Raw genomic sequence first — 47100 nt, 5'->3', positions numbered from 1 at the left:
TTTTATTTTCTAAATTAAGCTCTTTAGAATCAACATGACTATCGTCGTCATTATCATCAAAACCTTCAAAATCTGAATCATTTGTCTCAATTTTTTTATTTTCTAAATTAAGCTCTTTAGAATCAACATGACTATCGTCGTCATTATCATCAAAACCTTCAAAATCTGAATCATTTGTCTCAATTTTTTGATCTTTTTCGGTTTTTAAATCTAAAGAATTAATAGTAGTCATACTTATATCAGAAACATCTTTTTTGACAAAATCATCTTTTTTTTCAAAATTTAAATCAAATTTAGAACCCAAATTTTCAACAGATAAATTATTGCCAATGTCACTTTTAAAATCATTTAAAAGGTGGTTATCAATATTAGGTCCTTTTTTAAAAGTTTGACTAAAATCTACAAGGCTCAAATCAAACTTCGATTTATCTTGAATCCCATCAGACTCACTATAAACATAAAGTATTTCATCCATAACTTTAAAATAAACATTAACACTCGAACTTTCCTTTTTTAAATTATCCAAGAAAAAAGAACCAACCAAAAAAGGATCTGAAAAATCTTCATATTCACTAACATAAAAATTCAACTTAATACTGGTATCACCTGCAACCTTGCCCAATATTATTCTCTTAACAGAACTATCATCTAAATTTAAAACCGAATAATACTCATTATTAGATAATTTTATCGCTAAAAACCCTTTCAAAAATCATAACCTCTTTGCTTCGTTAATTTTATTGAAATCAAACTTATGCACTAATTATAGTTATCATTATTATTATAACTATAATATAATATAAATAATGCGATATTCAACTTACAAATTACTTTTATTTTAAGCAAATAACTTTTATTAAAAGTAACTATGATGATGCAAATTAATGGGATATTTTTAATTTAGGAGCAATACAAGTGTTGTCACTATTTATAGTAATCTCTTCATTGACAGTATTTATTTTAGTATTTTTATTTTTTAAAATAGCATTAAAACTTACAGTAAGTAAAACTATAGGTAAAATCAAAAAAGATGATGAGAGAACACGAAAATTAATCGAAAGGGCAATTTCCTTATTAAAAACAAATCCAAACGAAATAGGTGCCCTTGAAATTTTAAATAACTACTACTATAAAAATAAAGACTATGAAAATGGCATAAAATATGCAAAAAAATTATGCCAATTAATAGAAGACAACCCAATAAGTCAAGAAATAAACACATTTAAAGCTTTTTTAAGCTATGGATTTTATAATCTTAAAAGAAATTTTAATAGAGAAGCCTTGGAATATTTAAAGAAAGCTTTTCTGATAAAAAAAACAGATGAAGATGCAAATTATTATCTTGCTATAGCATTCTTAAAAAATGAAATGTATAAAGAAGCTCTATACTATCTCAAAAAAGTTTACAATTTTAACAAAAATAATAAAGATGTCCTAAAACACCTGGGAATAACTTTATTTAATCTAGAAAGCTATAGACAAGCTGTTATAATATTTAACAATATAAAAAAAAATATACAAAACGACATTGAAGCTCTTTTGGCATATGCTAAGTCTTTATCAAAAATGAATCAAGATCATCTAGCAATAGAGATTGCCAACAAAATAAAACAACAAGACGGACTGATTTACGAGGCTTTATTGATTACATCTGAAATTTATTCAAAAAACAAAGAATTAGGAAAATTAGAACAAAATATTAAAGAAATAATAAAAGTAAAACCTGACTTGCCTAAAAAAGTTTTTCTTGAGTTATTTTATAATCTTGGAGAGCTCCAAATCTCTGTTGAAAATTATCAAAAAGCTACAGAAGCTTTTACCAAGGTTGAAGAAATTGATCCAAATTACAAAAATATTAAAGAAAAACTAGCATTTAGCAAAAGGTTAAACGAAAACATAGCTTTAAGAATATATTTGCGAAGTTCAAAAGAAAATTTTGAAAAAATAGCAAATGAAATTATTTTAAAACTATATTTAAATAAATTTCAAATAAGAGATTCTAAAATAAATGAAATAACAACACAATTTATTGATATAAACTTTCACTTAGCTAACAATCAATGGGAAGAAAATTTAATAGTACGTTTTGTAAGAACAGAGCAAGATACTTTTGGTGAATTATTCTTAAAAGATTTCATTTCAAAAATAAAAGAAAATAAAATAAAAGGACTCTGTATTGCTCCATCAAAATTCTCTTTAAAGGCCAAACAAATGATTGAAGGAAGGCTTATTGATCTAGTAGAAGGCAAAAAACTAACTCAAATACTTAAAAAAATTAACATATCTAAATACACATAAAAAACATTATCTTAAATATTTCATAGGATTTTCAGTTTTGCCATTCCTAAAAATAGTAAAATGTAGATGATTGCCTGTGCTATAACCAGTGCTTCCCATATAGCCTATTACCGCCCCTCTTGAAACTTTTTTCCCAACCTTAACGGCAAAAGAATTCAAATGTGCATATAAAGTTTGAAATCCGTTGCTGTGAGAAATAACAATATATTTCCCATACCCTCCCGCATTAAATCCTATAGTTACAACAATGCCTTCTCTTGAGGATTTAATAGGAGTATTAGCTAAATTTGCAATATCTATTCCATTGTGAAAACTAATAACTCCTGTAAAAGGATCTGGTCGATAACCATATCCTGAGGTAATAACACCCTGCACAGGATAAATAAAGGTTTCTCCTAACACCTCCTTTAAAAAATCTTTGGACAATCTTCCTCCAGGAATAAACAATTTTTGCCCTAAAAATAAAACTTCATTATCAAGATTATTAGAATCTAAAATATCAACCTTGGGAACATTATAAGCACTAGCTATAGATGAAATAGAGTCATTTTTTTTAACAACATAAACAATTCCTTTCATATTAGGAACTTTAATAATTGAATTTGGCTTAATATTTCTTACATCTTTAATTTCATTAAAAGAAATTAAAGTTTCACTGGTTATTTGGTATCTAGCTGCAACATGTGAAAGCGTTTCTCCAGGCTTAATTTTATGATCAAATACCTTTAATACAAAATTTTTTTTAAATCCAGAAACATTTGCAGAAACATTGGATTCAGGTAAATAACTACTAATTTGAACTACATCTTGATCGCTATAATATAAAAATGTATCAATAAAATAATCTTTAGGCAAAGAAAGCCTATTTAAAAAAACATACGAACCATAATAAGAAAAAATATTAATATAAAATGTTAATATAAAAACAAAGATTATTGCATTAAGCTTAAAAACAAGCTTATAATCAAATTTTATACTAAAGATATCAAAAACTTTCTCTCTCAAGCTCTTATAATAATATTTATATTCATAATGATTAATATTTTGTATTTTAAGATTATAAAAAAATAAAGAAACTTTTTTAAAAAAATTGATTTTTTTTTTAAAAAAGTTCTTAAACTTGAAAACTTTTTTTCTTCTTTTGCCAATATTTCTAATATTGGCAAAATCTTTTAATTCAAAATTGGCATTCTTTTTACTATTGAATAAAAAATTTTTTTTACGTTTTTCTACCCTTTGCTTTTTTTTTGGTATAATCATAACATGCTATTTCATTATACAATAGAAAATTGCATTTGAATGAAAGCATACTTTAAAAGTTATGAGAATATTTAAAGCTCACAAATATGAACTAGCGTCGATTTTAGCCGCTTGCTTATTTTTAATAACCCTAATAAAATTATTCTTATCATTTTACATAGTAAAAGGCGAATCAATGACCCCAACAATATTTGAAAAAAATTGGATTGTAAATCACAAATTTGCATATGGAATTAGGCTTGAAAAACGTCAAAAATACCTTCTATTATGGAAAAACCCCAAAAAAAATGAAATAGTACTTATTGCAGACCCTATAACAAACAAAATTGCCATTAAAAAAATTTTTGCAATTCCAGGAGAAAAATTTAAACAAATAGAAAAAAATAAAATATGCATACATGATTTAAACTTTAAAATAGATGAAAATATTTTAAAAAAAAATACTAAAAAAATTCCTGAAGACCACTATTTAGTTATAGGAGAAAATAAGCAGCTCTCATTAGACTCAAGGGATTACGGACTTATAAAAATTGACAATATATTGGGAAAAATAATTTATTACTTTTAAAAAAATATCTTTGTTTATTTGGGTTTTTAATCAATAATACTTGTAAAACTACTTGAAAGACTTTCTTTTGCTACATTGTCAGATGAACTTGTAATTTTTATTTCAATAAAATTAGAAGAATTTGTCTCTAAATCTTTGGCATTAACACTTAAAATACCGCTTTCATTTAAAGTAAAGAGTACCTCTATTTTGGGAATTCCCCTTAAAGCTTTTTGAATATTGCCAAAGGAAAACCTACCTATAGAATAATTCAAAGAGGCTTTTTTATATTCACCTTGAAGTATGTGAATCTCAATTTCATCTTGATAATCATTGACAGTCGTAAATAGTTTACTCCTAGAAATTGGCAAAGCAGTATTTCTCTCTATTAAGGTAAAAAATTCATTATCCTTTATCTCAAGTCCAAGAGAATAAGGAGTCACATCCTTAAACTTGATAACAGAGTCATTTCCAGAAAGACTAAAAGCATGAATACCTGCACCAATAGCTACAACTTCATCTTGGTTTAAAGCATCTAAAATGGAAACAGAAGGAAAGGATTCTTTTAAAACTTTTTCAATCAAGGGAATCCTTGTTGAACCACCAGAAAGTATGATTTTTGAAACACTACTAATATCAACCCCAGAATCAGCAATACATTCCATAGACAGCTGAATAGTTTTGTCAATATATTCACTTATCATTGAATTAAATTCATCCCTTTTAAGACTATAATTTAAATGCTTACCATCAAGGAAAAGCAAAGTAATATCAACCTCTTCCACAACAGACAAATTTTTTTTACCCTCTTCAATTCTCTCTCTTAGCTGTTCTAAAAGAAAAATATCTTCTAGATTGAAATCAGGATATTCACTTTTAAAACTATCTAAAACATGCTTTTCAATAATTTTATTAAAGTCATTACCTCCAAGTCGACTTTGCCCTTTAACCGAAAGAACAGTATAAGTGTCGCCCTGTTTTTCCATAAGAGTTACATCAAAAGTTCCACCCCCAAGATCGTAAATAAGAAAAATTCCATCAATCTGTCTTTCAAAGGCATAAGCAATAGCAGCTGCGGTTGGCTCATTAAGTATGGCCTTACAATTCAAACCAGCAATATTTGCAGCCTCGACAACACATCTTCTTTGAATCTCAGAAAAATATGCGGGTACTGTTATTACAGCATTTTCAATCTCTTCATCTAAAAATTTTTCAGCGTTCTTTTTAACACTAGAGAGCAAATGTGCTGAAATATATTCTGCTCTATAAAATTCGCCATCTACTTTATAAAAATTATTAGAACCTATGTTGGTCTTAAAATCATAAAATGTTTTTTGAGGATTAACTAATATTTGATTTTTAGCGGTGCTTCCAACAAAAACATCCTTATCTGAGAAAGAAACAATGGAAGGAGTCATTCGCTCCCCCCTTTCATTTAATATTATCTTAGAACTAACATCAAAATACGATGCCACAGTATTTGTGGTCCCAAGATCAATACCTATCCATTTTTTCATGAATACCTCCCCTATGTATTGAAATAATTAACTCAACTTCACCTAGATCTAACTTAAACTTTTTAGCAATAGCTTCAAAAGACATACCTTGTTCATGAAGTAAAATAATCTGATTGCGAACATTATAACTTTCTTTTATTATATTTTTTTCAATAGTAGGCATAGAATAATCCAAACTGCTTTTATAAATTCCATCACTTTTTGATCCAAAACTAGAAGGACTATTCCCAGGAATAGTGTTGTTAAACCCTAACAACCTCTGATCAAGAATTTCAATTCTCTCGTCAACTTCTTTAATGATTCTATTTAAACTTTCAATTTTTATTTCAATAATATTTATGTTTCTATCCGTAGCCTGATTAATTTCAATAATTGTTTTATCTACCTCACTTTTGAACTTTCTAAGTATGCTATTAGATTTTATTTTCAAATTAACATACACATGAAAATATATAAAAATAAATATAATTAAAATAAGATAAAAAACAATAAACATATAAAAGTCCTAAAACATTTTATCTCTTAATATTAACATTTTTGCCAATTTCAGGATCTTCAAATTTATCAAAATATAAACTAAGCATTACCTTCTCTTCATTCTTATTTTTTTTAACTGGAAACGAAAACAAATAATTATCCTCAACCTTGCTAACTACACATACATTGCTAACCTCAGAATCAATATGACAATCTCTTAAAAATCTAAATCTAGCATTTTGATTAATTTTCAATCTTTTACGCTTTTCACTTTCACTTAAAAATTGTCTAGCTTTAAAAGATCCAACAACAGACATCTTAAAAACTTCAAATGTATCCATATACAAATCCTTATATAAAAGATCATTCACCTAGACTTAAAAGGGATATAGGTCATAACTTTAATGTAATTATCATCCTCTACAAAAGTAACATTGCTGTAATCTTTTGAAAGCTCATAAAAAGCATTTTTAATATAAAGCTTAACGCCCAAACAAGCTATATTTTCAACAGAAACTTTACCCTCTATCTTAGTATTTTCAAGCTCATTTTGCAAATCAATTCGTTTAGCCTCTATCATTTTTATTTCCGTTCTAAGAATTTTACTCTCATTAACAAATTCATTATAACTATCAATCTTTAAGGATTTTTCTGCCTTATCTGTAATAAACACAATATTCTTTTTTAAAGCAACAATATCTTTAGTTAAAACTTCTAATCGCTTTTCAATCTTTTCAAGATGACTAGTAAACCTAGTTAGTAAATCTTTAATTTCAGGATCATAGCCAACATCAATGCAAGTTTCACAACTTCTATCAGAACCTATAGAATAAGCCCTAACCTCTTCTTTGGCATAAACATTAGAACCAACTATTTTTGATTTTTTACCGATACAAAGAACTCTCTTTTTAGAAGAAACTGAAGAATTCACAATACCTCTTAAAACTTCAACTTCCCCGCCACAATTTAAAGTAACATTTTCTAAAAACTTAGCCCTAACATTACCCCGAGCATAAATTTTAGAATCGCCCTTACCATTCACACCACTATGAAAAATAATAGACCCATCCGTTTTTAAATTGCACCGACCCACTAGTCCTTTTACTTCTATTCCACTTTTGGCCATAATATTGTATCCATCTAAAACATTACCCTGCACAAGAACCATTCCATTATTTACTATATCCCCAGTAGCAGGTCCAACATCACCCTTGACTAAATAAATGTTATGAACAGATATTACACCATCTGAAACAGACATGTACCCATTACATTTTGCCCGAATTTTATAACCATCTCTAAAAGTATTCTCACCCAAAATAAAATCAATATCCTGCCCACTCTCTGATTTTAAAACTTTGCCAAAAACGGTATAACCATCTACACCTTTACCAAAAGGAATAATTCTGGCCAACTCCTCGCCTTCAATTACATTTCTAAATCCTATGCTTGAAACCTCATACTCACCAAGCCTATTATTTTCATCAACAATAAAATCAATATAAGAATCCTTGCCCTTTACTGGCTCTAGCCCTCTTGCAAGTTCAACAGGCTCACCATAAACAGGATAATCCACAAATTTTGCTACTTTATCCTTAAGTATTGCAATATCTATTACTCCATATTTTCTAAGAATATTAAAAATATCTTGTGCAAAAATTTCAGCTCCATTAATTCCAGGCACGGTAAATTCAATGGTAACTGACATTGAATTTTCTGATATTTGAACCATCATTGTAACATTTTCAGAAGGATCAGATTCAAAATCAGCAATTTTTTCATAATATCCACTAGCATTCTCAACTATACCCTTCACAATGTCTATATTGAAATTTTCAATATTGCTATGTAATTCTAATTTAGAAATAACATCTTGATACTTAATAGGAATTCCTTGTCCCTTTGGTGAGATAACCTTTAGAAATACACCTTTTGAAGATTTCCTGATAAAAAATTCACCATCTAATGAAATCAACTCTTCTTTTCCTGAATCATTTTTCGAATCAAGAGATACCTTAGGCTTGCTAAAAGAATTCCTATAGGCAACTATTTTCCATTTTCTCTTCCTATATCCCAATATACCACTACTACCTTTTAACAAAATCTCATAGTCTAATTCTTTATAGGGCACCGAGAGCTCCAAAGAAGCATCATTTAAAGCCTCTTCAAGAGTATCTGCTTCTATTTCCATCAAATCAACATGACTTTCTCTTTCCAAATAAGATCGCATTTTATCACAAAGTTCAGAAAAATTTATGGCCCTGTCATTCATATTTATTCCTTCTTGCTCATTAAAGTTTTAATAGCATCTGCAACAACTTTTGGATCATTCTCTTCAATAAATGAAATTTTTTTATTTTTGTCACTCCCCCTACCCATGTCTTCAGTATCAAATTTATACTTTTTAACCTCTTCTATAAAATCAACACTACTACTGTTATTTTGAGAATTCTCATAAAGAGAATTTTTATTTTGAAAATCAAGATTCTCTTTAAAATCCTTGACACTCTTCTTATCATCTTGAAGTTTATTTTCTATATCGCCAGACAATTCCGTTGAAAAAAGATTTGATAAATATTTCTTATAGATAAACTCAATTAAAAGTCCAATAACCAAAAAAAATATAAACTGCAAAAAAGATCTAATTAAAATTGTAAAAAATGATAAGCCACAAAACAGGCCTAAAACTGCCGAAATAACCAATGCTGACACACTAGTTAATAAAATATACTTTAATTCCCTGCTTACAAACATAATGTCTTATTCCACACCAAAAAATCTTAATATAAAACCTATAACCCCTCTTCTTTTTCTATTATCTAGAGAAACCTCCTCAAGGATGGCAACAATAGAATCAAGACAATAGCTAGCTTTGCTATTTGGATTTACCAAAACAAAAGGCTTTTGCTTAAAAACAGAACTTCTAATGTTTTGATCCTCATAAATATGACCCAAATAATCAATATTTAAATTTAAAAATTGCCCTGAAATATCTATAACCTTTTTAGCAACTCCCTTAGCCTCACTAACATTAGCTACTCTATTAACAATAAGTCTTAAATTTTTTAAATTCTCCATCTTATAAGACAAAACCTTTATTATTCCATAAGCATCGGTAATCGAAGTAGGTTCTGGAGTAGTAACAATAACAACATCGTCACTAGAAAGTAAAAACGAAATAACTTGCCTTGAAATTCCAGCACTAGTATCTATTACAACTATATCATATTCATATATTTTTAATAATTCTTTTATAAATTTATTAACATCAACATCAGAGAGATCTAAAAGCTCCATTGTACCAGAAGCACCAGCTAAAAGATCAATATTGTACTCTGTCTTTGTTATTACTTCTCTAATATCACGACTTTGAGCAATCATATGATATATACTATACTTGGGGATAACTCCAAGCAAAATATTAACATTAGCCATTCCAATATCAGCATCAAGTATTAATACCTTTTTGCCAAGCTCAGAATATTTAAGAGCAAGTCCAATTGCAATATTGCTTTTACCAACACCGCCTTTGCCACTACTAACAGCAATAAATCTTGTTTTACTGTTTTGAACTTTCTCATCAACTGAAAAATTAAATTTACCATTTAATCTCATCATATCTCTCAAACTTTGAGCTTGATCTTCCATTATAACTTTCCTTAATAATAAGATTTACTTTTTATCTTCTTAATAAACTCTGAATCATCGCTTATTCTGTAGCCATTTATTCTTCTAATAAAAGTAAGTGGTTCTGCAACACTGATATTATGAGGAACAATTTGCCCATCCGTAACATAAGAAACTACTTTCTTCATTTCATAAATCAAACTTATCAAATTTCCAACACAAGTGGTTTCATCCACTTTGGTAAAAATCACAGTTTTATAATTAAAAGGAGAGAATTGGTGAAATATTTCTTTGACATCTGATGTTTTGGTAGTAGAACTTACAGCCAAATGAAATTCAGCATCCCTTCCACAAGCATTAAGAAGTTCCTTCATTTCAGCAAGCTTCATAAAATCTTTAGGGCTTTTGCCAATTGTATCAACAAGTATAAGATCGAAATCCTTTGAATCAGTAATTTCGTCTTTTAAATCTTTAAAAGACTCAATTGCTCTAACCGGAATGCCCATAATATCACCATAAGTTTGAATTTGTTTTTTAGCTCCAATACGATAATTATCAATAGTAATAATTTTAATATTTAAACTCTTAGATTCTCCATTAATACCATAAATTGCTGCAAGTTTTGCAATTGTGGTAGTCTTTCCAACACCTGTTGGACCAACTAAAATAAAAACCCTTTTCTTAAGATTATCAATAATAGATCCCGAACATTTAATTGTCTTTGCGATATATAAAACAACATCCTCTCTGACCCTCTCATAATCATCAAGATCTGACAAACTAAATTCTCTCTTAATAAACTCGTTAATGTCTTTAATATAGTTTTCAGAAAAATCATTTTCTCTTAAAATGTCTTCAATTTTTGTAATTGTTGGATGATTAATATTTTCTTTTTTATGAGCAAGTTCTGTTTTAAGAGACTTAACCTCTTTAAGCACATCTTCAATTGAAGAATTTTCTTCTCTTTTAATGCTTTGAAGAATCTTTCGCTTTTCATCTTCAATATTAATCTGTTGATTGCCAATGTCATACCTAACATAACCTGAAACTTCAACCCAATCTTTGCTAAACAAACCTAAAATCCCTCCATGAGGAACGGTTTTATAAGTCATAACCCTAGCATTCTTACCATATTTTTTCTTAATTATTTCTATGACTTCATTATAAGTTGGACCTTTTTCTGTAAAATATTGAACCATATATTATTCTTCAACCTCTACTGTTTTAAGAACATTAACTTTAATATTTTGGGGAACCTCTAAAACAGACATAACAACAAGATCTGGGATCTCTCTACTTGTTATCACTTTTATCATAGGCCTTGACGATTCACTTGAGAGAACAACTGGATAAAACCCTTCTACTTGAACTTCGTTTACAATTTTGAAAAGTTCATAAATAAATTTAGTTTTTAAATTAGGATCAATTGAGCTTATAAGATCGTGATTGGATTCTACACGAGAATCAATTATTATTTGCTCAAAACCGGGATTTAAAGTTATTACATTAAGCTCAGAATTTAAATCTAAATACCCACTAGTTATTTGCCTTCCAATTGATTGCCTACATTTTTCAATCAAGAAAAATATATCCTTAGTAATACTTGTGAAATCTGCAATTGTTTCAAAAATTGTAACCAAATTACGAATTGAAACCTGCTCTTTTAAAAGACCCTGTAAAACTCTTTGAATCTCCCCAACTGAAAAATTCTTAAGAACCTCCTCAACAATAGCTCCGTAATCCTTTCTAAAAACATCAAGAGTATTTTGAACATCTTGACGAGTCAAAATTTCATAAGAATGTCTTTTAATAAGCTCTGTCATATGAGTAGCAATAATCGAAGGAGGGTCTACAACAGTATATCCTAATTTTTCAGCAGTTTCTCGCCCATCATCATTTACCCAAAGAGAAGGAAGTCCAAACGAAGGATCTTTAACAAGATCTCCATCTATTCCAGAATCAATTCCAACATTTATCACCAAAAATTTACCAAGCTTAATCTCGCCTCGCCCAACTTCAACTCCTCTTAGTTTAAAAGAATAAGCATTGGGCTCAAGTCGCATATTATCAACTATTCTAATCTTAGGCACAACTATTCCAAATTCAAATGCAATCTCACGCCTTATCTTAACAATACGATCAAGTAGTTCAGAGGTTTTTGTATCATCAACTATTGGAACAAGATTATATCCAATCTCAAGAGCCAGTGGATCAAGCGGAACAACAGGGGCAACATCTTTGTCTGAATAAATTGAAGCCTGCTCTTCTTCAAGTTTCATCTTTTTATCTATTTCTTCTTTCTGTCTTATTCCTGAAAGAGAATAAGCTAAAAATGCAATTACCAAACTTAAAAAAATAAGAATTAAGGTTGGAAATCCAGGAAGAAAAGCTAAAAAAAATAAAAACCCAGAAACAATCCAATAAATTCCTAAATGATTTGTGAATTGCTCAAAAATCTCGCCACCAAAACTATTTTTTGAAATCGACCTAGTAACAATCAGGCCCGTAGCCGTTGAAATTAAAAGAGCTGGCAATTGAGACACAAGCCCATCACCAACTGTCAATGAAACATAATTATTAAGAGCTTCACTAAAGTTAAGACCCTGCAAAGTTATTCCCACTAACAAACCACCAAGAATATTTATAAGGGTTATTAAAAATCCAACCTTAACGTTTCCTGATACAAATTTAGAAGCTCCATCCATTGCACCATAAAAATTGACTTCTGATTGTAAATCACTTTTTTGCCTTGTAGCCTCTTCTTCTGTCAAATTTCCAGAGCTGTAGGCAGAATCAATGGCCATTTGCTTACCAGGAAGTGCATCAAGGGCAAACCGAGCTGCAACTTCAGCTACCCTTGTTGCTCCTTTAGTAATTACAACAAATTGAACAGCAATAATTATTATAAATATTATAAACCCAACAACAAGTCCTTGAATTCCAGAACTGCCCACAACAAATGTCCCAAATGTCCTTATCATTTGTCCATCAAAATTTATACCCTTAGTTAAAATTAACCTAGTAGAAGAAATGTTAAGAACAAGCCCAAAAATAGTCATCACAAGCAGCAATGTGGGAAAAACAGAGAAATCTAGAGATCTCTTAGAATAAAGAACAATTAAAATAATTAAAAGACTTATTACTAAATTAACCGTAATCAAAACATCCAAAATAACTGCAGGAAGAGGCAAAATAAATCCAGCAACAATAAATATTAAACCGACCGAAATTATCAAATCGGACTTATTATTAAGTCCCAAATACCCTAATATAGAATTTTTTCTAGCATCCAACAATAGAACCTCTAATTAAACTTTTTAGTAATAGAATATACTCTCACAAGAATTTTTGAAACAATCTCCCAATATTCTCTTGGAATCTCCTCGTTAACCTTAACATTAGTATAAAGAGCTCTTGCAAGTAGTTTATTTTCCATTAAAGGAACATTATTTTCTCTTGCAATCTTTTTAATTGTGAGAGCTATTTCATCTTGACCTTTTGCAAGCACCCTTGGAGCTAACATTGTTTCGCTATCCCACTTAATAGCAACTGCAAAATGTTCTGGATTTGTAATTACCACATCTGCTTGAGGAATAGCTACTCTTAAATTGGTATTTAAAACAATCCTCATTCTCTCTTTTAATCTAGATCGAAGTAAAGGATCACCTTCCATTTCCCTTCTTTCCTGCTTTACCTCTTCTTTTGTCATTTTCAAACTCTCAATGTACTGAGACCTTTGAAACAAATAATCAAATACCCCTACAATTGCCAAAAACATTACTGAGAAAAAACATATCTTATAGGCAAGCACTAGCACAATAGAAATCCCAGACTGGAGTGTATACTCCGAAAGCTTAGAAATTTTGCCTATATTGTTTTCTATAATAAAATAATATATCAAGCATATTATAACAACTTTTAACAAACTTTTAAACAAATTGAAAAAAGCCCCTGCTGAAAAAAAAGAATTTTTTGCCCACCTGGAAAAATTAAAACTAATTCTATCCCACTTTGGCTCTAAAGACTTAAAAGTAATAAAAAAGCCTACTTGAATAATATTGACAAAAAAATTAACGACTAATGCTGCAAAAAAGAACAAAACAACATAACCCATGATAGATCTAATATATGCAAAACCCATAGCATAAATACTCATATGCATAACTTCAGGAAGCTTACTGGCCTGCTCTTTAAAAACAGCTATTAAATCTAAAGTAAAATACGAAAGCATGAAAAAAAACAATGCAAATAACAATAAAAGACTAACAGCGGTATTAATTTCGACTGACTTTAATACCCGTCCTTCTTCTCTTGCTTTTTGCTTTTTCTGGTCAGTAGGTAATTCGGTTCTTCCCTCATCATCTGCAGAAAAAAAATCAAGAGGAATATACCAACTTTTAATCAAAAATTCATCTTTTATCATTATTTTAAAACTCTAGAAAACAATTTTAAAAAACTAGCAAGAGAATCTAGGGAAAGTTCAATAACTCTTTTTGCAGATATTGCTAAGCTTGGAAATCCAATATACAAAATTAACAACCCTAAAAATAGCGAAGTTGAAAAACTAATTATTAATAAATTAATCTGGGGCGATGACTTTGAAAGTATTCCCAATACTAGATAAAAAAGTAAAAGCAAAGATAATATTGGAAACGAAATTAATAGCGCTTTTTCAAAAAGAAATCCAAAAGACATAAGCAAAAGCTTGACAAATTCTGAATTTCTCATATTAACCAAATGTTCAACCCTAATATTTAAAACAGAATCATGTATGCCAATCACAAAAAACCGAAGTAAAAATTCGCTTGATAAGAACAAAAGCAAAAACATATAAACAAAAATTTGTGAAATAATCATGCTATCTTCTTCTGAAAAAACATCAAAAATATTTGCATAAGCAAGCCCAATTTGATTAGAAAAGAAAAATCCAACTAAATGAAAAACATTAAAAATTATATTAACAAAAAATGCCTGAATAAGGCCCAAAATAGCCTCTCCTAATAAAATTAACGTAAAAGAAAGCATATTGTCTAAAGGATAAATAATTTGAATCTTTTCAACAATAATTACAGAGAGAATCAAAGAAAAGAAAAAATTAAAATATCCAATTTTTATTGTTGAAAACAATGGAGAAAATTTTAAAAACATAAAAATTCTAACCAACACAGGTAAAATTGTAAAAGATTTTAAAACCAAAAAACTCAAATTCAAAATTTTATCCCAATAGTACAATTAATCATAAACTAAACATTTTGCAATTGACTAAAAATCATATAAGTAAACTGCATAAGCTTATTCAAAATCCAAGGACCAAAAATCACAATAGTTAAAAGTATAACAATAATCTTTGGAATAAAACTCAAGGTTTGATCTTGAATTGAAGTAATAGCTTGAAAAATTGAAATCAAAAGACCAACTATAAGGGCTATAATCAACATTGGGGCTGATAAAATAATAATGTTTTCAATAGAAATTCTAATTAAATAAAGAATGTGTCCTGCCGTCATATATAACCTTACATAAAACTTTTAATAAGACCACTAGTAATTAAAGTCCAGCCATCTACCATTACAAAAAGAATAAGCTTAAAAGGCAAAGATATCATTACAGGAGGCAACATTATCATACCCATAGCCATTAAAACAGAAGCAACAATAATATCTAAAACTATAAAAGGTAAAAATATTAAAATTCCCATCTTGAAAGCTACTTTAAGCTCGTGCAAAATAAAAGCTGCAATTAAAACATGTGTTGGCACTTCGCTAAAATTTTTTGGTCTTTTATAATTACTCATACTCATAAATAATCTAATCTCTTCATGACGCCCATCAGACATCTGCTTATACATAAAAATTCTAAGAGGAGCAATTCCTTTGTTATAAAATTCATCAAAATTTATCTTTGACTCTTTAAGGGGCAAATAAGCTTGTTCATATATAGAATTAAAAGTTGGCCACATAGTAAAAATGGTTAAAAATAAAGCCAATCCCATTACTATCTGAGTAGGAGGAGATTGCTGAAGAGATAAAGCACGCCTGATAAAATCCAAAACTATGGATATTCGCAAAAACGAAGTCATTAAAACTAAAAACGCCGGAGAAAGAGTAATAATGGTTAATAGAATTAAAAGTTGCAAAGAAAAAGCTATCTCTGAACCACCAATATTCTCAAAATTTAAAAACGGAAAATTAAGCCCACTGGTGGTCTGTAAAGATTTTGTTTGAGCAAAAGATAAGCTTGTTACACTAAAAAATAAAAAAAAATTAAAACACTTTCTCAAAATAAACCCTCTAAAATTTTTTCAATCTATCTTGTTTATCCTTAAGTGAAGTCTCAATTTTCTTCTCAAACTTAACATAATCATTCCCAGAAAAAGGAATTTCTTCTTTTTTGAGTAAAATTTTCTTAAAGATTGATTGAAAAGAATCTTTCTTAGCAGAATCATTAATTTTGCCAAGCCTAAGTTTTAAATCCTCAAGCTCTTCTTCAGATTTAATCTCTTTGAGCACCGTAGAAGAATTGCTAGAAACCAACAATATGTAAACATTGTCTAATATGTTTATAATTCTTATTGAGGTTTTAACATCTATCTCGTAAAAAACAAGTTCCTTAATTAAATTAGAATTTTGTTCATATTTGCTTTTTTTTGAATAAAAAATCAACTTCTTTAATAAGAAAAAGATAAAAAAAGCAATAAGTAAAAATAAAACTATCTTAACCAAATCCGAAACATTGAAAAGAGAAACTGGCTGAGTACTACCATTGTTATCAAAATTTGCCTTATCATCTTCAAAAATTGGTAAACTAGATTCATTTTCCAAACCAGCAGATTCTGAATTTAGCCGTTCTTGTGAATTAGCATATGCAAAAAAATTAAAAAACGTTATTAAAACTAAAAATAAAAATTTATTATTCATTTTTAGTTTTAATTATCTCAGTAATTCTAACTCCAAAATTTTCATCAATTACAACTACTTCTCCCCTGGCAACTATTTTACCGTTTACTAAAATATCTACAGGCTCACCAGCAAGCTTATCAAGAGTAATAATCGTGCCCTCAGACATTCCAAGTATGTCTTTTATTTTGCGCTCTGTTCTTCCAAGTTCTACAGTAAGCTGCATAGAAACATCCATTAAAAGCCCAAAATTACTAGGATCAACTCCTTCCGGTAAAGTGTCAATTAAATCGGGAAGCTTAACCCCTTTTATTTCTGGCTTTTCTCCATTAGCACTTTTTTCATCTACGCTCATAATTCAACCTCTTAATAATTTAAGTTTAATAAATAAAACAACTATCACTCAACCTCTTCTGTAAGCTCTTTTAATAAATCAAAACCTTTTATATCTCCAATTTTTTCTGTAATTTGCACTGAAACTTTATTCCCCATTAAACCCATTCTACATTTAAACTTTTCTTTAGTACCAACTTTTAAAGTCAAATCTTTATTTATTAGAGAAGATTCAAGATTTAAAACATCGCCTTTGTCAAGCGATAAAATTTCTCTTACTTTAAGTTTAACCTCCCCTATTTCTGCTACCAAAGGCATTGCTGTATTTTCCAACTTTTCACGCAAAGCATCAAGATTCTCGCTAGTAGTTCCAACCCCAATCAAAGAATGCCAATATCTTGTTGATAATTTAGAAACAATAGGTTCTATAGTAATATAAGGCAAACAAAAATTCATAAGTCCTTCTACTTTTCCTATTTTAACCTCAAGAGTTACTAAAATAATCATTTCTGTAGGAGGAACTATTTGAGCAAACTGTGGATTGACCTCAATATGCCCAAATCTTGGTCTTAAATCAACCACTTGAGACCAAGCCTCTCTCATATTGGCAAGTATACGAATAATAACACTTTCCATAACAGACTGCTCAATTTCTGTTAAATCTCTGCTTTTATCTTTAATCGTATCCCCATCTCCCCCAAAAAGCCTATCTACTATAGCAAATGCTATAGTTGGATCAACTTCAAAAATAGCAGATCCCTTAAGAGGGTCCATATTTATTATTGCTAAAGTTGTAGGGTTGGGTATTGACCTAATAAACTCTTCATAGGTTAATTGGTCAACTGAGGCTACATGAACATGAACCATTTTTCTCAACAAAGCAGAAAGTGAGGTTGTAGTATACCTGGCAAATGCCTCATGAAAACTTGAAACCGTTCTAACCTGCTCTTTTGAAAATTTATCTGGCCTTTTAAAGTCATAAACCTTAACTTTTTGCTTTTTGCCTGTTGGACTAGATATAACATTAGAAAGGGATTCGTCTAAGGATAAACTTTCAGACGAGTTAATAGACTCTAAAAGACTATCTATATCATCTTGAGATAAAGCTCCTGGATTATTTGCCATTTAAAATTCCTTTAAATTTATTACATATCAAAAATATCAATTTGGGTTAATGCGATTTCTTTTATTTCTCCATTTCTAAGAATACTATTAATTCTTGCCTTAATTTCTGCTTTTATTTGACTTTCATTCTTTATTTCTTGGCCAGTTCTTTGGCTAAAATATTCTCTAATAATATCTTTTAAGCGCACTTTTTGCCTTCCAAGCTCATTGAGAATATTAACATTATTCTCTGCATACCCTAAAGCAAGCTTTACAACAAAAGTTTTTGGAGGAACATCTAAAGTATTACCTCTAATCTCATCTATACTTTCATACCATATAAGCATAGGTGGCTTTCCTAAGTATTCATTAGAAAAAACTGGAAAATCGCTAGGAGCTCCACTTTGACTTACCACCATTTTAGACACAAAATACGAAACAATTATCATTATTGCAACAGTAAATATTCCTATTGCAAGTATCTGTAAAATTTTTATTATAATATCGGGCAATAAACCACCTTTTCTACTAACATTGGAATCCCCCATATCTAAATTTTCATCGTCTTTATTAGGCATAATAAAATTCCTCCTATTAATTTCCTCTTTACAGCTAAAAAAATTACTTACTGCTTAATTTCTTTAGGAAAGCTTAAAGATGCATCAGTAGTAATTAATATATCAATTCTTCTATTATAGGCTCTGCCCTCAGGAGTATCATCTGTTGCAATAGGCCTGCTTCCACCAAAACCAGATACCTCAAACTTATTTTCAATGCTTTTAACATCAGATTGATCTAAATAGTTCAAAATATGTTCTAGCATATTAACAGATCTAGCAGCCGAAAGCTCCCAATTGCTTTTCCAAGGTCCATTTACATCAGTATCAATATTGTCTGTATGCCCTTCTATTTTAAAATTATAGCCTCTAGAACTTAAAACACCAATAAAAGATGCTATTTTTTGAATGGAATCTCTATTCTCTTCAAGCTTAACATCTGCACTAGCAGAATCAAAAAATGCATCTGCTGCAAGAGATATCACAATACCTCTTTCTTCTTGTCTAACTACAATATTTTTAGACTGAATCTTTTCAATAAATTCAATCATAGATTTATTTTTAGCAGTCTGAGATGCTTGTTTATTGCGCACAGTAGAAGGTAGAGACATAAAACTATTACTCAAATAAGATAATTTACTAAAATCCAAGGTTTTACCACCCTTAAAAAATCCCGCTCCTGTGAAAGAAGCAGACATTATCCTTATCACATTTTCTTGAAAAATAATATCATTTAATGAAAACATTGTAACAAAAAATACAAGCAGTAAAGTAACCATGTCTCCATAAGTTAACATATAATCTGGAGCTCCATCATCACATTTTGAGGGCTTTTTAATTCGCAAAGCCATTATTCACCCCCAATGCTGCTACTAAGCTGACTTCGATCTTTGGGGGTTAAAAACGTCATTAATTTTTGCTCTAAAATTCTAGGATTATCTCCAGACTGAATTGATAAAACACCCTCAATTATCATTGTCCTTACTGCAGCTTCCTCAGAATCAATTTTCTCCAACTTAAGTTGAACAGGAGTAAACATTAAATTTGCCATTATAGTTCCATAAAGAGTTGTAATAAGAGCAACAGCCATAGAAGAACCAAGCGCAGACTTATCCTCTAGATTACCAAGAAGAGCTACAAGCCCAATAAGGGTACCCGTCATGCCAAAAGCTGGAGCAAGCTTTGCCCAAGTTTTAAAAAGATCTGAACCAACCTTATGCCTTTCTTGCATTTGATCAAGCTCTAGATAAAGCATAGTTCTAATTACCTCAGGATCTGCGCCATCAACAACAAGCCTCATTCCTGATTTAAAAAATGGATCATTAATTTGTTCAAGCTCATCATCAAGAGATAAAAGACCTTCTTTTCTAGCCTTTTCTGAAAGCTCTACTAATATTTTTATAATAGAAATCTTAGCATATGAATTTCTTCTAAAGAAAAATCCCAAATACGTTGGAATTTTTTTTACAGCAATAACTTCTGAAGAAGCCATAAGAGCAGAAAAAGATCCAACAACAGTAATAAAAACAGAGCTTAAATCCCAAAAAACACCAAGCCCTGTGGGGGTAAATGCCATAGAAATTAAAATAGCTCCAAATCCAACTCCCCAGCCAATTATACTAGCTAAATTCATAATTCAACGCCCCCATTTTCTTCTCCTAAAATTTTTTCAAAAGAAGCAACTTCTTTCCTATACAACTTAATCCTATTTACCACCTCTTCAACTTTTTCTTTCACAATTAACTTCTTACCGTTCATAAGAAGAATTGTAGTATCAGGATTAGCTTCAATACTTTCAATATGACAAGGATTTAAATAATATCCATCACCATTAAGCTTAGTTACAAAAATCATATGCCAAAAAACAATCTTAGATTAATTTTTCAATCTTACAAGTTCTTGCAACAATTGATCAGAAGTAGTAATAGTTTTAGCGTTTGCTTGAAATCCTCTTTGGGTCACTATCATATCTGTAAACTGCTCTGCAAGATCAACATTAGCCATTTCTAAAACACCAGATCTAATATCACCAAGTCCAGCAAGTCCAGTTTCGCCTATTCTAACTTGACCTGAATTGCTTGTTTCTACAAAATTAGTATCTCCTGATTTTGCAAGTCCTCCGGGATTCATAAAAGAAGCAAGAGCAATTTTGCCAAGATCTCGCCTTATACCATTTGAATAAATGCCAACTATAACACCATTTTGATCAATTTCATAATTTTCCATATATCCCATACCATATCCATCTTGAATAATAGCCTTTGTGCTACTAGAATCAGCAAACTGAGTGATTGAATCAGTGTAACTTCCAACTGTTCCCAATTTCAAATTTACAGTTTGCTGCTCACCAACTTCACCTACATTTGCGCCTAAAACATTAAATGTTATAGGAATTTGAAGAATATCTCCTTTTTGGCCTGGCTGACCATTTAAAGACGCTAATGCTCCTTCATTGTCAAACCCAAGTGTAAAATTTGAATTTTGCTCACCATTTATTAACACTGTTGCATTCCATAAATTAGGTGTATTTAAATCTTTTACAACTCTAAGCTCCAGAACACTAACATTTCCAAAACTATCATACAATGACTTATTGACAACCCAAGTTCCACGTGCAATATCTGCAGGACTTGCACCTTCTTGAATTAAGGGCAATCTCTTATCAAGATTACAAGCAAAAGTAACGTTTGTAGTAGACTTTGCTCCCTCTTTATCTCCAATAGGAATAATCAGATCTTCAACATCAGAAGCTGTATTGATAACCTTTTCACCTTCTAAATCTCTTGCCATCCAGCCTTGAATTCGCATTCCATTTGCAGGATTTACAAGATGTCGATCAGAGTCCACATCAAAAGCACCGGCTCTTGTATAAAACAAATTTTTACCTTCTTTTAAAATAAAAAATCCATTACCACTAACCCCAAGATCAGATGCTTTTTGAGTACTTTGAAAAGCCCCTTGGGTGTGAATAGTGTCAATTGAGGCAACATTCATACCTAATCCAACTTGCTTAGGATTAGTACCACCACGAGCATCAGTAGGACGAGAAGCTCCAGAAATAGACTGTGATATCATATCCTGAAAATTTACTCTTCCCTTTTTAAAGCCAATTGTATTTACATTAGCAATATTGTTACCAACAACATCCATTCTTGTTTGATGGTTCTGAAGCCCAGAAACACCAGAATATAAAGACCTCATCATATAATTACTCCTCCAAACCTACCGATAATATGTTTTTATATACATAATAATTACCATTAACCATAACTTGGGGTATTGCACCCGTCTTAATGTTTGTAACACGACCTTCAACAATCTCCCCATCACCATGTTGAAATTTAATTACTTTACCTAATAAATCTAAATCTTTTCTTATTTCCAAAGAAGATGAAAGTTTTTCAAATGACTTACTCATATTGGTCATTTGCTCAAGAGCCGAAAATTGCGCCATTTGAGCAATAAACTCTTTATCCTTCATTGGATTTGTAGGATCTTGATACCTAAGTTGAGTAATGAGCAGCTTTAAAAAATCATCCTTGCCAAGATTAACCTTATTAGATATATTCGCAACATTCAAATCTGTTTTTTTTTTAATTTTACTGCTAACATTTAAATTATAAATACTTTCAACACCGTTCATTTTATTCATTTAACTCCACCCTCTAAACAATTAAATTAACATTTTTATCTACATCATAAGAAAATTCAACTTCTTCTTCAATTTGAAAAAATTTATTATAACCAAAATTAAAATTTTGATCCTTGGGTCCGTCTTTAAAATCTTTAGAAAAAGAATTTAAATTTTCACCTGCAAGAAAAAGATTTAAGCTGGCATTAAAACCACTCTCACCAAGCATTTTATTTAATGAATGCATATTTTGGTCGAAAAGCATTTTAACATTTTGATTATCCACTACAATCTTTCCCAATAAATTATTATTCGAATCAAGGTTTAAATTAATTCGTATACTACCAAGCTCTTTGGGCTTTAAAACCAACTTAATCTCTCCTGTATTATTCGATTTTAACACAACTTTAGCTTTATCCACAATATTTTTATTAATCTTAAGATTCCACTCAGGCTTTAAACTGCTGACAAAATCAAAACCTTCAAACTCTTTAGAGTTTTTTATATTATAATTAGCAAATTCTTCAACAAAGCCTTTTAAAGAATCATTTGATATTTCTTTAACTTTATACCTATCAACAAAATTTTGACCATCAATTGCATTCAATCTAAACTTTGAAAAAACAAAATCATTATGATCACCATTATTCTTTTTAAAATTTTTCACATCAATGTTAATAACATTCTTTTCTTCCCTTTCATCATTTAAGCTCATCTGATTATAATAATCATCAATCAAAGCCGTTAAAAAATCAAAACCCAAAAAAGAACTCAAATCATTAAAAGCAAAACAAAGTCCTTCAATTTTTTCAAAAAATTTCTCTTTACCGAGAAAATCAAAATTAGATGATAAGCTTTCTTTAATACTATTTAAACCTTCAAAATCTATAAAAACATTCATTCTAGCAATCAAGGATTTTAAATCGGAAACAAAAGCCTCATTTTCAAGTTTTTTTAAAAAAAGGGATTTATCTAAAGGTAATTTTTTAAAATTTTTAGCAATAAGTCCATTGTCTTTAAAAAAATTTAAAAAATCAAATATCATAAATTTTGCTTTAGCTAATTTTTTAGATTCAGAAGACATAATATTTAAAAAAGAGCTCGCATTTTCTCTAGATTCCATTTTAGAAACATTTAAATTTAACCCTTTAATTGTATTCAAAAGGTTTAATTTGTTACCATAAGCTTTACCTAAATTTAATAAATTACTCATATAAACACTACTCCAATGAACTAACAGACATTTTTCTAATCAATATAGCAGCTTTTTTAGAATCCATAAGAGACAACCAATAAGGAATAATTGATAAACGACCCTCTTTTTTGGAAAGCTCTTCAATTTTCCGCATATAAGATATTGCAAGCTCGGGATTTAAATCCTCAAGCCGCTTAACAGCATCTTCTGGCGGCATATTCATTAAATATATAGCTGTTTGCAAAATATTTGCTTCCTCATCATTATATTTATTTATAATGTCATCTATTACCTTTTGTTTTAAATCTAAATCTTTCTGCTTTTGCTTAAGCTCAAATTCAAGCTTATTTAGGCTATCTTCTTTTAACTTTAGATCTTCTTTAAGCTTTTCAATTTGCTGATTCTTAATATCTATAGCTTCTCTTTCCTTTACAAGTCTAGCTTCATCAAGAATTATATTAGAATTATGATCAAAGACCAGAGAAGTTTCTCCTAAAATTTTAGTTCTTACAAATTCGGGGAAATATCTCTTAGTATTATACATTCCAAGAAAATCAACAAATAATAATACAAAGAAAAATAAAATAACAATCAAAAATAACAAAAAAAATGCCCTAAAAAAGAACGATAACAAATTATTCACTTTCATCCCTTAAATTTTGACAAACTTTATAATTTACATACTCATCTAGCAATAAGCTTTCCTTTTTTTCTTTACTTTTAATTATAGAATTATTTAAAGTTTTTATTAATATCTTAATCTTTTTTTCTTGTCTATATTTATCCACATAAATATCATAACACTCGTTATAATACTTTCTAAGCTCTTTAAGAATTTTAAAATTTTGGATTTTTTTATAATTTAAACAGTCTATATAGCCTCTTATGTAAAGATCATTAAAGTTATTTGAATTTTTTAAAAGATTAGGAATTCCATCTGAAAACTGATTTATTTTTGAAATTTTCTTATTTATATTCATTAAGTCTCTCTCGCTTAGCTTTCTAAAGTAAGCTCTAATAGTCAATATTCTATTAAGCTTTTGTCTTCTAAAGTTTAAATCATTCAAGATAGTATTTCCTTTATTTCATCTTCTAAATTTTCAAAATCAAATGTTTCATTTATTCCTTGAGAAATAAAATCAATAATCTTAGGATACTTGGAAATTGCAAAATCAACATCCTTATTGGATCCTTTAATATAAATCCCCGTTCTAATAAGATCTTCATAATCTTTATAAAGAGACAACAAATTTCTAGCTTTCAAAATTAATTTTTGTTTTTCTGCGCTCATTATTCTATGAATAGACCTTGAAGTTGAACTTAAAACATTTATTGAGGGATAAATTCCTCTGTCAAACAAATCTCTGTCTAAAATAATATGACCATCCAAAACAGCCTTAATATTATCAGCTACAGGCTCTGTAAAATCATCCCCCTCTACAAGAACAGTATAAAAGCCGGTAACACTTCCTCCATTACCATTAAAACCCAATCTCTCAAGTAAAATTGGAATTTCAACAAAAACAGAAGGTGGATAACCTTTAGCTACCGGAGGCTCTCCTAAAGAAAGAGACAACTCTCTTTTAGCATTTGCAAATCTAGTAATAGAATCAAAAAGCAAAACTACATCTTTACCTTGCTCCCTAAAGTATTCCGCTATCATGGTAGCAACGTAAGCTCCCTTATACCTTGATATGGGCGATTCATCAGAAGTTGAAACAACTAAAACGCTTTTTTTTAAACGCTCTTCACCAAGTTCATATTCAATAAACTCATTAAGCTCTCGACCCCTTTCTCCAATAAAAGCAATAACATTTACGTCTGCATTAGAATTTTTTGCAATCATGCCAAGCAAAGTAGATTTACCAACCCCAGAACCAGAAAAAATACCAACTCTTTGCCCTTTTGCGACTGGCAAAAACCCGTCAAGAACTTTAACTCCTGTTAATATTTGCTCTTCAAAAATACTCCTACTAATTGGATTAATTTTTTCAAAAATTAACTCTTTATAGCTATTATTCAAAAATGACCCTTTATTATCAATGGGCCTGCCAAGAGAATCAATAACTCTTCCTAAAAGCTCATCACTAAGATTTATTTCTACCCCTTTATTTAAAGAATAGACTTTATTTCCAACTTCAATCCCACTAAATCCTTCATAGGGCATAAGGCTAACATAAGGACCATTAAATCCTAAAACCTCAGCACATACCTTTTTATCATTTCTTTGATCAATTAAACACAAATCCCCAATAGCACACTGGGGTCCCAAACTTTCAACCAAAAGACCTTTTATTTTTTGCACCCTGCCAACAAAAGAAACAGTTTCAATGTCATCTACTTGTCTTAAATAATTTTCAAAAAAATTGCTCACTAAAATTCCTTTAGATACTTAACTTAATAACGAAAAATTTTTAAACTTTTCCTCTATTTTATCAAGTTGAGAAGAAATGCGCGCATCAATCTCTCCAAAATTAGTTTCAATTATACAACCACCTTTGCCTATGTTGGGATCTTCTATGATCTCTAAATTTTCTATAACATCAAATCTAGAAATAAAATCACTCTTTTTATGTCTAACAATATCTAAATCATCAAGATTTACACGGATGGTAATCTGAGTTTTATCTTTTACCCTTTTTAAAACTTCATTAACATTTTCCAAGACAATATCTTTTTGAGAATCTGTAATTCTCTTAATAACCTTAATTGCAATTTGCATAACAAGACTTACTATTTGAGCACTCGAAGATTCAAGAATACCTTTCCTTTCAGCGATCAGAGATGCCATTATAGAGTGCAATTTTCTCATAACTTTGTCAAAATCTTCAAAACCACTTTCATAACCTTTTCTATATCCTTCTTCTCTTCCTTTAGCCGTTGCTATCTCAAGATCTGTTTTTAATTTTTCCTCATACTCTTTTGCTAATCTTTCAATCTCAGCATTAGATTCAACCTCAATAGATTCTTTCTTATAAATAGCTTCTCTTTGCAAAAGATCTGCTTCTTGCTTGGCTGCCTCTAATACTTCATTGGCCTTTGCCTTAGCCTCTTCAATAAGCCTCTTAGATTCAATTTGAACTTCCTCTTTGGAAAGTTCTTGCCTTTTAGCAAGTTCTTCCTCAAGTCGTATTTTTTCATCTCTTAAAAGTTGTAACTCTTCTTTAAGATTAGCGATTTGACTATCTATATTGTAAACCTTGCCTTCCTTCTCCTTGATTTCCAAAGATTCAAAAACAGGCTTTGCTATCTCAATAAACTCAAACTTTACTAAATTATCAACTTCTGATGATTTATATAAAACCTTAGGCAAACAAAACTCCTTTATCAGACAAGCACATCTTCTTCACCACCTCTTGAAATAACTATTTCTCCCTGTTCTTCTAATTTTCTAATAAGAGAAACAATTTTTTGCTGCGATTCCTCAACGTCTTTTCGCCTAGTAGGTCCCAAAAATTCCATGTCCTCCTTAAGCATCGAAGCTGCTCTTTTTGACATGTTTTTGAAAATTTTTTCTTGGACAGGAATATCCACAGATTTTAAAGCTTTTGCCAACTCTTGACCATCTATTTCTCTTAAAACCCTTTGTATAGATCTATCATCAAGCAAAACTATGTCCTCAAATACAAACATCTTCTTCTTAATCTCTTCTGCAAGCTCTGGATCTTCTTCTTCAAGAGATTCAATAATAAACTTTTCCGTCTTTCTATCAGCCATATTAATTATCTCAACAACATTGTCAACTCCTCCTGCTGATGTATAATCTTCTGAAGAAAGAGAAGCTAGTTTTTTCTCAAGAACTCTCTCAACCTCTCTTACAACCTCAGGAGAAGTTCTATCCATTAATGCAATTCTTCTTGCAACATTGGTTTGTACCTCCGTGGGCAAACTAGAGAGAATAAAAGAAGCCTTTTGAGGATCAAGATATGAAAGAATTAAAGCAATTGTTTGAGGATGTTCTTGTTGAATAAAGTTTAAAATATTTGCAGGATCTGCTCTTCTTACAAATTCAAAAGGTCTAGATTGTAACGCAGAACCCAAATTATTAATAATATCAACTGCTTTTTGAGTTCCAAGAGATTTTTCAAGAAGCTCTCTTGCATAATCAATTCCACCCTTTTGAATAAATTCTTGAGCCATCATCAATTCTTTAAACTCTAAAAGAACATTGTCTTTAAGCTCAGAAGTAATTGTCTCAAGCTTTGCTATCTCAAATGTCAAAGACTCTATCTCTTCTTGAGAAAGATACTTAAACACTTTAGAAGAAATTTCAGAACCTATTGAAACCAACAAAATAGCAGCCTTTTGCTTACCTGTTAAAGCAGAAACATCTAAAATCTCCTTTTCTTTTTTTTCTTCCATATCAATTACTACCTTTTTAAGCGTTTTTCAAAAGCCATGTTCTTATAAGCTTAGCAACATCTTCTGGCTTTTCTCTAGCCAAAAGCTCAGCATTGCTTTGAAGCTCATCGCCTTCTCTAATCCCACCAACAACATCATCAACGCCAATATCATCACCACCATCCATCAAGGCTTGTTGACGTCTCAAATGTGCTTGCTTTGCCAATTCCTCTTCTCTAAGACGTCTTCGTCTTTCAAGCTCTCTAGAAATAGTAAAAAATACCGTAAATACTAAAATTAATAATGAAAATACTATACTTGCAATAAATAAAAAATATTTAAACCTTTCACTTGCAAAATAATTTTCATCTATTTCTCTAAATTCATTCATACGATCAAAAGATATATTTCTAACCGTTATTGAATCACCTCTTTCTGGCTTATATTCAAAAGAACTTTGCAAAACATCTTCAATATTTTTTATTTCTTCTAATGCCATAGGCTTATATTCTCTTTTTCTCATTCCATTTTCTATTACGAAATCTCCCTTCTCATCGTACACGAAATTCCAAATGCCATCCACGAAAATACCAAGAGAAACGCCTACAATCCTAGCGGGCTCTTTTTCGCTTGTAGATTTTTTTTCATTCAAAGCAACATTTTTGATCTCTTGAGACTCATTATATTTACCAGTAATATCACTTAAATCTTGATATTCAGGAGGAGTATTGCCTTCCTGCCCAGGGGGTCCCCAAGGACTATATCCTTGCCCCTGATATTCTTTTTTTTGAGTTTGAGAAGATATAATAGTTGAATCGCTTACTTTTCTGGTATTATAAGAGGCTTTTGGATCTTGGGATTGAAGCTCAATAGGAGCATACTCTTTAGACTCTGTAGTTTCTTTTGAAGTATCAAGTTTTACATTTACTCTTGCTATCATAAATCTATCAACTGACAAAACCTTGCTTAATGCAGAGTCGATTTCACCCCTAAGCATAGCTTCATACTTAAGCTTTAACTTGCGTTCTTTTTCTGCCAAGTCTATTCTATCTATTCCATCTAAATTAGAAAAATCATTTAAAATTGATCCGCTATTATCAACAATAGCAATATTATCAGATTCAAGACCCTCAATAGCATACTGAATAAGCTTAACAAGTCCTTCAATTTTTTTTCTATTGGTAATAATATCAGAACCAGGCCTTGGGGTAATTCTAACAGATGCCTTAACAGGCTCTTGAGACTCTTTAAAAAGAGCTTTCTCAGGCATAACAAGATTCACACTAACAGCATCAACATCATCTAAAGCTACAATATGCTGTTCAACCGCTCTTGTAATAGATCTTCTAAGATTAATGCTTCTTTCAAAATCAGTAATGGTCCACCTATCAATATCAAACAAAGCCCATGGATCCATATGAACAGGCACAAGTTCTTCTCTGACAAGAATTGCTCTCATTTTTTTTGCAAGCTTTTCATCATCTAAATAAATTCTTCCATCGGAACTCAAAAAATAATTAACATTTTCCCTGTCAAGTCTTTGCGATATTCTATCTAAGAGATATTGATCTTTAACTTCAACTCCAAAAAGAGCAATACTTTGTCTTTTAGTAGAAAACCCTATTAAAAAAACAAGCGCAAGAATCACAAAAAAAATAATCAATCCTAAGGCTATTTTCTGAACCGTACTAGCTTTTTTGAAGATTCCTTTTGCTGAAACAAAAAATTTAGTAAAAAAATTGCTCAAAATCTTATGGCTCCTTAACGAATATTGATTATATCTTGATAAGCCTTCACACCTCTCTCAACAACGGCCTTAAAAATGCTTAAATTCATATTCGCCCTAGACATCGCTATTACAACATCATGAACATCAATGCTACTAGGCCTAAGAACAGCTTGTTCTATAACTTTAGAAACATTTAATTGGCTTTTGTTGGCATCAGTAATCGAATTTATTAAAACATCCTTAAAAGTTTTAATATCATTGTCTTTGGCATCACTTTTAGAACTAAAAAGATTCACATCAAAATGCAAAGAATTTTTTTTAACCAAATTGACATTATTCTCTTTAAAAAAAGCATCTGTTCTCACCAATAATCTCTCCTTTAGCCTTGAAGTATAGCTAATGCACTTCTAAACATAGACTTGCTACTATTGATGACAGTAGAATTTGCCTCATAAGCACGAGAAGCTGAAATCATATCTACCATTTCTTCAACTAAATTAACATTGGGAAGTTCTACATAACCTTTTTTATCCCCAGAACTTATTGAATCAGGATGAGTTGGATCATACTTCAACTTTAATGGAGATTTGTCTTTTTCAATGCTAGCAACCCTAACTCCTTGACCAATACCATTATCAAGATAATCTGGAATAAAAGGCCCTTTCCAATAAGGATTATTAACCCTTGGTGCAAAAATAATCCTTTGCCTTCTATAAGGTCCACCATCAGGAGTTCTAGAAGTAGAAACATTTGCAATATTATTAGAAATAACATCAATCCTCAACCTTTGTGCAGTTAATCCCGTTGAAGCTACATTAATGCTTGAAAACAATCCCATTTTACATTCCTTAAGATATTAATTTATTTTAATACAATATTTATACTTTTAAAATAATGCGCTTGAACATTGGTCATAAGATGATACATCATTTGATTTTGTACAAGTGCCTTAATCTCAGAATCAATATCAACATTATTGCCATTATTATTCATAGTTGAAAAATGGTCAAGAACTCTGTGGGGCTTGACATCTGAATACTTTAGATTTTTAAACCCAGACAGGTGCTTGTCACTAGATTTAATTAAGTTTAGATCGTTTTTATCTTTATTTAAAAAAGCCTTTTCAAACTCTGACTCAAAAGAAATTTTACTTCTTTTGAAATTTGGAGTATCTACATTTGCTATATTGTCAGAAATAACACTTTGCCTTAAACTTAGAACATCTAAATACTTATGTGAAAAATCTAAAGACCTTTCAAAATCATTCAAACTAAAACCCCCCTCTGTTTAAAATTGCTTTTAACTAAATTATATAATAATTTAAATCTTTTTGTTCGTTAATTTGTATTTTTTTATTAACATAGTCCAAATTTATTTCAAATTTTTTCAACTTACTACCAGGCACTTCAAAAAAAAGATCTGCAAGCACTCTTTCCATAACACCGTGAAGTCTTCTGGCACCAAGATTTTCATTCTCAAGATTCATATTAAAAGTAAGCTCTGCAATTCTATCTATAGCCTCTTCGCTAAACTTTAAATCTAAATTATAAACCTTAAACATCGCAACATATTGTTTTATTAAAGAATTTTTTGTTTGTTTTAAAATTTTTTTCAAATCGTCTATGCTTAGACTCTTAAGTTCAACCTTAATCGGGAATCTTCCTTGAAGCTCGGGTATTAAATCAGAGGGTTTAGCCAAATTAAATGCTCCTGCTGCAATAAATAAAATATGAGAAGTATCAACTATTCCATATTTTGTATTAACTTTAGAACCTTCAATAATTGGCAAAATATCTCTTTGAACACCTTCTCTAGACACATCATTACCACTCCTATTCTTAGCAGCTATTTTATCTATCTCATCAATAAAAATAATTCCCATATTTTCAACTTTAGATTTTGCAATATCTGAAATGTTCTCATGATCAACCAATTTCTCAAGCTCTTCTGCTAATATTATTTCTTTTGCCTTTTTAATCTTCAATTCTCTTTTCTTTTTTCTATCAAATATATTACCCAACAAACCACCAATTCCCATATCAATCTCTTCAAAATTACCACCTGTAAATATTTCTATTGTAGAAAATGGCATTTTACTAGAAATTTGTATTTCAATAGTAGTATTATCAAGCTCGCCTGCTCTAAGCTTTTTTCTAAGCTTCTCTTTTACCTTTTCTTCTGCCTTTATTTCATTTGGATCCATATTCTCAGAATTGCCAGATCCCTTAAAAAGACTCTCAACTATCCTCTCCTCTGTTCTTACCAAAGCATCATCTCTTACAGCGCTATACATCTCTTCTTTTACCATATTAACTGCAATGCCCATTAAATCTCTAACCATAGATTCAACATCACGACCAACATAGCCAACCTCAGTATATTTTGTAGCTTCAACTTTAATAAAAGGAGCTTTAATTAATTTAGAAAGTCTTCTTGCAATCTCGGTCTTCCCAATGCCAGTTGACCCAATCATAATAATGTTTTTGGGCATTACCTCATCTTTTATTTCTTTTGGAAGCCTAGACCTTATATATCTATTAACAAGAGCAATTGATACTAATTTTTTAGCTTCGTCTTGACCTATTATATATTTATCAAGCTCTGTAACTACGTCTTTGGGAACTATATAGTGCTCTTCTAATTTATTCATTTTCAATCTCCTCAAGCACAATGTTAGAATTAGTATATATACACACTCTTGCTGCTATTTTTAAAGATCTAAGTGCAACCTCAAAAGCACTTAATTTTTTGTTCTCCATGTAAGCAAGGGCCGCTGAATATGCATAATTGCCACCACTACCAATCGAAATAACATCCTCTTCAGGCTCAACAACATCACCGGTGCCAGAAATCAAAAGAATATTGTTAGAATCAGCAACAAGCATCATAGCCTCAAGCTTATGAAGTATTTTGTCAGAACGCCAATCTTTTGCAAGCTCTACAGCTGCCCTTTTAATGTCAATCAAACCATCACCTTTTGCCTTGATTTTTTCTTCAAATTTTTCAAAAAGAGTAATTGCATCAGACGTTGAGCCTGCAAATCCTGCCAAAATCCTTCCATTAAGCAATTTTCGTATTTTAATAGCATTACTCTTTAAAACAGTATGTCCAAAAGTTACTTGTCCATCTGCTGCCACCACAGTCTTACCATTTTTTTTTATTGCAATAACTGTGGTTCCTTTAAAGTCCATATTACCCCCTATTTATATACCTCTTTTAAAAGTTCTTTAATAAGAAAATCAGATACATTTTTATAATCACAATACTCTTTAGAATTATCTTTAATATTATTGGAATCTACATATTTAATATTTAATAAAGCATAAAGATCCTTAACAGTTTTTATCTCTTGCGCGCCAGAATCATGTAATTTTACAGCTCCATCACCACAAAAATCTAAATCATAAACATAAATGTCAAGCCCCAAGTCAAGACCAAGTTCAGCTGTAATTAAAGCTCCTGATTTTAAAGGCGCATAAGTTATAAAAATAGCATCTGATAGGCCTGAGACCAGCCTATTTCTTTTGGCAAAAAAATAATTTTGAATTTTATCAAATGGCAAAGTCTCAGTAATTATTCCTCCACCTTGTTCTAAAAGCTTAAAAATATATTTTCGATTTTGCTTAGGATAAATATTATCAATATCTGTTGGGATAACAGCAAATGTTCTTTTATTCTCATTTATTGCTGCTATATGAGCCTCAATATCAGCTCCAATTGCAAATCCAGAAACAATCTCAACACCATTTTTTGCAAGATGCGAAGAAAATTCCCTTGTTCTCTCAGCAAGAGTTTTACTAATTTTTCTAGAACCAACAACAGCCCAAGATAATGAAGAATAATTTGGCAAATTGCCTTTGTAATAAATAGCAAAAGGAGGATCATAAATTCTTTTAAGCTTATTAGGATAAAACTTAGACTCTAAAATAGCAACTTTGGCCTTTGTCCTTCGAATAACTTTTTCTTGCAATTCTATTAATTTCAGATCAGGCAACTTAAACAATCTTCTAAATGATTTTTGAAGATAATACTCAATATCCTTTTGAGTTAATCTAATAACATCATTAAAATCAAAATTATTAAAAAGTTTTAATTTTTCTTTACCTTTTAAAAATTTTAAATTATCAATATAAAGCAATTTCATCATAAATAATTACTTCAAATTACTCATAATCCTAGAAACACTTTCTTTTTGCTCCTCAGTTGAAGCCTTTTTACTAGCTTTATCATAAAACAATATAGCATTACTAAGATCACCTAGCGAATAATAATTTGCACCCCTTAACATGAAAAACTCAAAATAGTCCTCACCCATATCATCAAGTTTGTTTAAATAATTTTTAGCTTCAAATTGTTTGTCAAGATCATATACATACATATTAGAAATAGCAAAAAGAGAATCTTTAAAATCATCTCTAATTGAAAGTGATTTTAAAAAAGAATTTTCAGCAAGAATTATGTATTTTTCAACTTCATCCTTTACTCTTAAATTTTTAGCTAAATTATAAGAAGCAACACCTATGTAAAAGTGAGATAAATAATTATTGGAATTGATTTCTAAATTCTTAGCAAAATATTCAATAGCAGGTCCATACTGACCAAGCTTAAAAAATTCAAGACCGATTAAATTAAAAAATCTAGCTTTCTTGTCGATAGAATTAACTATCTTTAAAATATTTTTATCTTCTTTTTCAATAAATTCTTTATAAACTTCAATCTTAGATTCAGATCCGCCGCCTGAAATTTCCAATTCTCTTAATCTAAGCCCAAGATTTGATTTTTCCTTAGATTCACTACCGCAAGATAAAAATAAATTAACAAGAATTATTAACGACAAAATTTTCATCTAATCATCGCTACTTTTTTTATTTAAATTTCTAAGAAATGTTGGAACATCAATGTCATCATCAAAATAATTAACATTTTTGGATTTTGCCGCAAAAGAAGAATCTTGTTGTTCATAAGATCCAGAAGGAATATTTTGATTGCCTGACATTAAAGTATCAAACTCTTTAGAGCTTAAGGTATTATTTTCTGGTGCACTTGAAATTTCTTTTTGTTTTTTAGATGCAAAACCTGTAGCAACAACTGTAACGTAAATCTCATCTTCAAGATTTGAATTAATAGCATGCCCATATATTACAGTAGCCTCATCATCAACACTAACCGTGATTATTCCCATAATCTCTTCAAGTTCGAGCAATGAAAAATCATCTCCACCAGTAACATTAACAAGAAGCCCCTTAGATCCTTCAATGCGAACTTCTTCAAGTAGTGGATTACTAATAGCAGAAGTTGCGGCATCAACAGCCCTGTTTTCACCCTTGCCATATCCTATTCCCATTAAAGCATCGCCTTGACCTTGCATAATGCTTTTAACATCAGCAAAATCAATATTAACCTCCCCGTGCTCAATAATAAGCCCTGCGATACCTTGAACACCCATTCTAAGAACATCATCTGCACGCTTAAAAGCATCTTTAATAGTGGTCCTTTTGTCAACAACAGTTAAAAGCTTTTGATTTGGAATAATGATCAATGTATCTACAGATTTCCTTAAGTTATTTATTCCTTGCTCAGCAAGTCTCAGCTTCTTAGGGCCTTCAAACTTAAAAGGCTTTGTTACAACTCCAACTGTTAAAATACCAAGCTCTTTTGCAACTTGCGCAATAACTGGAGCTGCTCCGGTTCCTGTCCCACCCCCCATACCAGCAGTAATAAACACCATATCAGCACCAGAAAGATGATTACGTATAACATCTATATCTTCCTCTGCTGCAGCTTGTCCAATCTCAGGCTTTCCCCCAGCACCAAGTCCTGCTGTAACTTTTGCTCCAAGAGCAATTTTTATGGGAGCAATAGAAGTTTGGAGAGCCTGAAGATCAGTATTAGCCACAATAAATTCAACATCTCTTACCCCATATTCAATCATACGATTAACAGCATTACTACCTCCTCCGCCCGCACCAATCACCTTAAGAATTGTAGGATTTGTAGTAGAATCAAATCTTCTTGTATGGCTATCAATCATATTATAATCTTTCATTAACACTTCCTCCATGATTGGTCAAAACCATTCTTTCAAAAACCAACCTTTCAACTTTGAAGATATTTTATTTTTCCTTTTAACTTTACTGCTTACCTTCTTTAATTTATTGAATTTTTGTTGCTCGTGCTTATAAAGAACCAGACCAAGAGCTGAAGAAAACTTGGGATCTATATGCTCTTCTCCAATTCCATTAATACTCATTGGTAACCCTATTCTTGCAGGATGATTAAATACCTCTTCTATTAAATTAGAAATACCTGGAAATAAAGCTCCTCCACCTGTTAAAACTATCCCACCATTAATTTTATTATAAAGTCCGCGCTTAAGTATTTCCGCTCTCATCATTTCAAAAATTTCTCTCAGTCTTGAATTAATTATTACAGACAACTCTTTTCTACTTTTCTCTTGAGGAGGTCGAGTTCCAAGATTTGGAATAATTACAGTTTCCATTTGACTCTCAAGAATAGATGGATGAGCAATGCCAGCTGTTATTTTAATATTTTCAGCAACATCTTCAGGAACCTTCCAAACTTGCGCAATATCAAGAGTCACTCTATTAACACCAATAGGAATTACACCTGTATAATAAGGAGAACCATCAATATAAAGAATAATATCTGTTGTCCCTTTACCCATATCAATAAACAAAACGCCCATCTCGCGCTCTTCTTTAGAAAGAGTTGCATAAGATGAAGCTAGACTTCCAAGAACAACCTCATCAACAGCAAAACCAGCTCGATTTACACATCTGACTAAATTTTGACTAGAAGAGCTAGAACCCGTAATAATGTGTACCTCTCCTTCAAGACGAATACCCATCATATCTATTGGGTTTTTTATATGAGGTATTCCATCTACAATAAATTCTTGAGGAATAACATGAAGAATTTCTCTATCCATTGGAATAACAATTGCCTTTGCTGCCTCGATTACTCTTTCAACATCTTCTTCGTTAATTTCTCTTGTTCTTGAATTTATTGCAACAACACCGCGTGAATTGGTTCCCTCAACACTACTTCCAGACATAGAAACTGAAAGCGATGTAATATCACATCCTGAAATAAGCTCTGCGGCCTCAATAGAATTAGATATTGAATCAAGAGCCGCTTCAATATTTATTAAAACTCCCTTCCTAACTCCTCTTGATATACTAGTGCCTATTCCAACTATTTCTAATTGATCATTTAAATTTACCTCAGCAACAACAGTACAAATTTTTGAAGTTCCAACATCTAAACCTACTATCAAATTCCTAGACACTAACTTTCTCCTAACAAAATGATATCACCACTTCTTAAATCTATAACGCCGGGTTTTCCTTTAAGTAAATTAACCGCAAGAAACACTTTATGCATCACATTCATTAAATCCATATCAACTGTTATCAATATTTTATTATATATACTTTTAATATACAAAATTACATTATAATCATAGAAATTCAATTTTAAAAAATTGACCTCTGATATTAAATTATACAAATATTTTTGATTTATTTTAAGATAATCAAGGCCTCTTACAACGTTAAGCATTCTATCTTCTAGAAAATCTCCTACATTATTGTCACTTAAAACTAATCCGCTAATTATAGGTAAATCATAAATCAAATGCTTACTTTTCCCCAAAATTACACCATCTGATGCAATACAATAATAAGTAATATTACCATTTACGTTTTCTAAAGCAACAGCAACGGGTATTCTTTTCTCTATTTTAATATTAATTTTATTAGGAAACTTAAGATCAACCTTAACATTCTTTACCCTTAAATCTTTTTTAAGATTCTCCTCATACATTCTAACATCAGCATTATGATAATATGTATTGGGCTTGATTCCTGAAATCTTGATTATATCTTCTTTAGAAAGAGAAATATCATTATTGATACTAATATACCTAATCAAAAAATAAGGAGACGCAAAAATAATAACCATTATTTCAAAAAAAATTAAAGACGTCAAGAAATATATATACTTAATTAAAAATTTTCTCTCAAAAATCATAACCTAATTCAATTTACACTACTAGAAAAATCTAATCAATTATTAATTAAATTTTTTGAAACATTTGAAATAAGACCAGAGAGTGCCATGGTAACAATAATAGAAGATCCCCCAGATGAAAAAAATGGCAAATTTATCCCGGTGGGAGGCAAAAGACCAATTGCAATTAAAATATTCATTATGCTTTGAAGAAAAATTGCAAGACTTGAAATAAATGCAATAAAAAATTTAAACTTACTATTAGAATAAATAGCTATAAAATAACCAAAGTAAAAAAACAAAAAAAATAAGCTTATGGCAAACAAAACGCCTAAAAATCCCAATTCTTCTCCAAGAACTGAAAAAATAAAATCCGAATTGGCCTCTGGCAATTTTCCAAGTTTTACTTCTCCCATTCCCAGCCCTTTACCTAAAATTCCCCCACTTTTTAAAGCATTAAGAGATGCTATTATCTGGTAACCTTTTCCAGAAGGATCGTCGTAAGGATTGAGAAAGGCAAAAATTCTAGAAACCCTATAGGGTTCAAGCATCAAAAATATAGCAGAAACTGGCAAAAAAGTAATCATAATAGCAAAAACATAGCTAAATGCCATATTAGAAACAAACAAAACAATAAAAAAAAGAATGGCAAAATAAATAGCTGTTGAATAATCGTTTTGCAAAATTATTAACACCCAAAAAATTGCAAAAATCAACATTGGCTTTATCCAGTATGAAATACTATTGTTTTTTCTTGGATCAAACTTACTCAAATAAGCTGAAAGATAAATAGTAAAAGATATTTTAAAAATCTCAGAGGGTTGAATACTAATACCTTGAAAAAATATCCATCTCTTTGCTCCAGAAATACTTGGAGATAAAAAAGTTGCCATAATTAAAAAAAGAGTCATAATCAATACAGGAAATATCGATTTTTTTAAAAAATTTAAAGAAATCCTCTCAAAAATAAGAAAGACTATAAAACTTAAAAAAAGATAATTAAGTCTTGTAAAAAATAAAAAATTTGGATTACCTGTAAGCTCTAAGCTTAAGAAAAAGGAAGAAGTATAAAAAACTACAAGGCCATAGGCTACTAATAGCAGCAAAACAAGCAAATAACATGTCCTAAGTGAATTTATCTCTACAACCATAATAAATTATCTGATTTTTATCGTGCTTAAAGCAATTATAGCAAATATTAACCCTATTATCCAAAATCTAATAACAACTTGCATTTCAGACCACCCAAGTTCTTCAAAATGATGGTGAAGTGGAGCCATTTTAAATACTCTTTTTTTGGTCTTTTTGTAAACAAGGACTTGAATAATTACAGACATAGTTTCAATAATAAAAACACCCGCAAGAATTGAAAAAAGTATTTCACTTTTTAAAATTAAAGCTGCCATTCCAAGAATGGCACCCAGAGCCAGACTACCTGTATCTCCCATCATAATTTTAGCAGGATAGGCATTAAACCATAAAAATCCAAAACTACCTCCAAGCAATGCCCCAAGAAATATTACAAGCTCTTCAGAACCCTTAATATTTGGAATATGCAAATAAGTTGCAAAATCAGCCCTGCTTGTAAGATACGCGATTATTATTAAAGCTCCTGTTATAACTATACTCAACCCAATTGCAAGACCATCAAGCCCATCTGTTAAATTAAAAGAATTAGAAGCAGAAATTAAAATAAACATGCCAAAAGGAATGTAAAATACCCCCAAATCTATTTGAAAAGACTTAATAAAAGGAAAATAGATTATGCTAACATGCTCACTACCAAAATAATATAGAATACCAACAGAAAAAAAAGAAAATATTATTTGTCCGTAAATCTTAAATCTAGCTTTAAGTCCATCTGAGGTTTTCTTTTTAATTTTTAAAAAATCATCTACAAAGCCCAAAAAAGCAAATCCAAACATAACAAAAACCATAATCAAAAAATAAACATTTAAAATGTTACTCCAAAATACTAAAGAGATAAAAACACAAAAAAAAATAAGAATGCCTCCCATGGTGGGAATTCCTACTTTTTCACTCAAATGCCTTTTAGGGCCATCTTCTCTTAAAATCTGATCGGCCCTTAATTTTTTTAACCTTAAAATAATATAAGGACCCACAATTAAAGAAAGTAAAAATGCAAAAATTGTAGCATAAGCCATTCTAAAGGTAATATATTTGAGCAAACGCAAACCTAAAAGATAAAACATAAAAACCCCATTATCATCTAAATATAATTTAAAATTCTCTCAAGCCTGTTAAACCTTGAGCCCTTAATGACAATAAAAACTGAAGGTTCTAAGCTTTTTACAAAAAAATCAATAAATCTATCAAACTCGCTAAAATAATATAAACACTTTTCAACCAAATTCTCAGAATCCCTAACATCTAAAAATTCTTCGCCAATTAGAAAAATTTTATCAAAATTCATTGAAACAGCCTCTTGAATTAAATCTTTGTGAGTTTTGTATGCAAATTCCCCAAGCTCTTTAAAAGAACCAAGAACTATAAATTTTTTGTTTTGGATATTAAGATCCAAAATCATATTTTTTAAGGCCATAAAAGAACCCATATTGCCATTATAAGAATCATTTAAAATTAAATATCCATTTTTTGTCAAAATTTCTGCTCTACCCTTTTGAAAAGTAGTTTCAATAAGGCCTTCTCTTATTTCTTTTTCTCTCATTCCTAAAAATAAAGCTAAATTAATACACCCTATTGCATTAAAAATATTGTGTCGACCCAGCAATAAAATAGAGTATTCAAACCCTTTGTAAACAAAATCAAAAGAAAATTTCCCTTCCAAAAAAGAAAATGATTTAATACTAAGATTTTCATAATCAAAATAAACAATTTTAACATTTGGATTTGCAATTTTTGCTCTATTTTCAAGATAAACACAATAATCATTCATCTCATTTACAACAAAGATTTCAATGTTTTTGCCAATTATTTTACTCTTTTCAAAAGCAATAGCTTGTAACTCCTTGAAGGCTTGCATATGTGCACAGCTTATATTCGTAATAATAACAATTTCTGGCTTTAAAATTTGGGATAAAAGATCCATTTCTCCAACATAGCTAACTCCAACTTCAAAAACAGCATATTCTTCATTGCCCTCTACTCTTAAAATACTAAGAGGAAGCCCAATGTCAGAATTTAAATTACCCCAAGTTTTGTAAGTTTTATATTTCTTTGAAAGTATACTATAAAGCATCTCTTTAGTTGTAGTTTTACCATTGCTACCTGTAATAGCAATTCTTTTAAAGCTTGTTTTTTCAATTAAAAAAGATGCTAAAGTTTGAAGAAGTTTTATTACATTGCTTGTAAGCAAAAAAACTAATCCCTCATTGTCATTTAAATATTTAATACACTCAGATTCATGATTTTTTGAGCATACAAAACATTTAACACCTAAATCAATTAAATATTTAACAAAAGAAAATCCATCTACTTTATTTCCCTTATATGCAAAATAAAGACTACCGCTGATATTATCATCCTTTATTTCGCGACTATCTAAGGAGTAAAAAGATACTACTCTTTCAATATTTTTTATATTCCCAACAAATTTTACATCTTTAGAAGAGATTAAAACATCCTTAATCTTTATGCGCACCCAAACCTCATTCTAAAATATTTTACTCAACAAAAATATTTATATCTTCATTAGCTTTTTTTTCCAAATTTAATTCTCCAAAACAAAAACTCTCTATTCTATCAATATTTTCAAGTTCATACATTACTGTTAGCAATCTTAAATTATCATCAATAATATTTTCCTGTTCATTGTCTAGACGATTAAATTCTCTAAGCTTTACAACATATCTGAAATTTAAGTAAATATTAAAACATAATATAACTGCTAGTATCAAAATTAAAATACAATAAACTTTAAATTCAATCTTACTTATGTTATTCATAATTTTTTTACAAATCTAAGCTTTGCACTCCTTGAAGGTTTGTTTTTTTTAATCTCATCAAAACTTGGTATAATAGGTTTTTTTGAAATCCTAGCATACAAATCACCACTCAAGCTTTTAAAAAAATCTTTTACAATACGATCCTCTATTGAATGAAACGTAATAATAGCTAAAATTCCATCTTTGGCTAAATTTTCTATCCAAAAAGGCAAGCTCCTTTTAAGCCTAGCAAGCTCATCATTTACATAAATTCTTAACGCTTGAAAAGTTTTTGTAGCTGGATTTATTTTAACTTTTGAAAAAGGATAAACTTTGCTTATTATGGATTGCAACTCTTTTGTAGTTTGTATTTTTTTAATTTTTCTGTATTCTACAATAGCTTTAGAAATTCTTCTAGAATAATGCTCATTGCTTAAATTATAAATTAAAGCTTCAAGGTCATATTTACTAAAAGTGTTTACAATCTCAGCTGCACTAATTTTACAAGAAGAAGAACAAAGTCTCATATCCAAAGGTTCATCTTCAAGAAAAGAAAATCCTTTTTTACTACACTTGTAATGAAACATAGAAATACCAAGATCAACTAAAATAAAATTGGCTTTGACATTTAAAGGATAATTGACAAAAAAATTATCAAACCAATCATTAAAATATCTAATTCTCTTTTTAAAAACAAGAAGAAACTGCCTTGCTCTTTCTAAAATTTGAGGATCTCTTTCAATTCCAACCAAACTTAAAAAGTCATATTTCTCAAGAATCGCTTTTGCATGAACACCTTCTCCAAGAGTAGAATCAATGTATATTAAATCACCTTTTATAGGCAAATCTTCTATAAGCTTACAAATTGCATCAAGAAGTACTGGAAAATGAAAAGCATTATTATTCATTTAATTTAAACCTATAAATTATTTTTTTTTCATTTCCATACACATCGCCATATTTTATTTTAAGCTCATTCTTGCCCTTAATAAAATTAAGATCATTTATCTTAAAACATCCACCATCTTTTTTAATATTCAAAATATCTAATCCATAATTTTTATCTTGAGCTAAAGTATGTGTATTATTAATCAAAAAAATATTTTGAAAATCTGAACGAAAAATGTTTTTATTATTCAAAATAGCTTCAAAATAATAAATTCCTTTAAGAGAATTTTCAAAAGATTCTGCTTTTTTGGCATGAAAATATAACAAAAGACTATATTGACCAGAATCAATATTTAAATTTACGTTTTTTGATAATTCCAATCTTTCATCATCGCCCCTTCCTTTTAAAAAAACCTCGCCTAAAGTATAAACTGTCTCAGCAACTACATTGTTTCTATTTTTGATAATAAACAAAGGATTGATAATCTTTTTAGCACTAGGATCATTAACCACTAAATCAATAACACTCTTTTCATCTTTTAAAAAAATCTTTCCAAGCTTATAAAAAAAGCTCCCAAAAACCTCTAAATTCAACTTTAAATCATCGTCAAAAACGATTAAAATACTACCATCCCTATTTAAACTATTTTTTGAATATAAAATTTTATAATTATTGGAAAAAACAGATACGGTCTTTTCCAAGGGTCTTAACCTTACTCCAATATTCAATTTATTATTATCCAACACACCAAAATCTTTAACTAAAGCAAACTTTTCATCATTTCTAAATTCCAAAAATGGATATAAATCTAAAATATTAAAGAAAAATATAAAAATAATTAAAATCACTGCGCCAATCCCAAGTATTTTAAATCATTATTACTATTAAAATACAAAAGTCCCTTTCCAAATTCAACAAAAGAGCTTATTTCATCTTTAATAAAAATATTATCAAACAATTTAAAAGAATTTGCAGAATAAGTTTTTATATTAATAATTTTTTCACTCTCAGAATAAAAATATACTCTATAAACATTTTGAAAATAATCATATGACGTTCTTAAAATAGAATTTTTATTTTCAACTTTAAATATTTTACCATTTTTAATATTTATCACCATAAATGAATTTTTGCCTTCAATAAACAAATTATGATAATCATCTATTTTTAAAAAAGTCTCAAAACTATTAATAGTTAAATTATTTAATTCTAAAATTTTTTTATAATTATTCTCTAAATCAATTATTTCTAAAAAATACTCAGAATTGCCTTTTAATGAAACCAAATATTTATTATCAGAACTCAATTTAACAAAACATGTTGGAAATTTTCTCTCTAAAAAATTTTCCATATAAATTATTTTACCTTGTTTATATATATAAATCTCACCATTAGAAAGCCCCAAAACCAAAACCTCATTATTATAGTCCACACTTAAAATTGAGGATAAAAAATTGAGTATTAATATATTATTCCCGCTAGAATCATAAACCTCCAAAGTTTTATATAAATTATTTAAAGTAAAAATTAAATTATTTATTACAAAAACAAAATCCTTTAGCTTGAGTGTAAATAAAAATTTATTGTTTTTAACAGAAAAAACAGAATAATCCTTGCTAGACTCGCTAGAATTTAAAAGCACATAATAATAGTCTGAATAACTTACTAGGTTATCACTTAAAAGAGAATAACAAGATTCCCTGAAATTAAGACTTAAAATCTTATTTGATACAAAAACATTTTTACTTAAACTTATATTTCTACAATCAGATTTATTTTCAAAATTCTTAAAATCATAAAAATTAGATACATTCATAGCAGATCTTATAAAGAAATCAATCAAAATTATAAATAATAAAAACAAACTTAAGATCAAAAAAAATTTTAATTTTTTGATCTTAATAGTGCCCTCTTCTACATTAAAACTCAATATAACTACTTCCCTCCCCCCACCTTAATTCATCTATTTTACCTTAATTAAATCTGAACTAAACTTTGAAGACCAAACTCCATGAAACCTTGAAAATTTTTCAGCAGATTCTTTTTGAGAGGCTATGGCAGCCAATGCTCTTCCAGCTTCAAGATAAGCAAGAGAATGTAGTCCAAATTCATGGGATCCACTAATCTCATATTTGCCCCTTAAAATAAAAGCGCCTTCTTCTAAAAGCTCCAACACTTTAATAAGGTGTTCAAATTGGAATTTATAATAAGGACTCTCAAGGTTTAAATTCTTAGAAAAATTTCTAAAATCAATAATATTTTTAGAAAAAACAATAAATTTGAGATACATATCCTCAAGAAAAACAAGCGTTTTAGAATCTTTTTTGCTAAAAATTTTAGCCAAATCAATTAAATAGCCTAATTTTTTAATAATTAAAAACCTCTCTTCAGGATTTAAATTAAGAGCCTGGGGCATTTCAATCAACTCTCTTGGGGTAATACTAAGAATAGGACTAATAATTAAACTAAAATCAGAAATCAATCCAGACAAAATTTTTTTTATAGAATAATTTACCTTCAATCTAGGCCTAGTATAAAAATAATTTAAAGAAGAAATATAACTTAAAACATTTAAATTGAAATCAATAAGATTAAATGAAAGTTTAGCATTTGATGTAAATTCGCCAGTCTCTTTTATAGCTGCTATATCATTTAAAGTCCTTAAAATAAGATTATTAATATATACTATTTTTTTATAATTTTCATTATCAATTAAATCCATAAACACCTGCCTAAAACTCATACAAGGGTGATCTATCAGCTATCTAATATATTGATTTTAGCAAAAAACATATTAAATATTTTAGCAAGTTATAAATTTATAAAAAACACCCTTGAAACATTAACTCTGCGAATAATCAAAACATTAAAATACTTATAATAAATTATGTAAAATTTTAACTAATTTTTAAAATTATCAAGCCTTAAAACATGCAAAATCCTCTAGTCTTATTAAAGATTAGATTAAATAAAACATTCAAATAACAACCAAGAAAAATTTTTATTAAAAAGAGCACTGTTAAAAAAACATTAAAACTTACAATAATTTGTTTTTTAATCTCTTAACAAAAGTATCCGTACAAAATGAAACAAAATTCAAGCTTTGAGAAGAAATTTTAAATTCAAAAACAACATCAACCCCAAAAGAACCAAAATTAATTCCATCCAAAAAAATTGATGCTGATGAGATAAAATATTCCTTTGAAAAAGAAACAGAAAGTTTACTTAATTTAGAGAACACAAAAGAACGATTATAAACAGAATGTGGAGAAATAGGCGTAAGTAAAAATCCCTCAAGATCTGCTTCTAAAATAGGACCCCCTGCTGAGAAAGAATACCCTGTTGAGCCTGTTGGAGTAGACACAATTATCCCATCACTTTTATATGATAAAAAACTCTCAGAATTAACCATAAGATCTACATAAATCATTTTATTAAGAATGCTTGAGCGAATAATAATATCGTTTAAAGCATACTTAGAAATTAAATCTTTACCATGCTGATAAACTATTACATGAAGTAAAAATTTTTTATTAATAACCAAAGAATTGTTAAAAAATCTATCTATGACTTTTTTAAAATCTTCAATCTTAATATCTGCTAAAAACCCTACCTTACCCATATTAATTGAAATAATTGGAATATCAATATTTCCATTTTTAAGAAGCAAATTAACAGCCAAAAGAACTGTACCATCCCCTCCTAAAGTTATCAAAAAAAGAAAATTTTCTTTTGGGAAAGAAAATAAAGGCCTACCAACATCTATTAACACTACCTCAACAAAATATCTGGTTTCTAAATAAACTTTAACATCATTGCCTAAAATACTAGCTCCCGACTTTAAAGTATTAATGCAAATAAGTACTTTATTCTTCATGTTGATCTTTATAAGGAATATCTTCAAATTCGCATTTATCAAAAATTTTTGCAATATCGATTAATACTAAATATTCACTCTCAAGATTGTCAGCTTCATCAAGCTTTACAACTCCAGATATATATTTTCTATCTAAAGTTTGCAAAGTAGCAGGAGGTTCTTGAACCCTAGATTCATCAAAGCTAATAACTTTAAGAACTCTATCAACAAAAATGCCTAAAAGTTTATTTTTAATCTTAACTATTAAGTATCCTGTTAAAAGCATATCTTCTTCAGTTTTTGAAATAGAAGGAACCCCAAATTTAATATTTAAATTAACTAAAGGAATAATACTACCTCTAAGGTTATAAATACCTATAATATATTCAGGAACATTTGGTATAGCATAAATTCCTTCTGATGGAACTTTAATAATTTCTCTAATGTGCTCTATTGACACCCCATAGCTTTCTTTTCCTATTTTAAAACCTGCAACTTGAAGCTGCGGCCTGCTGTCTTTAGAACTTTCTTTTCTAAACATATTTTATACCTTTAAATTTGTTTATAACAATTTGACTAACTTGCTACTTGCCAAAACTTTTACCTAAAAAATAAATTTCAAAAGAGTTTTTCCTTACAGCCTTGGGTCTAATTTTTTTTACAAATTTAAAATATTTTTCAAACTTTTTAAAAATTTGCATCTCGTCTCCTCCCTGAAAAACTTTAACAAGCAAATTTCCTTTTTTAAGTAAAACTCCAAGCGATAAATCTATTATTTTCATGTTTAAATTAAAAGAATTACTGGTGTCTACAATTCTATTTCCAGTAGTTCTGGGAGCTACATCGCTAATTACAAGACTATAGGGTCTAAAGGTATTAATTTTAAAAACTGTATCATCTGAAAAGA

At 29.6% G+C, this 47100-nt stretch carries 53 protein-coding genes (1 of these 53 running past the window's edge); 2 read left to right on the top strand and 51 right to left on the bottom strand.

The window, feature by feature from the left end; translation table 11 throughout:
* On the bottom strand, positions 1-709 hold a 709-nt coding region (locus tag HNP67_RS02955), incomplete at its 3' end, for a hypothetical protein (protein WP_236845722.1).
* 206 nt (positions 710-915) lie between these two features.
* Between HNP67_RS02955 and HNP67_RS02950 the strand changes: the two genes are divergently transcribed.
* Complete coding sequence (locus HNP67_RS02950) at positions 916-2298, top strand: tetratricopeptide repeat protein (protein ID WP_184124798.1); 1383 nt, start codon at positions 916-918, stop codon at positions 2296-2298.
* Between the two features lie 6 nt (positions 2299-2304).
* On the opposite strand, the gene HNP67_RS02945 is transcribed toward HNP67_RS02950, so the two are convergent.
* On the bottom strand, positions 2305-3558 hold the full coding sequence (locus tag HNP67_RS02945; protein WP_184124796.1) for a M23 family metallopeptidase: 1254 nt from the start codon (positions 3556-3558) through the stop codon (positions 2305-2307).
* Positions 3559-3619: 61 nt separating this feature from the next.
* Here HNP67_RS02945 and lepB point away from each other — a divergent pair, with 61 nt between their 5' ends.
* Positions 3620-4126, top strand: coding sequence for a signal peptidase I (gene lepB / locus HNP67_RS02940; protein WP_184124794.1), 507 nt, complete (start codon positions 3620-3622; stop codon positions 4124-4126).
* A gap of 26 nt (positions 4127-4152) precedes the next feature.
* Here the strand turns inward: lepB and HNP67_RS02935 are convergent, their stop codons facing one another.
* From HNP67_RS02935 to HNP67_RS02695, 49 genes are all read right to left on the bottom strand, one after another.
* Positions 4153-5622, bottom strand: a complete 1470-nt coding sequence (locus HNP67_RS02935; RefSeq protein ID WP_184124792.1) for an Hsp70 family protein — start codon at positions 5620-5622, stop codon at positions 4153-4155.
* On the bottom strand, positions 5600-6118 hold the full coding sequence (locus HNP67_RS02930; RefSeq protein ID WP_184124790.1) for a DUF6115 domain-containing protein: 519 nt from the start codon (positions 6116-6118) through the stop codon (positions 5600-5602). Before HNP67_RS02930 ends, HNP67_RS02935 begins: the two co-directional genes overlap by 23 nt.
* A 19-nt stretch (positions 6119-6137) precedes the next feature.
* Entirely contained in the window at positions 6138-6440 is a 303-nt protein-coding gene (locus HNP67_RS02925; RefSeq protein ID WP_184124788.1) for a hypothetical protein, read from the bottom strand.
* A gap of 26 nt (positions 6441-6466) precedes the next feature.
* A complete protein-coding gene (locus HNP67_RS02920; RefSeq protein WP_184124786.1) occupies positions 6467-8371 on the bottom strand; it encodes a FapA family protein in 1905 nt (634 codons plus the stop codon).
* 2 nt (positions 8372-8373) lie between these two features.
* Entirely contained in the window at positions 8374-8853 is a 480-nt protein-coding gene (locus HNP67_RS02915) for a hypothetical protein (protein WP_184124784.1), read from the bottom strand.
* Between the two features lie 6 nt (positions 8854-8859).
* Positions 8860-9747, bottom strand: a complete 888-nt coding sequence (locus HNP67_RS02910; protein WP_184124782.1) for a MinD/ParA family protein — start codon at positions 9745-9747, stop codon at positions 8860-8862.
* Between the two features lie 11 nt (positions 9748-9758).
* A complete protein-coding gene (flhF, locus tag HNP67_RS02905; protein WP_184124780.1) occupies positions 9759-10925 on the bottom strand; it encodes a flagellar biosynthesis GTPase FlhF in 1167 nt (388 codons plus the stop codon).
* Positions 10926-10928: 3 nt separating this feature from the next.
* Positions 10929-13022, bottom strand: a complete 2094-nt coding sequence (gene flhA, locus HNP67_RS02900; protein ID WP_184124778.1) for a flagellar biosynthesis protein FlhA — start codon at positions 13020-13022, stop codon at positions 10929-10931.
* A gap of 8 nt (positions 13023-13030) precedes the next feature.
* The gene (gene flhB / locus HNP67_RS02895) at positions 13031-14149 is read right to left on the bottom strand and encodes a flagellar biosynthesis protein FlhB (RefSeq protein ID WP_184124776.1); all 1119 of its coding nucleotides are present in this window, start codon (positions 14147-14149) and stop codon (positions 13031-13033) included.
* On the bottom strand, positions 14149-14937 hold the full coding sequence (gene fliR, locus HNP67_RS02890; RefSeq protein WP_184124774.1) for a flagellar biosynthetic protein FliR: 789 nt from the start codon (positions 14935-14937) through the stop codon (positions 14149-14151). The genes flhB and fliR overlap by 1 nt, the downstream gene beginning before the upstream one ends.
* A gap of 32 nt (positions 14938-14969) precedes the next feature.
* Positions 14970-15233 (bottom strand): flagellar biosynthesis protein FliQ, encoded by a 264-nt coding sequence (gene fliQ, locus HNP67_RS02885; RefSeq protein ID WP_002556873.1) that lies wholly within the window; start codon positions 15231-15233, stop codon positions 14970-14972.
* An 8-nt stretch (positions 15234-15241) separates the two neighbouring features.
* Positions 15242-16006, bottom strand: a complete 765-nt coding sequence (gene fliP / locus HNP67_RS02880) for a flagellar type III secretion system pore protein FliP (RefSeq protein WP_184124772.1) — start codon at positions 16004-16006, stop codon at positions 15242-15244.
* A 10-nt stretch (positions 16007-16016) separates the two neighbouring features.
* Positions 16017-16643: a flagella biosynthesis regulatory protein FliZ gene (locus HNP67_RS02875; protein WP_184124770.1), complete on the bottom strand. Its 627-nt coding sequence runs from the start codon at positions 16641-16643 to the stop codon at positions 16017-16019.
* On the bottom strand, positions 16636-16977 hold the full coding sequence (fliN, locus tag HNP67_RS02870; protein WP_184124768.1) for a flagellar motor switch protein FliN: 342 nt from the start codon (positions 16975-16977) through the stop codon (positions 16636-16638). The genes HNP67_RS02875 and fliN overlap by 8 nt, the downstream gene beginning before the upstream one ends.
* A 44-nt stretch (positions 16978-17021) precedes the next feature.
* Positions 17022-18080 (bottom strand): flagellar motor switch protein FliM, encoded by a 1059-nt coding sequence (fliM, locus tag HNP67_RS02865; protein WP_002656446.1) that lies wholly within the window; start codon positions 18078-18080, stop codon positions 17022-17024.
* A gap of 20 nt (positions 18081-18100) precedes the next feature.
* Positions 18101-18637, bottom strand: a complete 537-nt coding sequence (gene fliL / locus HNP67_RS02860) for a flagellar basal body-associated protein FliL (RefSeq protein ID WP_002556878.1) — start codon at positions 18635-18637, stop codon at positions 18101-18103.
* A 47-nt stretch (positions 18638-18684) separates the two neighbouring features.
* Positions 18685-19467: a flagellar motor protein MotB gene (gene motB / locus HNP67_RS02855; RefSeq protein ID WP_044054945.1), complete on the bottom strand. Its 783-nt coding sequence runs from the start codon at positions 19465-19467 to the stop codon at positions 18685-18687.
* A complete protein-coding gene (locus HNP67_RS02850; RefSeq protein WP_184124766.1) occupies positions 19467-20249 on the bottom strand; it encodes a motility protein A in 783 nt (260 codons plus the stop codon). Before HNP67_RS02850 ends, motB begins: the two co-directional genes overlap by 1 nt.
* Positions 20246-20470: a flagellar FlbD family protein gene (locus HNP67_RS02845; RefSeq protein ID WP_184124764.1), complete on the bottom strand. Its 225-nt coding sequence runs from the start codon at positions 20468-20470 to the stop codon at positions 20246-20248. Before HNP67_RS02845 ends, HNP67_RS02850 begins: the two co-directional genes overlap by 4 nt.
* A 21-nt stretch (positions 20471-20491) precedes the next feature.
* The gene (flgE, locus tag HNP67_RS02840; RefSeq protein WP_184124763.1) at positions 20492-21820 is read right to left on the bottom strand and encodes a flagellar hook protein FlgE; all 1329 of its coding nucleotides are present in this window, start codon (positions 21818-21820) and stop codon (positions 20492-20494) included.
* Positions 21821-21824: 4 nt separating this feature from the next.
* On the bottom strand, positions 21825-22268 hold the full coding sequence (gene flgD, locus HNP67_RS02835; RefSeq protein ID WP_184124762.1) for a flagellar hook assembly protein FlgD: 444 nt from the start codon (positions 22266-22268) through the stop codon (positions 21825-21827).
* 13 nt (positions 22269-22281) lie between these two features.
* The gene (locus tag HNP67_RS02830) at positions 22282-23460 is read right to left on the bottom strand and encodes a flagellar hook-length control protein FliK (RefSeq protein WP_184124761.1); all 1179 of its coding nucleotides are present in this window, start codon (positions 23458-23460) and stop codon (positions 22282-22284) included.
* Positions 23461-23467: 7 nt separating this feature from the next.
* Entirely contained in the window at positions 23468-24085 is a 618-nt protein-coding gene (locus HNP67_RS02825; protein ID WP_184124760.1) for a periplasmic-type flagellar collar protein FlbB, read from the bottom strand.
* A complete protein-coding gene (locus tag HNP67_RS02820; RefSeq protein ID WP_184124759.1) occupies positions 24078-24509 on the bottom strand; it encodes a flagellar protein FlbA in 432 nt (143 codons plus the stop codon). Before HNP67_RS02820 ends, HNP67_RS02825 begins: the two co-directional genes overlap by 8 nt.
* Entirely contained in the window at positions 24506-25816 is a 1311-nt protein-coding gene (locus tag HNP67_RS02815) for a FliI/YscN family ATPase (RefSeq protein ID WP_184124757.1), read from the bottom strand. The genes HNP67_RS02820 and HNP67_RS02815 overlap by 4 nt, the downstream gene beginning before the upstream one ends.
* Positions 25817-25834: 18 nt before the next feature.
* Positions 25835-26755, bottom strand: coding sequence for a flagellar assembly protein FliH (gene fliH / locus HNP67_RS02810; protein ID WP_184124756.1), 921 nt, complete (start codon positions 26753-26755; stop codon positions 25835-25837).
* 14 nt (positions 26756-26769) lie between these two features.
* On the bottom strand, positions 26770-27804 hold the full coding sequence (gene fliG, locus HNP67_RS02805) for a flagellar motor switch protein FliG (protein ID WP_002556889.1): 1035 nt from the start codon (positions 27802-27804) through the stop codon (positions 26770-26772).
* Positions 27805-27820: 16 nt separating this feature from the next.
* Positions 27821-29530 carry a flagellar basal-body MS-ring/collar protein FliF gene (gene fliF / locus HNP67_RS02800; protein WP_184124754.1) on the bottom strand — a complete coding sequence of 570 codons (1710 nt, stop codon included), beginning with the start codon at positions 29528-29530 and terminating at the stop codon, positions 27821-27823.
* 14 nt (positions 29531-29544) lie between these two features.
* On the bottom strand, positions 29545-29880 hold the full coding sequence (gene fliE / locus HNP67_RS02795) for a flagellar hook-basal body complex protein FliE (RefSeq protein WP_184124753.1): 336 nt from the start codon (positions 29878-29880) through the stop codon (positions 29545-29547).
* Between the two features lie 11 nt (positions 29881-29891).
* Positions 29892-30350, bottom strand: coding sequence for a flagellar basal body rod protein FlgC (flgC, locus tag HNP67_RS02790; protein ID WP_184107401.1), 459 nt, complete (start codon positions 30348-30350; stop codon positions 29892-29894).
* A gap of 23 nt (positions 30351-30373) precedes the next feature.
* Positions 30374-30781 (bottom strand): flagellar basal body rod protein FlgB, encoded by a 408-nt coding sequence (gene flgB, locus HNP67_RS02785; RefSeq protein ID WP_184124752.1) that lies wholly within the window; start codon positions 30779-30781, stop codon positions 30374-30376.
* A gap of 34 nt (positions 30782-30815) precedes the next feature.
* On the bottom strand, positions 30816-32162 hold the full coding sequence (hslU, locus tag HNP67_RS02780) for an HslU--HslV peptidase ATPase subunit (RefSeq protein ID WP_184124751.1): 1347 nt from the start codon (positions 32160-32162) through the stop codon (positions 30816-30818).
* Positions 32155-32703, bottom strand: coding sequence for an ATP-dependent protease subunit HslV (gene hslV, locus HNP67_RS02775; RefSeq protein ID WP_184124750.1), 549 nt, complete (start codon positions 32701-32703; stop codon positions 32155-32157). Before hslV ends, hslU begins: the two co-directional genes overlap by 8 nt.
* Before the next feature lie 8 nt (positions 32704-32711).
* Entirely contained in the window at positions 32712-33656 is a 945-nt protein-coding gene (dprA, locus tag HNP67_RS02770) for a DNA-processing protein DprA (RefSeq protein ID WP_184124749.1), read from the bottom strand.
* Positions 33657-33665: 9 nt separating this feature from the next.
* Complete coding sequence (locus HNP67_RS02765) at positions 33666-34358, bottom strand: tetratricopeptide repeat protein (RefSeq protein ID WP_184124748.1); 693 nt, start codon at positions 34356-34358, stop codon at positions 33666-33668.
* A complete protein-coding gene (ftsZ, locus tag HNP67_RS02760) occupies positions 34359-35558 on the bottom strand; it encodes a cell division protein FtsZ (protein ID WP_071983222.1) in 1200 nt (399 codons plus the stop codon).
* 21 nt (positions 35559-35579) lie between these two features.
* Positions 35580-36821 carry a cell division protein FtsA gene (gene ftsA / locus HNP67_RS02755; protein WP_184124747.1) on the bottom strand — a complete coding sequence of 414 codons (1242 nt, stop codon included), beginning with the start codon at positions 36819-36821 and terminating at the stop codon, positions 35580-35582.
* Positions 36821-37564 (bottom strand): cell division protein FtsQ/DivIB, encoded by a 744-nt coding sequence (locus tag HNP67_RS02750; RefSeq protein ID WP_184124745.1) that lies wholly within the window; start codon positions 37562-37564, stop codon positions 36821-36823. Before HNP67_RS02750 ends, ftsA begins: the two co-directional genes overlap by 1 nt.
* Before the next feature lie 35 nt (positions 37565-37599).
* Positions 37600-38658, bottom strand: a complete 1059-nt coding sequence (gene ftsW / locus HNP67_RS02745; RefSeq protein WP_184125262.1) for a putative lipid II flippase FtsW — start codon at positions 38656-38658, stop codon at positions 37600-37602.
* A 42-nt stretch (positions 38659-38700) separates the two neighbouring features.
* Positions 38701-39756, bottom strand: coding sequence for a phospho-N-acetylmuramoyl-pentapeptide-transferase (gene mraY, locus HNP67_RS02740; protein WP_184124742.1), 1056 nt, complete (start codon positions 39754-39756; stop codon positions 38701-38703).
* Between the two features lie 17 nt (positions 39757-39773).
* A complete protein-coding gene (locus HNP67_RS02735) occupies positions 39774-41165 on the bottom strand; it encodes a UDP-N-acetylmuramoyl-tripeptide--D-alanyl-D-alanine ligase (RefSeq protein WP_184124740.1) in 1392 nt (463 codons plus the stop codon).
* 22 nt (positions 41166-41187) lie between these two features.
* Positions 41188-41469 carry a hypothetical protein gene (locus HNP67_RS02730; RefSeq protein ID WP_184124738.1) on the bottom strand — a complete coding sequence of 94 codons (282 nt, stop codon included), beginning with the start codon at positions 41467-41469 and terminating at the stop codon, positions 41188-41190.
* Positions 41466-42356, bottom strand: a complete 891-nt coding sequence (gene rsmH, locus HNP67_RS02725) for a 16S rRNA (cytosine(1402)-N(4))-methyltransferase RsmH (protein WP_184124736.1) — start codon at positions 42354-42356, stop codon at positions 41466-41468. Before rsmH ends, HNP67_RS02730 begins: the two co-directional genes overlap by 4 nt.
* Positions 42349-43185, bottom strand: a complete 837-nt coding sequence (locus HNP67_RS02720; RefSeq protein ID WP_184124734.1) for a hypothetical protein — start codon at positions 43183-43185, stop codon at positions 42349-42351. The genes rsmH and HNP67_RS02720 overlap by 8 nt, the downstream gene beginning before the upstream one ends.
* Positions 43182-44267 (bottom strand): hypothetical protein, encoded by a 1086-nt coding sequence (locus HNP67_RS02715; RefSeq protein WP_184124732.1) that lies wholly within the window; start codon positions 44265-44267, stop codon positions 43182-43184. The genes HNP67_RS02720 and HNP67_RS02715 overlap by 4 nt, the downstream gene beginning before the upstream one ends.
* 33 nt (positions 44268-44300) lie before the next feature.
* Positions 44301-45059: a hypothetical protein gene (locus tag HNP67_RS02710; RefSeq protein WP_184124730.1), complete on the bottom strand. Its 759-nt coding sequence runs from the start codon at positions 45057-45059 to the stop codon at positions 44301-44303.
* Between the two features lie 315 nt (positions 45060-45374).
* Positions 45375-46214, bottom strand: coding sequence for an NAD(+)/NADH kinase (locus HNP67_RS02705; RefSeq protein WP_184124728.1), 840 nt, complete (start codon positions 46212-46214; stop codon positions 45375-45377).
* Positions 46204-46734 (bottom strand): chemotaxis protein CheW, encoded by a 531-nt coding sequence (locus tag HNP67_RS02700; RefSeq protein WP_184124726.1) that lies wholly within the window; start codon positions 46732-46734, stop codon positions 46204-46206. Before HNP67_RS02700 ends, HNP67_RS02705 begins: the two co-directional genes overlap by 11 nt.
* Positions 46735-46777: 43 nt before the next feature.
* A protein-coding gene (locus HNP67_RS02695) for an SAM-dependent methyltransferase (RefSeq protein ID WP_184124724.1) crosses the window boundary here: on the bottom strand, positions 46778-47100 show its 3' portion. The gene runs 256 nt beyond the window's last position; 323 of the gene's 579 nt are visible here — the last part of the coding sequence; its start codon lies beyond the right edge, outside the window; its stop codon occupies positions 46778-46780.

The sequence above is a fragment of the Borreliella californiensis genome (assembly GCF_014205885.1).
In the GTDB taxonomy this organism is placed as follows: Bacteria; Spirochaetota; Spirochaetia; order Borreliales; family Borreliaceae; genus Borreliella; species Borreliella californiensis.
The sequence above is the reverse complement of the archived record's forward strand: the minus strand, read 5'-3'. Positions and strand labels throughout refer to the sequence as shown.

Coding starts and splice junctions, on each gene's coding strand:
- HNP67_RS02945 (WP_184124796.1), bottom strand. CDS start 3,558: ATGATTATACCAAAAAAAAAGCAAAGGGTAGAAAAACGTAAAAAAAAT.
- lepB (WP_184124794.1), top strand. CDS start 3,620: ATGAGAATATTTAAAGCTCACAAATATGAACTAGCGTCGATTTTAGCC.
- HNP67_RS02935 (WP_184124792.1), bottom strand. CDS start 5,622: ATGAAAAAATGGATAGGTATTGATCTTGGGACCACAAATACTGTGGCA.
- HNP67_RS02930 (WP_184124790.1), bottom strand. CDS start 6,118: ATGTTTATTGTTTTTTATCTTATTTTAATTATATTTATTTTTATATAT.
- HNP67_RS02925 (WP_184124788.1), bottom strand. CDS start 6,440: ATGGATACATTTGAAGTTTTTAAGATGTCTGTTGTTGGATCTTTTAAA.
- HNP67_RS02920 (WP_184124786.1), bottom strand. CDS start 8,371: ATGAATGACAGGGCCATAAATTTTTCTGAACTTTGTGATAAAATGCGA.
- HNP67_RS02915 (WP_184124784.1), bottom strand. CDS start 8,853: ATGTTTGTAAGCAGGGAATTAAAGTATATTTTATTAACTAGTGTGTCA.
- HNP67_RS02910 (WP_184124782.1), bottom strand. CDS start 9,747: ATGGAAGATCAAGCTCAAAGTTTGAGAGATATGATGAGATTAAATGGT.
- flhF (WP_184124780.1), bottom strand. CDS start 10,925: ATGGTTCAATATTTTACAGAAAAAGGTCCAACTTATAATGAAGTCATA.
- flhB (WP_184124776.1), bottom strand. CDS start 14,149: ATGATAAAAGATGAATTTTTGATTAAAAGTTGGTATATTCCTCTTGAT.
- fliQ (WP_002556873.1), bottom strand. CDS start 15,233: ATGACGGCAGGACACATTCTTTATTTAATTAGAATTTCTATTGAAAAC.
- HNP67_RS02875 (WP_184124770.1), bottom strand. CDS start 16,643: ATGAATAATAAATTTTTATTTTTAGTTTTAATAACGTTTTTTAATTTT.
- fliN (WP_184124768.1), bottom strand. CDS start 16,977: ATGAGCGTAGATGAAAAAAGTGCTAATGGAGAAAAGCCAGAAATAAAA.
- fliM (WP_002656446.1), bottom strand. CDS start 18,080: ATGGCAAATAATCCAGGAGCTTTATCTCAAGATGATATAGATAGTCTT.
- fliL (WP_002556878.1), bottom strand. CDS start 18,637: ATGCCTAATAAAGACGATGAAAATTTAGATATGGGGGATTCCAATGTT.
- motB (WP_044054945.1), bottom strand. CDS start 19,467: ATGGCTTTGCGAATTAAAAAGCCCTCAAAATGTGATGATGGAGCTCCA.
- HNP67_RS02850 (WP_184124766.1), bottom strand. CDS start 20,249: ATGAATTTAGCTAGTATAATTGGCTGGGGAGTTGGATTTGGAGCTATT.
- HNP67_RS02845 (WP_184124764.1), bottom strand. CDS start 20,470: ATGATTTTTGTAACTAAGCTTAATGGTGATGGATATTATTTAAATCCT.
- flgE (WP_184124763.1), bottom strand. CDS start 21,820: ATGATGAGGTCTTTATATTCTGGTGTTTCTGGGCTTCAGAACCATCAA.
- flgD (WP_184124762.1), bottom strand. CDS start 22,268: ATGAATAAAATGAACGGTGTTGAAAGTATTTATAATTTAAATGTTAGC.
- HNP67_RS02830 (WP_184124761.1), bottom strand. CDS start 23,460: ATGAGTAATTTATTAAATTTAGGTAAAGCTTATGGTAACAAATTAAAC.
- fliG (WP_002556889.1), bottom strand. CDS start 27,804: ATGGAAGAAAAAAAAGAAAAGGAGATTTTAGATGTTTCTGCTTTAACA.
- flgC (WP_184107401.1), bottom strand. CDS start 30,350: ATGGGATTGTTTTCAAGCATTAATGTAGCTTCAACGGGATTAACTGCA.
- hslU (WP_184124751.1), bottom strand. CDS start 32,162: ATGAATAAATTAGAAGAGCACTATATAGTTCCCAAAGACGTAGTTACA.
- hslV (WP_184124750.1), bottom strand. CDS start 32,703: ATGGACTTTAAAGGAACCACAGTTATTGCAATAAAAAAAAATGGTAAG.
- dprA (WP_184124749.1), bottom strand. CDS start 33,656: ATGAAATTGCTTTATATTGATAATTTAAAATTTTTAAAAGGTAAAGAA.
- HNP67_RS02765 (WP_184124748.1), bottom strand. CDS start 34,358: ATGAAAATTTTGTCGTTAATAATTCTTGTTAATTTATTTTTATCTTGC.
- ftsZ (WP_071983222.1), bottom strand. CDS start 35,558: ATGAAAGATTATAATATGATTGATAGCCATACAAGAAGATTTGATTCT.
- HNP67_RS02750 (WP_184124745.1), bottom strand. CDS start 37,564: ATGATTTTTGAGAGAAAATTTTTAATTAAGTATATATATTTCTTGACG.
- mraY (WP_184124742.1), bottom strand. CDS start 39,756: ATGTTTTATCTTTTAGGTTTGCGTTTGCTCAAATATATTACCTTTAGA.
- HNP67_RS02730 (WP_184124738.1), bottom strand. CDS start 41,469: ATGAATAACATAAGTAAGATTGAATTTAAAGTTTATTGTATTTTAATT.
- rsmH (WP_184124736.1), bottom strand. CDS start 42,356: ATGAATAATAATGCTTTTCATTTTCCAGTACTTCTTGATGCAATTTGT.
- HNP67_RS02710 (WP_184124730.1), bottom strand. CDS start 45,059: ATGGATTTAATTGATAATGAAAATTATAAAAAAATAGTATATATTAAT.
- HNP67_RS02705 (WP_184124728.1), bottom strand. CDS start 46,214: ATGAAGAATAAAGTACTTATTTGCATTAATACTTTAAAGTCGGGAGCT.
- HNP67_RS02700 (WP_184124726.1), bottom strand. CDS start 46,734: ATGTTTAGAAAAGAAAGTTCTAAAGACAGCAGGCCGCAGCTTCAAGTT.